Genomic DNA, 57671 nt, shown 5'->3' on the forward strand with positions numbered 1-57671 from the left:
GAAGTTCATCAGCCGGCTGGATGAGGTGAGGAAGGTTGTGCGTGAGGATCAGGCCGAAGAGTTGGCCTGAAGAATCTGGGGCCGCTTTGCGGCCCTATCGCGACACAAGGCCGCTCCTACAGGGGTATGCGTTTCCCTGTAGGAGCGGCCTTGTGTCGCGAAAGGAGGCCGAAGGCCTCCCAAAATCTACCAGGCTATCAATGCGCCCAAGGCAGGATCGGAATCGCGGTCACCGCATTCTGCGGGCTGCCTTCGATCATGCGGTCGCTGTACACCAGGTACACCAGCGTATTGCGCTTCTTGTCCAGAAAGCGCACCACCTGCATGGTCTTGAACACCAGCGAGGTGCGTTCCTTGAACACTTCCTCGCCATCCTTCAACTCACCCTTGAAGTTGATCGGCCCGACCTGACGGCAAGCAATCGACGCCTCCGCACGGTCCTCCGCCAGCCCCAAGCCACCCTTCATGCCGCCAGTCTTGGCCCGCGACAGGTAGCAGGTCACGCCCTCGACCTTGGGATCGTCAAACGCTTCGACCACAATGCGGTCGTTCGGCCCAAGGAACTTGAACACCGTGGACACCTGGCCGACTTCCTCGGCCCCGGCCAGGATTGGCAGCGCCAGCGCCGCCACGGCAATCACTCGCTTGAACAGGCTCATACCAGCACCAGATTGTCGCGGTGCACCAGCTCGGGCTCAGCGCTATAGCCAAGGATCGACTCGATGCTATCGGACGACTGGCCGATGATCTTCTGCGCCTCCAGGGCGCTGTAGTTGGCCAGGCCGCGGGCCACTTCAAGGCCGTCCGGGCCGACGCATACCACCATCTCGCCACGCCGGAAACTGCCCTGCACGGTCTTCACGCCAACCGGCAACAGGCTCTTGTTGGCCTGGCGCAGTGCCTGCACGGCGCCGGCGTCGAGCACCAGCGTGCCACGGGTTTGCAGGTGCCCGGCCAGCCACTGCTTGCGCGCAGCGAGCATGCCGCGTTCAGGCGACAGCAAGGTGCCCAGGCGCTCACCACCCCTGAGGCGATCAAGCACGCGCTCGATGCGGCCACCGATGATGATGGTATGCGCACCGGAACGTGCCGCCAGGCGTGCGGCGCGCAGCTTGGTCTGCATACCGCCACGGCCCAGCGCGCCACCGGTGCCACCGGCCACGGCGTCGAGCGCCGGGTCGTCGGCACGGGCTTCATAGATCAGCTGGGCTTCGGGGTTGTTGCGCGGGTCGGCGTCGAACATGCCGTCGCGGTCGGTGAGAATCACCAGCAGGTCGGCTTCCACCAGGTTGGCCACCAGCGCGGCCAACGTGTCGTTGTCGCCGAAGCGGATCTCGTCGGTGACCACGGTGTCGTTTTCGTTGATCACCGGCACCACGCCGAGGTCGACCAACGTGCGCAGGGTGCTGCGCGCGTTCAGGTAACGTTTGCGGTCGGACAGGTCGTCATGGGTCAGGAGGATCTGCGCGGTGTGCTTGCCGTGCTCGCCGAAGCTCGACTCCCAGGCCTGCACCAGGCGCATCTGGCCGATCGAAGCGGCGGCCTGCAGCTCGTTCATCGCGCTCGGTCGCGAGGTCCAGCCCAGCTGGCTCATGCCCGCTGCCACTGCCCCCGAAGAGACCAGCACCAACTCCACGCCTGCCTCACGCAGCGCGACCATCTGCTCGACCCAAACGGCCATTGCGCCGCGATCCAGGCCTTTGCCATCGGCGGTCAGCAGCGCACTGCCAATCTTCACGACCCAGCGCTTGGCGCCCGTCACCTTGCTTCGCATCTTCTTCCAACCTATGTCGAATCTGTAGATACAGTGGATACAAAAACGCCGCTCCAGAGAGCGGCGTTTAGTGTACTGCAACCGGTCAGTCGCGCACGTAAATGATTTCCGGGCCGTCTTCGTCGTCCTCGAAATCATCGTCCCAACCGTCATCGTCGCCGATGTCGTGGACGCTCTTGACGCCTGTGCGACGCAGGGTACGGGCGTCGTCCAGAGCCTGCAGCTGGGCGCGGGCTTCGTCTTCGATACGCTGGTCGAGGTCGGCCAGCTCGGCGGCGAAGACCGGGTCGTTGGCCAGGCGGTCGGCGCGGTCTTCGAGGTAGCGCATCAGGTCGTGGCTGAGCTTGTCGGTGCCCTGCTTGGAGATGGCCGAGATCACGTAGACCGGGCCTTCCCACTGCAAGCGCTCGACCACTTCCTTGACCCGCTCGTCGCGCTCGTCGTCCATGACCATGTCAGACTTGTTCAGCACCAGCCAGCGCTCACGCTCGGCCAGCGACGGGCTGAAGCGGGTCAGCTCGTTGACGATCACTTCTGCGGCATCGGCCGGGCTGCTTTCGTCCAGCGGCGCCATGTCGACCAGGTGCAGCAGCACGCGGGTACGCGCCAGGTGCTTGAGGAAGCGGATACCCAGGCCGGCACCGTCGGATGCGCCTTCGATCAGGCCGGGGATGTCGGCAATGACGAAGCTCTTCCAGCGGTCGACGCTGACCACGCCCAGGTTCGGCACCAGAGTGGTGAACGGGTAGTCGGCGACTTTCGGCTTGGCAGCCGACACCGAACGGATGAAGGTGCTCTTGCCAGCGTTTGGCAGGCCGAGCAGGCCGACGTCGGCCAGGACCTTCATTTCCATTTTCAGGTCGCGCTGATCACCTGGCTTGCCCGGGGTGGTCTGACGCGGCGCACGGTTGGTGCTCGACTTGAAGCGGGTGTTGCCCAGGCCGTGCCAGCCGCCTTGGGCGACCATCAGCTTCTGGCCAGGGGTGATCAGGTCACCGATCACTTCCTGGGTGGTGGCGTCGATCACCGTGGTGCCGACCGGCACCCGCAGGAACAGGTCTTCACCCTTCTTGCCGGTGCAGTCGGTGCTGCCACCATTGGCGCCCCGCTGGGCCTCATGGTGACGGGTGTAGCGGTAGTCGACCAGGGTGTTGAGGTTTTCGTCGGCAACCATGTACACCGAACCGCCGTCACCACCGTCGCCGCCGTTAGGCCCACCGTTTTCGATGAATTTTTCGCGACGGAAGCTCATGCAACCGTTACCGCCGTCACCGGCTTTGACTCGAATCGATACTTCGTCAACAAACTTCATTAAAACCGCCCCTCGTCTTCCGACGAGCTGAATACTTAAAAAACCTGAGGCTCTTGCAAAAATGAGCGCGGCGGCCCCGTACGACCGTAGAAACCCACGCCGGCAGCCCATACAAACAGCTTTGCAAGAGGCTCACCACAAACGAAAAAGCCCCGTCGCATGACGGGGCTTCTGGAGCGACGTCGCGATTAGGCTGCGACGATGCTCACGTAACGGCGGTTGAACTCGCCTTTCTTCTCGAACTTGATCACGCCTTCGATCTTGGCGAACAGGGTGTGATCCTTGCCCATGCCAACGCCGTAGCCGGCGTGGAACTGGGTGCCGCGCTGACGGACGATGATGTTGCCGGCCTTGACGACCTGGCTGCCATACATCTTCACGCCAAGGCGTTTCGATTCTGAGTCGCGACCGTTACGGGTACTACCACCAGCCTTCTTGTGAGCCATGGTTCAATTCTCCAAATAAATTCAGGGGATCTAGGGGATTAAGCCTGGATGCCGGTGATTTTGATCTCGGTGAACCACTGGCGGTGGCCCATACGCTTCATGTGGTGCTTACGACGACGGAACTTGATGATGCGGACTTTATCGTGACGGCCTTGCGAAACGACTTCAGCAACAACTTTAGCGCCGGCGACGACTGGAGCGCCGATGGTGACTTCTTCACCGTTGGCAACCAGCAGAACGCGATCGAAAGTCACGGATTCGCCAGTGGCGACTTCCAGTTTTTCGATCTTGAGGAATTCACCTTCAGCGACTTTGTACTGCTTGCCGCCGGTAACGATTACTGCGTAAGACATGGGTATTTCTCCGATAATCCTGCTCACCCAGCGCTTTATATGATGAGTATTGGCTGGCATGGCTGCATGGGGCTGGAACGGCCCGGTGCAATTGCGTAAGGCAGGTGCTGCCCAGGAAGTTAGGGTGCGCGATTGTACGCAACCCCGGTTTTGCTTGCAAGTACCGCCCCCGTGGCGCTGGCACCGCGCCTTGACACACCGGGACCCGCGACCTAGCATGCCGCGCAACGTTAATGGAGCAGCCGATGCAACCCCAAACCTTCTACCGCGCGGTGGCTGATGATTTCAGCGCCGTCGACGAGATCATCAAGAAGCAGCTGACCTCGCGCGTGCCGCTGGTATCGAAGATCGGCGACTACATCACGTCGGCCGGTGGCAAGCGCCTGCGTCCCCTGCTGGTCCTGCTGTGTGGCAAGGCCCTGGGCCGCGAAGGCGACGACCTGCGCCTGCTGGCAGCGACCATCGAGTTCCTGCACACCGCCACCTTGCTGCACGACGACGTGGTCGACATGTCCGGCATGCGCCGCGGCCGTTCCACCGCCAATGCGCTGTGGGGCAACGCACCGAGCGTGCTGGTGGGCGACTTCCTTTATTCGCGCTCGTTCGAAATGATGGTCGAACTGGGTTCGATGCCGGTCATGCAGATCCTCTCCAAGGCCACCCGCGTCATCGCCGAGGGTGAAGTGCTGCAGCTGTCGCGCGTGCGCGATGCCAGCACCACGGAAGAGGTGTACATGGAGGTCATCCGCGGCAAGACCGCCATGCTGTTCGAGGCCTCGACCCACAGCGCCGCCGCGCTGGCCGGCGCCAGCGACGCGCAGCGCGAGGCCCTGCGCACCTTCGGCGACCACCTGGGTGTGGCCTTCCAGCTGGTCGACGACCTGCTGGACTACAAGGGCGACTCGCAGACCCTGGGCAAGAACGTTGGTGACGACCTGGCCGAGGGCAAGCCTACCCTGCCGCTGATCTACACCATGCGCGAAGGCACGCCTGAACAGGCTGCGCTGGTGCGCCAGGCGATCCAGAAGGGTGGCCTTGAAGACCTCGAGCAGATCCGCGCAGCGGTCGAAGCCTCGGGCGCGCTGGACTACACCGCGCAGATGGCACGTGACTACGTGAAGCGGGCTATCGAGTGCCTGGAAGTGCTGCCGGCCAGTGAATATCGCGATGCGTTGATCGAGCTGAGCGAGTTTGCGGTAGCGCGTACGCACTAACATCGCGCCACCTTCATCGCGGGCAAGCCCGCTCCTACAGGCCCATGTAGGAGCGGGCTTGCCCGCGATGCTTTTGCAAGGACAAAACACTTCACAGAGAAAACCTTATACAATATGGGTCTTTTCAACCGCCTGTCTGTTTAAGGAACCGAAGTGAGCACTTTGCCGCCCTGCCCCAAATGCAATTCCGAATACACCTACGAGGATGGCACCCAGCTGATCTGCCCCGAGTGCGCGCACGAGTGGTCGGCCAACGGCGAAGCCGATGCCGCCAGCGATGACGTGGTGAAAAAGGATTCGGTCGGCAATGTGCTGCAGGACGGCGATACCGTCACCGTCATCAAGGACCTCAAGGTCAAGGGCTCGTCCCTGGTGGTCAAGGTCGGCACCAAGGTCAAGAACATCCGCCTGTGCGACGGCGACCACGACATCGATTGCAAGATCGACGGCATCGGCGCCATGAAGCTGAAGTCCGAGTTCGTGCGCAAGGTCTGACCCTAGGGTGCAACGGGGCTACCTTTCTGGTGGCCCTGACAGATCCTGCAACAGGGTCACTGCACCATTGGGCAAAAATACGGCAATAGACCCTTGCTATTTTGATAATAAGAATTATTCTCATTGGAACTGCTATCCAAGGAGAATAGCCATGACCTATCTGATCGACGCCTGGCTGGACCGCCCTCACCCTTACCTGCGCATCTTGCATCGCGAGACCGGCGAAGTGTGCGCGGTGCTTGAAGAAGAAGCCCTTGATGAACTGCGCGACCAGGGCGACCTGGACATGAGCGGGCTGAATTCGAGCGAACCTGGGGTGCTCAAGGAGCTGGTGCGGAATTTGTTTCTGTTCTGCTATGCGCGGGCGTTGCGCCCTGGGGGGACGGATTGGAACTGAGGCCGGCTAAGCCGGCCCCATAGGCATTACAGAACGTCGAGCAGCTCGACGTCGAACACCAGTACGCTGTGCGGCGGGATGCTGCCAACGCCTTGGGCGCCGTAGGCCAGCTCGCTCGGCACGTACAGGCGCCATTTGCTGCCAGCGTTCATCAGTTGCAGGGCTTCGGTCCAGCCAGCGATCACGCCGCCTACCGGGAATTCAGCCGGCTGGCCACGCTCGTAGGAGCTGTCGAACACGGTGCCATCGATCAGGGTACCGTGGTAGTGGGTACGCACGTTGCTTTCGCGGGTCGGCTTGGCGCCTTCACCTGCGGTCAGCACTTCGAACTGCAGGCCCGAAGCCAGGGTGGTGATGCCTTCGCGCTTGGCGTTTTCGGCCAGGAATTCCTTGCCGGCGCCAGCCGCTGCTTCAGCCTTGGCAGCTGCCTCGGCTTGCATGATGTCGCGGATGACCTTGAAGCTGGCCGACAGGTCGGCTTCGCTGACGCGGCTGTCGGCGCCGTTGAAGGCGTCGGTCAGGCCGGCCAGGATGGCGTCCAGGCTGACGCCTGGTGGCGGGTTGTCACGCAGTTGGCCACCCAGCTGACGGCCGATGCCGTAGCTGACGCGGGTTTCGTCGGTAGACAGGTTGAGTTCGGACATTGTCGTGCTCCACTGCAGGGCGCAGTGAAGCCGCGCCCTTGATGAAAAGGGCGAGCAGCCTAGCACACTGGGGCGCCTGGAGCAGCTACCAGGCCGAACGCTGGGAAATCGGTACTTTCAGGTCTTCTTCGGGGTGCGTGCCCATGCCGCACATTTCGTCCTGCACTGACCAGTGCAACAAGTTCAGTGACAGCAATGGAAGGGCTTTGAGCAGGTCACGCGCTTCTTCCACGGAGTGCACGCGCAAGCGTTGCCCACGGCTGTCGGAAAGCGGATGCGCACGGCCCTTGACCCGGGCCTCAAGCAGGTAATCACCACCTTCGATGGCGATCAGGTTGAGTTCGTCGACATGGCCAACCCTGGCCTCGGTATTGAGCTGATGCAGGTTCATGAGAGCACCTCGCAGCGGGAACCGCATGAGTGCTCATTTTTTGTACAGGGCCAGGGAATACACAAGGTAAAACTGACGCCACTCGTCAGTTTTACCCTATCAAGCGGGCTCAGTGCTTGGTGAGCTTGTCCAGGTAACCCATGCAGAAGGCCGACACCACGAAGGTCATGTGGATGATCACGTACCACATCAGATAGTCGGTGGAGATGTTCTGTGCGTCCATGAACACGCGCAGCAGGTGAATCGACGAAATGGCGACGATCGAGGCAGCAACTTTCATCTTCAGCGAAGATGAGTCCATCTTGCCGAGCCAGTTGAGCTTCTCTTTGCTGTCGTCGATGTCCAGTTGCGAGACGAAGTTCTCGTAGCCGGAAATCATCACCATCACCAGCAGGCCACCCACCAGCGACATGTCGATCAGCGACAGGATCACCAGGATCAGGTCGGCTTCGCTCAGGGCAAATACGTTGGGCAGGACGTGAACGACTTCCTGGAAGAACTTCAGGGCCAGGGCCAACAGCCCGAGGGACAAGCCGAAGTAGATAGGGGCGAGCAGCCAGCGCGAGGCATACATCGCATTTTCGAGAATACGTTCCATGGAGGGTAGGGACTCGTCAGGTGACTGAAAAAGCGACGGCGAGTATAGCCAGCCACCTGCTGCAGCAAAAGCCCGGCTCCGCTGCGCAGCGCAATCGCGACACAAGGCCGCACCCGGCCACCGCTGTGGGAGCCGCCGTGTGTCGCGAATGGGGCACGCAGCGGCCCCAGCAATCGCCTAGCTTTCCGGATGGAACTGGTAATCCCCCAGGTTACGACAGCGCTCGCCATTGATGCGACGCAACTGGGCCTGCAGGTGCAGGCACCAGATCTGCGGGTCTTCGGCAACCTGATACCCGTGTAGCGTCAGGCTGTCGACAATGGCATTGAGCACCGACTCGGCCACCAGCGGCCCGTGAAACGGCCCCTGGGCCTTGATGGCCGAAGGTTGCTCGCCGGCCATGCCGGCGGCGAACAGCAGCGTCCACATGCCGTTGTCGCCGGCCAGTGGGCGGATGCTGCATTCGATGCGGGTCACCAGGCCCAGGCACTGGCGAGTAAGGCTGAGGTTGCGCATGGCCGCGTCCCCTCCAATGAGCCCTGTTCAGCCTGAAACCCTCAGGCTGTTTCCATCCTGAACGCTGATACCGTCCTAAGTTCCAGCATAGAGGAACAGCACAGAAAGTTGGAAAACCGGCGCTGAACGGTAGCACATCGCCGCCAGCGCCGGTTTATTGACTTAGGCCGGCTTAGCCTGCGCAATCACCTCTTCCAGGCGTTCCTTTTCTGCCTCTTTGATGTCCTCTTCGCTGATCATCTCGGCGATTTCGCGCAGGCGCTCCACCACGCGGGCGTTGACGCTGCCCTCGGTGAACTCGCCATTTTCATCCGCCGTGCCGGCCTCCTCGCCCACCAGCAGGCTCAGCGCCTCGTCGGCCTGGCTGACCGCATACACGTGGAACTGCCCGCCTTCGACCGCCTGCAGTACCCGCTCGTCGAGCATCAGCGTGGCCACGTTGGCACGCGGGATGATCACGCCTTGATCGCCGGTCAAGCCGCGCGCCTCGCAGAGCCGGAAGAAGCCCTCGATCTTCTCGTTGACCCCACCCACCGCCTGCACTTCACCGAACTGGTTGATCGAACCGGTGATGGCAAAGCATTGCTTGAGCGGCGTGCGCGACAACGCCGAGATCAGCGTGCACACCTCACCCAGCGAGGCACTGTCACCGTCGACGTAACCGTAGGACTGCTCCAGGGCAATGCTCGCCGAAATGGCCAGCGGGAACTCCTGGGCGTAGCGGCTACCCAGGTAGCCGGTGAGGATCATCACGCCCTTGGAGTGGATCGGCTGGCCCAGGTTGACCTCACGCTCGATGTCGACGATGCCGCTGCCGCCGGGGTAGACCGTGGCCGAGATACGCGCCGGCATGCCGAATGCCGAATCACCCACCTCCAGCACCGTCAGGCCGTTGCACTTGCCGATGGCCGCGCCTTCGGTGTCGATCAGGATGATGCCGGCGAGCATGTCGTCCAGCACCCGCTGCGACACACGCCCGGTGCGGGTGGCCTTGGCCTTGAGCGCACGCTCGATGTGCCCGGCGTCGGTCATCTCGTCGCTGGCCAGCTGGCGAATGAAGTCGGCCTCACTGACCAGCTGGAACAGGTCACCGATGCGTGCCGACAGCCGCGACTGGTTTTCCGCCAGCCGGGCGCTGTAGGTGGCCAGGCGCGCCACGGCGTCGCTGGTCAGCGGCGCCATGCCTTCTTCGTTGGTGCGGGTACGCAAGAGCTGGGCAAATTGCTCCAGGTTCTCGTCGACCATGGGCATGTCTTCGTCGAAGTCCACCAGCACCCGGAACATTTCCTGGAAGTCCGGATCATGGTCCTGCAGCGCGTAGTAGAGCTGACGCGAGCCGATGATCACCAGCTTGACGTTGAGCGGGATCATCTGCGGCGTCAGGCTGACGCTCGCCACCCGGCCCAGCTCGCCCAGCGGCGACTCCATCTTCAGCTTGCGCGACTGCAGCGCCCGCTTGAGGGCATCCCAGACGAAGGGCTCGCCGAGCATCTTCTCGGCTTCAAGAATCAGGAAGCCGCCGTTGGCCCGGTGCAACGCCCCCGGGCGCAACTGGCGGTAGGAGGTGTACAGCGCGCCCTGGTCGGTGCTGTATTCGATCCGGCCAAACAGGTTGTCGTAGGTCGGGTGCGGCTCGAACACCACCGGCGCGCCACCGTCGTGGTGATGACCCACCACCAGGCTCGGCGCGTATTGCTCTTCGAGCATCTTGCGCGCCACGGCGTCGGTCTTGCTGTCATCGACCAGTTGCTCGACCACGGTGCGCAGCAGGTTCAACTGCACCGACTGCAGGTAGGCGCAGACCGCCGCGTTCTCGGCGTACTTTTCCGACAGCGGCGCCAGCAGCGGCTGCAGGGCCAGGGTAATGGTTTCTTCGTTGAGCTGGCGCAGCTGGTTGTTCGACTCACGCTTCCACTGCGGCAGGCTGGCCAGCTCTTCGTTGAGGCGCTCCTCGAGCAGGGCGATGTCTTCGTGGAACTGCTCACGCACCGCCTCCGGCAGTTGCGCGAACTCGGCCTCGTCCAGCGCCTTGCCTTCGGCCATCGGGGTGAAGGCGACGTTACTGGCGTCGCGGTACAGGGCCACGTCTTTTTCCAGCGAAGCGCGCTCGATCACATCCAGGGCGCGGTCATAACGCTGGTTGAAGGCACGGTCGATGGCGCCCTTCTTCTGCTGGTACGACGGGTGCTCGAACACCGCCGGGAAGGTCGACAACAGGTTGTCGATCAGCCCGTTCATGTCGGTGATGAATTCACCGGCTGTGCCCGAAGGCAGCTCCAGGGCACGCGGCTCGCGGGTGTCTTCGTAATGGTTGACGTAGACCCAGTCGGCAGGGGTGTGTTGGCGCTTGCCCTCGGCCTTGAGGTAGCGCTTGACGAACGAGAAGCGGCCGGTGCCGGGCTCGCCCATCACATACACGTTGTAGCCAGGGCGGGGCATGGCCACGCCGAATTGCAGGGCCTCGACTGCTCGCTCCTGGCCCAGGACACCTCGAAACGGCTCCAGATCGTCAGTGTGGGTAAAAGCAAACTGCTCGGGGGAAAAACGCCGGGTCAGGGCTTCAGGCGCAAGACGCAGGCGCGCAGCGACAGGATCGGGCATTGGGTTTCCTTACTTCGGCGGGGCGGATACGCAGCATTCTGGCGCTGCCCGCGCGCGCCTTGCAAGGCTCGGCGGGACTTTATGTCGCAGTCGCGATAACACAGCGCTTCAGGCAAATTTTTCGCAATCAACAACGCAACCTTTAGATCGTGCCTAAACTCCAAGCTGCGCGGGTGGGTGAAAAGCTTTCCCGCCTGGCAACCGAGTTGCCAGAAACCCTGACCCTTGGTTAAGACAAATAGAGAACAAATGCTATGAAACGGATTCTTCTGGGTACTCTGTTCACCGTGGTCTCCCTCAATGCCATGGCCGAGGCGCCTGGCGGCCCGAACTGCGGCTGGGGCAACATGCTGTTCGAAGGCCAGCGCGGTACGCCGGCCCACTTCCTGGCTTCCACCACCAACGGTACCTCCGGTAATGCCACCTTCGGCATGACCTCCGGCACCAACGGCTGCTCCACCAAGGCTTCGCTGACCTATGGCGGCAAGTCCTGGTTTGCCATGAACGGCATGATGAACGAACTGTCCGAAGACATGGCCATGGGCAAGGGCGAGGCTCTGACCACCTATGCCGTGGTACTGGGTGTAGCGCCTGAAGACCGCACCTACTTCGAGTCGGTCACCCACCAGCACTTCAACCAGATCTTCAGCAGCGCCGACGTCACGGCCGAAACCGTGCACAGCAACACCCTGGCGGTGTTGAAGAGCGACCCACGCCTGGCCAAGTACGCAACCGAGGCTTAAGTGCAGCTTGCCCCGCCCCACCTCCGGGGCGGGTTTCGCCTTTTTTTCGGCATCGTGAAGAAGTAGTTGCCCGATATGCTCAAACGCCTCGCTTACCTGGCGCTGTGTGCCTGCGCCCCTGTTCATGCTGCGCCTGCGCTGGATGAAGGCCGTATTCAGCAACTGGCCAGTACCCCCTACTGGATCGCCCTGGGCCATTACGAGACTGCCAAGCTCGGTGGCTGGCGAAGCTATGTGGACGACACCCGGTTCTTTCTCGCCGAGGATGGCGCGCACCACCCCGACCAAGAGCTGCGGGCCACGGTGCAGGCGCTGTATGCGTCGGCCAGCCTGGGCGACAAGCATGCCCAGTGCGTCTTTCCGGCACGCACCCGTTGGCTCAAGGAACAACTGGGGCTGACTGACCTGCCGCAGCCCGACTGCCAGGAATTCAAGACCTGGTACACCTCGATCGACCCGCACAGCGCCGCGCTGATCTTCCCGGCGGCCTACCTGAACAGCCCATCGTCGATGTTCGGCCATACACTGCTGCGCATCGACCAGTCCACCACCCACAGCGACGACACCACGCTGCTGAGCTACGCGATCAACTTCGGCGCCTACATCGAAGGCAGCGACAACAGCATCCTGTACGCCTGGAAGGGCCTGATGGGCGGCTATCCAGGCCTGTTTGCGCTGATGCCGTACCAAGAGAAGCTGTCCGAGTACCGCAGCCTGGAAAACCGCGACCTGTGGGAGTACAAGCTGGACCTCACCCCGCAAGAGACCGGGCGCATGGTCGAGCATGTGTGGGAGCTCAAGCAGATCCAGTTCGATTACTTCTTCTTCGACGAGAACTGCTCCTACCGCCTGCTGGAACTGCTGCAAGTAGCCCGGCCGAGCCTGGACCTGACCTCGCAGTTTCCGCTGACCGCCATCCCCACCGACACGGTCAAGGCGGTGCGCCAGTCTGGCCTGGTGGCCAGCGTCAACTACCGGCCTTCGCGCGAGCGCGAACTGCTGGCCCGCGCCGAGCCTTTGGCCCCCCACGAAAAGCAGCAGGTACTGGCGGTCAGCGCCGATACCGCGCAGTTGCAAAGCCCGGCCTTCACCGCCCTGCCGCGCGAGCGCCAGGCGCTGGTGCAGGACGCCGCCTACCGCCTGGAGCGTTACCGCGCCAACGGCCAGGAGCGCGACCCGGGCCAGGCCACGCGCAGCTTCGAGCTGCTGCGGGCGATCAACCGCAACCCGCCGCCAGCGCTGGATATCGAGCGCCCCGGGCTGCCCGAAGATGGCCATGACTCACGCACCTGGCAGCTCGGTGTCGGCACGCGGGAAGACCGCGCCTACGCCGAGTACGGCCTGCGCATGGCCTATCACGACCTCAACGACAACGCCTACGGCTTCCCGCTGGGCGCGCAGATCGAGATCTTGCAGCTCAAAGTGCGCCAGTACGAAGGCAACGACTGGCAGGTACAGCGCCTGGACCTCGCCACCATTCGCTCCCTGACGCCGCGCAACGCCCTGCTCAAGCCGTGGTCATGGCAAGTGACCGGCGGCCTGGAGCGGGTGCCGGGCAAGCATGACGACGAGGTGCTGGTAAGCCATGTGAACGGCGGTGCCGGCGGTACCTGGCAACTGGCCGATGGCTTGCTGGGCTTCGCCCTGGGCACGGTACGCGTGGAGCACCACAACGACTTCGCCGAGTTCATTTCCCCGGCGGCGGGCTTCAACGGCGGGCTGCTGTGGCGCAACGGGCTGGGCAACATGACGCTGGAGGCCAAGGGCGACTTCTTCACCAATGGCGAGGTGCGCCGCAGTGTAAGCCTGAACCAGCAATGGGAAATCAGCCGCAACCTGGGCCTGCGGCTAAGTGCGTCGCGTGAGTTCAGCCACCTGGCGACGGCGCAGAACGAGGTGATGCTGGAGCTGAAGTGGTACCACTACTGACTCTTTGACGCTGTTTTGACAGCCCACCGACAAACCGCCACCTAGACTCTCCCGCATCAACTGGAGGGTCTGGTGGCTATGTCGCGGTACTGGTTAGGCCTGTGCTTTGCCTTTTTGCTGTCTGGGTGCGCAACGACCCACGAACAGATGCTCAACCACGGTTACCCGCCCGCCTACGCCGATGGCTTCCAGGATGGCTGCAGCAGCGGCCGCCAGGCTGCCGGGCTGATGGTCGGCGACTTTCGCAAGGACGTGCCGCGCTACCTGCACAACCGCCAGTACGAAAGCGGCTGGGACGATGGTTTTCGCCAGTGTCACGCCCTGCAGAACAGCGAAGAGCAGCGTCAGTACCGCGACCGCTACTGGGACCAACGCGACCGTGACTGGGAGCAGGAGAAAGACCGCGGCGCTGCGCGGGCCTACCGCCACCCCTAGGTCGCAATCGGACATCCTTTGAAACCGGCGGCCTGCCATCATGGTCTTCAGCACAAGGAGGCCACCATGAGCCGAGCATTCGTCAACGAAGACCAGGCCGCCGCCCAGGCCGACCAGCCGGTAGAGCGGCGGGTCAGCGAGCAGCCCAACTACGTCACGGCCCTGGGCCTGGCGCAACTGCAGCAACGGGTGGCCGAACTCAACACAGTGCGCAGCCAGCTGCAGGCCCAGGGCGAGCGTGCCGACAAGCAGCGCCTGGCCGATACCGAGCGTGACCTGCGCTACTTCAGCGCCCGGGTGCAGAGTGCCCAGGTGGTGCCAGCCGCCACTTCGCGGAGCAAGGTGCAGATTGGTAGCCGGGTGAGGTTTGTCGATGAGCACGACCAGGCGCACGAGGTGCAGCTGGTTGGGGAAGATCAGGCCGATGCGGGGCGCGGGTTGATCAATTGGGGGGCGCCGCTGGGGCGGGCTTTGCTAGGCGCGGGGCCTGGGGATGAAGTGGTTTGGCGGCGGCCGGTAGGGGATCAGACGATCGAGGTGGTCGCCATCGAGGGTGAGGCGTGAGGCCGCCCCCACACCTGTAGGAGCGGCGGGCCGATGGGGCCGCAAAGCGGCCCCATCGGTTTTGGATCAGACCACGCCCTGCGCCAGCATGGCATCAGCTACTTTCACAAAGCCGGCGATGTTCGCGCCCTTGACGTAGTTGATCTTGCCGTCAGCCTCTTCACCGTAGTGAACACAGGCATGGTGAATCGACTGCATGATGTTGTGCAGCTTGCTGTCCACTTCACCGGCCGTCCACAGCAGGCGCATGGCGTTCTGCGACATCTCCAGGCCCGACACGGCCACGCCGCCAGCGTTGGACGCCTTGCCCGGAGCGTACAGGATGCCCGCCTCCAGGAAGATATCCACAGCCGCGAGGGTGGTCGGCATGTTGGCGCCTTCGGCCACGCAGAAGCAGCCATTGCGCAGCAGGGTGCGGGCGTCTTCGGTGTCCAGCTCGTTCTGCGTGGCGCACGGCAGGGCGATGTCGCACGGCAGGCTCCACGGGGTCTGGCCCTTGCGGAACTCCAGGCCGAACTCGCCCGCCAGGGTGCTGAGGCGACCACGCTTGACGTTTTTCAGCTCCATCACGGCGTCCCACTGGGCGTCGCTCAGGCCCGCTTCGGCGTACAGGGTGCCCTCGGAATCGGACAGCGAGATGACCTTGCCGCCCAGGTCCATGACCTTGCGCGCGGCATACTGGGCCACGTTGCCCGAGCCGGAAATCGCCACGCGACGGCCATCGATGCGCAGGTCGCGGCGCTTGAGCATCTCTTCAGCGAAGTAGACGCAGCCGTAGCCGGTGGCCTCTGGGCGAATCAGGCTGCCGCCATAGGTCATGCCTTTGCCGGTCAGTACCGAGGTGAACTGGTTGGCCAGGCGCTTGTACTGGCCGAACATGAAGCCAATCTCGCGGGCGCCCACGCCGATGTCACCGGCAGGCACGTCGACGTCGGCACCGATGTGGCGGTACAGCTCGCTCATGAAGGCCTGGCAGAAGCGCATCACTTCTGCATCGCTCTTGCCCTTCGGGTCGAAGTCCGAGCCACCTTTGCCGCCACCCATGGGCAGCGAGGTCAGGGAGTTCTTGAACACCTGCTCGAAGGCCAGGAACTTGAGCACGCTCAGGTTGACCGACGGGTGGAAGCGCAGGCCGCCCTTGTACGGGCCGATGGCGCTGCTCATCTGGATGCGGTAGCCGCGGTTGACCTGGACCCTGCCCTGGTCATCGACCCACGAAACGCGGAACAGCACCGCGCGCTCGGGTTCGACCATGCGCTCCAGGATACCGGCCTGCAGGTAATGGGGGTTGGCTTCGAGGAACGGCCACAGAGTGCGCAAGACTTCTTCCACTGCCTGGTGGAACTCGGGCTGGGCAGGATCGCGTTGCTTGAGGCGCGCGAGGAAATTATCGACAGATTCGACCATGGTAGACATCTCACCAAGAGGGATTGGACTTATTGGTTTTTTTTCGAATGTACCAAGAAGCAATCGCACGAGAACAGGGCGTGATGTCGTTTTTTTGAAATTATTTGGTGCGTTTTATATAAATGTATACAAAATTGATGGATTGTTGTTAGCAGGCCGGGCCTCTTCGCGGGGCAAGCCCGCTCCCACAGGATCTATGAAAGGCCCCAGATCTCTGGACATTGTGTGGGAGCGGGCTTGCCCCGCGAAGGGGGTGGCACCCATTGATGCCAGGCACAAAAATGGGGCCCCTGAGGGCCCCATTCTTGTGCATCCAAAACGGGCTTACTGGGCCAGCTTCTTGTGCCGTACACGGTGCGGCTGGGCAGCAGCATCGCCCAGGCGCTTCTTGCGGTCAGCTTCGTACTCGGTGTAGTTGCCTTCGAAGAACATCACGTTCGAGTCGTCTTCGTACGCCAGGATGTGCGTGGCCACACGGTCCAGGAACCAACGGTCGTGGGAAATCACGATCGCGGCGCCTGGGAAGTCCAGCAGGGCTTCTTCCAGCGAACGCAGGGTTTCGACGTCGAGGTCGTTGGACGGTTCGTCGAGCAGCAGGACGTTACCGCCCTCCTTCAGGGTCAGGGCCAGGTGCAGACGGCCACGCTCACCACCGGACAGGTCCTTGACGAACTTCTGCTGGTCGCCGCCCTTGAAGTTGAAGCGGCCAACGTAGGTGCGCGACGGGATCTCGTAGTTACCGATGCGGATCTGGTCGGAACCGTCGGAGATCTGCTGGAACACGGTCTTGCTGCCGTCCAGGTCTTCGCGGCTCTGGTCGACACAGGCCAGTTGCACGGTTTCGCCGATCTCGATGCTGCCCGAGTCCGGCTGCTCCTTGCCCATCAGCATGCGGAACAGGGTCGACTTACCGGCGCCGTTACCACCGATCACGCCGACGATGGCGCCTTTGGGCATGGCGAACGACAGGTTGTCGATCAGCACGCGATCGCCATAGCCTTTGGAAACGTTCTTGAACTCGATGACCTTGTCACCCAGGCGCGGGCCGGCCGGGATGTAGATCTCGTTGGTTTCGCTGCGCTTCTGGAATTCCTGCGACTGCATTTCTTCAAAGCGCTGCAGACGTGCCTTGGATTTGGACTGGCGGGCCTTGGCGCCTTTGCGCACCCACTCCAGTTCCTCTTTCATGGCCTTCTCGTGGGCGCTCTGCTGCTTGGATTCCTGCGCCAGACGGTCCGACTTGGCTTCCAGCCAGCCCGAGTAGTTGCCTTCGTACGGGATACCGGCGCCGCGGTCCAGTTCGAGGATCCAGCCGGCGACGTTGTCGAGGAAGTAACGGTCGTGGGTAATCGCTACCACGGTGCCGGGGAAGTCGTGCAGGAAGCGCTCCAGCCAGGCCACCGAGTCGGCGTCCAGGTGGTTGGTCGGTTCGTCGAGCAGCAGCATGTCGGGTGCCGACAGCAGCAGACGGCACAGGGCCACACGGCGCTTTTCACCACCGGACAGGTGTTCGATTTTCGCGTCCCAGGCCGGCAGGCGCAGGGCGTCGGCGGCAACGTCCAGCTGGCGCTCGAGGTTGTGGCCGTCGGCAGCCTGCAGGATCGACTCGAGCTTGGCCTGCTCGGCGGCCAGCTTGTCGAAGTCGGCGTCGGGTTCTGCGTAAGCCGCGTAGACCTCGTCCAGGCGAGCCTGGGCGTCCTTGATCACGCTGACCGCTTCTTCGACTACTTCACGTACGGTCTTGGCCGGGTCGAGTTGCGGTTCCTGCGGCAGGTAGCCGACGTTGATGTCGGGCATCGGACGGGCTTCGCCGTCGAATTCCTTGTCGACGCCCGCCATGATCCGCAGCAGGGTCGATTTACCCGCGCCGTTCAGGCCGAGCACGCCGATCTTGGCGCCTGGGAAGAACGACAGGGAGATGTTCTTGAGAATTTCGCGCTTCGGCGGCACGACCTTGCTCAGCCGATGCATGGTGTAGACGTATTGAGCCAAAACCAAGCCCTCTAAATAGGTAAAGACATCGACGAACGCCCCGGCAATGGGCCAGGGGGATGTGTTTACGGGGTGTCATTGAACAAAGTCGACCATTCTACGCCAACGCGCGGCGTTGCATAGGAGGGCCGGGTGGGGGGATCAACAGGGGGCCGCTTACGGCCCATTCGCGGGACAAGCCCGCCCCTACAGGTCGATTGCGGCTGTGGGAGCGGGCTTGCCCCGCGAATGAACCAGCAAACACAATTGCCCGAAAAGGCTCAGACGTGACGCTGTTTGGCCTTGCCCCGCGGCAACCGGCAACCGCCACCCTGCTCGGCCAGGCGCGCGGCCCAGGCAGACTTGACGCTGAAGCCACCCTTGCGGGCAGGCTGCTCGGCGGCCTTGGCCGGCTTGGCGGCAGGCTTGCTGACGGCCTGGGTTGCCGGCTGTTTCACCACGGGCGCGGCCGCAACCGGTGCTGCTGCCGCCTTGGCGGTCTTGCGCAGTTCGGCCAGCGACGGGGCCTTGCTTTTCGAGGCGGCTGCCGCCTCGGGTTTGACCAGCGAACGCTGGCACGACTTGCAGGATACGTCCTCGGTCACGGCAGTGCTGACAAGGGTCTGACTGCTGCGCCCACAGGCGGAATCGAGGCCATTGGAGGAAAAGTGAGTAACCAAAACCGAACATCTCCGAAGCGTTGTCATTGAAGCGGGCGGCATTCTCGCACAGGTTGCAGGGGCTTGCCGAACCACAGGGGCGCGACCACGACCGTCGGCAGGCCGAGCGCCAGCGGACAACCGGGCTGGCACTTTGCCATAATCCTAGGCATGCTAGCCGGTTTAGGGTGTCCGGCCTTATAGTGCGCCACCGCGGTCTGGCAACCAGACACCGGCACCGACCGTGCATGATCAATCCCTGCCATCGCCAGCCCAATCGCAGGACCAACGCTTGACCAATCTCACTCATCCGTCGTCGCTGCGTCCCGCTTCACTGGCCCCTGCTGCTTCCCTGCGCGGGTCGATCAAGGGTGCGCTGGCGCTGTTGGCCCTGATTCTGCTGGCCCTGCTGCTGTGGCAGCTGTTCGCCCAGTTCCGCCATACCCAGGCCGACCTGCGCAAGCAAAGCCTGGAGGCCACTGCGGAGCTTGCCGACCACCTCAGCCTGAACATGGCGCTCAAAGCCCAGCAGGCGGTGAATGTGGTGCAGCCCTACGTCAATGCACCGACGCCCGCCGCCCTGCCCAGCCTGCTTGACACCCTGCGCGCACGCTTGCCCGCCCTGCGTGACCTGGCCTGGCTGGACACCAGCGGGCAGATCCGCGCCGACAGCCTGGCCGGCAGCCCAGACCGCCCATTGATTGGCGAGCTGCTGAGGTTGAACCAGGGGCGCCCCTACTTCTTCACCAACTCGGCAGACAACCGCACACTCTACCTGTTGCTGCGCCAGTCCACCGAACAGGACCGCGGCTATTGGCTGCTGCGCCTGTCCGAGGCGTATTACCGTACCCTCACCGTGCACCTGGACAACCCGGGCCACCCGCTGTGGCTGCTGGAAAACAGCCGCAGCGGCGCGGTGCTGGAGCGCCATGCCACCGCGCGGACCAGCCCCGCGCCGCTGCAGAGCGTGATGCTGGCGTTCATCGACAACAGCACCTGGCAGCTGCGCGGCCTGTTCGACGCCGAGCTGGCCCAGCAGAAGTTGCTACCGGCACTGATCGGCAAGTGCATGCTGGTGCTGTTTTGTGCCCTGCTACCGGTGCTGGCATTGATCAACATGCGCCGCCGCCAACGCGCGCTGCAGGAAGACCGCCGGCGTTATCAGGAAATCTTCGAAGGCACCGGCGTTGCCCTGTGCGTGCTCGACCTCTCCAGCCTGCCCGGCCAGCTCGACCGCTACCACCTGCGCAACCACGCGGCCCTCAAGCACAGCCTGGCCCTGGACCCGAACCTGCGCCGCTCGCTGCTGCAGGAGTTGAAGATTACCGAGATCAACCAGGTGGCGCGCCAGTTGCTCAACGTCGAATGCCACGAGGGTGCCTGGCAGCGCCTGATCGACGGCAGCGGCGATGGCCGTGACAGCATCGGCATGCAACTGATCGATGCACTGATCGAACAACGCTCGCTGCTGGAGCTGGAAGTGCGCCTGCCGGCGCCGCTGGGCGGCGAACTGCACCTGTGGCTGATGGCCCGCCTGCCGCTGCAGCGCCGCGACTACCAGGCGGTGATCCTCAGCATCAGCGACATCACCAGCCGCAAGCAGGTGGAGCTGTCGCTGCTCGAACGCGAGAGCTTCTGGTCGGACGTGGTGCGTACCGTGCCCGACCAGCTCTACGTGCAGGACGTGCCCAGCCAGCGCATGATCTTCAGCAACCGCCACCTCGGCCAGACCCTGGGCTACAGCCGCACCGAGCTGGCGCAGATGGGCGACCGGTTCTGGGAATTGCTGTTGCACCCCGAAGACGCCGCGCACTTCCAGGCGCTGCGCCAGCATCAGCGTGAAACCGGCCACAGCGAACCACTGCACTGCCAGTTGCGCTTCCGTCACCACGACGGCAGCTGGCGTTGCTACGACATTCGCGAACAGGTGCTGACCCGCGACCCCGATGGCCTGGTGACGCGCATCATCGGCGTGGGCAAGGACGTCACCGTGCAGATCGAGGCCAGCCAGTCGCTGCGCGACAGCGAACAGCGCTACCGCATGCTGGCCGAAAGCATCAGCGATGTGATTTTCTCTACCGACAGCCAGCTGCAGCTGAACTACGTCAGCCCCTCGGTAAAGGCGGTACTGGGCTATCAGGCCGAGTGGATCTTCGACAACGGCTGGCAATCGATCATTGCCAACCCGGCGCAGCTGACCGGTATCTACAGCCTGATGGAGCGCGTCAGCAATGCCATGGGCGACCGCGAGCAACTGGCCCAGCTACGTAGCCAACTGCCGACTCAACTGTTCCTGTTCGACTGCCTGCGTGCCGATGGCCGCAAGATCCCGATCGAACTGCGCCTGGTGCTGGTGTGGGACGATCAGCAGCACTTCGAAGGCGTGCTCGGGGTAGGCCGCGACATCAGCCAGCAACGCCGCGCCGAAAAAGACCTGCGCATGGCCGCAACGGTATTCGAGCACTCCACCTCGGCCATCCTCATCACCGACCCGGCCGGCTACATCGTCCAGGCCAACGAGGCGTTCAGCCGGGTCAGCGGCTATGCGGTCAGCGACGTGCTCGACCAACTGCCCGGCATGCTCACCGTCGAGCAACAGCAGGAAGGCCACCTGCGCTACGTGGTCAAGCAACTGCACCAGCGCGGCAGCTGGGAAGGCGAAGTGTGGCTCAAGCGCCGTGACGGCGACCATTACCCGGCCTGGGTCGGCATCACTGCGGTGCTCGATGACGAAGGCGACCTGGCCAGCTACGTGTGCTTCTTCACCGACATCAGCGAGCGCAAGGCCAGCGAACAGCGCATCCACCGCCTGGCCTACTATGACGCCCTCACCCACCTGCCCAACCGCACCCTGTTCCAGGACCGCCTGCACACGGCCCTGCAGCAGGCCGACCGGCAAAAGGCGTGGGTGGTGCTGATGTTCCTCGACCTGGACCGCTTCAAGCCGATCAACGACTCCCTCGGCCATGCCGCGGGCGATCGCATGCTCAAGGACATGGCCCTGCGCCTGCTGGCCTGCGTGGATGACGACGACACCGTGGCGCGCATGGGTGGCGATGAGTTCACCCTGCTGCTGCAACCGCGCGCAACCCGTGAAATGGCCCTTAACCGCGCCATCCATGTGGCCGAGAACATCCTCGCCAGCCTGGTACGGCCCTTCGTGCTGGAAAACCGCGAGTTCTTTGTCACCGCCAGTATCGGCATCGCCCTCAGCCCGCAGGATGGCAGCGAGCTGAGCCAGTTGATGAAAAACGCCGACACCGCGATGTACCACGCCAAGGAACGCGGCAAGAACAACTTCCAGTTCTACCAGGCGGAAATGAACGCCAGCGCCCTGGAGCGCCTGGAGCTGGAGAGCGACCTGCGCCATGCCATGGAGCAGAACGAGTTCATCCTCTATTACCAGCCGCAGTTCAGCGGCGACGGCAAGCGCCTGACCGGCGCCGAAGCCTTGCTGCGCTGGCGCCACCCGACCCGTGGCCTGGTGCCACCGGGTGATTTTATCCCGGTGATCGAAGAGCTGGGCCTGGTGGTGGATGTCGGCGACTGGGTGCTGCGCGAAGCCAGCCGCCAACTCAAGGCCTGGCACAAGGCCAAGGTGCGGGTGCCTAAGGTGTCGGTGAACATCTCGGCGCGGCAGTTCTCCGACGGCCAACTGGGCACGCGCATCGCCACCATCCTGGAAGAAACCGGGCTGCCACCGGCGTGCCTGGAGCTGGAGCTGACCGAAAGCATCCTGATGCGCGAGGTCAACGAGGCCTTGCAGATTCTGGCCAGCCTGAAGAACCTTGGCCTGAGCATTGCGGTCGACGACTTTGGCACGGGTTACTCGTCGCTCAACTACCTCAAGCAGTTCCCGATCGACGTGTTGAAGATCGACCGCACCTTCGTCGACGGCCTGCCCGAGGGCGAGCAGGATGCGCAGATTGCCCGGGCGATCATCGCCATGGCGCACAGCCTGAACCTGGCGGTGATCGCCGAGGGCGTCGAAACCCATGAGCAGCTGGAGTTCTTGCGCGAGCATGGTTGCGACGAGGTGCAGGGCTACCTGTTCGGGCGGCCGATGCCGGCGCATCAGTTCGAGGCGCAGTTCAGCAACGAGACCCTGTTCATGTTCCAGTAACACCCCCTTTGCACGACCCCGGGTAGGAGCGGCCTTGCGTCGCGAAAGGGCTGCGCAGCGGCCCCTCGATTTCAGCGTCACCGCACATATCCGAGGGCTGCTGCGCAGCCCTTTCGCGACGCAAGGCCGCTCCTACACCACCCACCTCCAACCGCAAAAAAAACGGACTTGAGAGTCAACTCCAGCCCAGTCAGGGCGCGGCTTGCAACATGAGTCCCATTGGTCCGCGACTTGACGTCACTTCATATGCCAGGCGCGAAGCAATCGGTTAGAATGCCCCCCCAATTCAGCCCGATCCTTGAGGACCGCCATGTTCAGCCGTGATTTGACCATTGCCAAGTACGACGCCGAGCTCTTCGAAGCCATGCAGCAAGAAGCTCTGCGCCAGGAAGAGCATATCGAGCTGATCGCTTCGGAAAACTACACCAGCCCGGCTGTCATGGAAGCCCAGGGTTCGGTACTGACCAACAAGTACGCCGAAGGCTACCCAGGCAAGCGCTACTACGGTGGTTGCGAGTACGTCGACGTGGTCGAGCAACTGGCCATCGACCGCGCCAAAGAGCTGTTCGGCGCCGACTACGCCAACGTTCAGCCGCACGCTGGCTCCCAAGCCAACGCCGCGGTCTACCTGGCCCTGCTGTCGGCCGGTGACACCATCCTGGGCATGAGCCTGGCCCACGGCGGCCACCTGACCCACGGCGCCAGCGTCAGCTCCTCGGGCAAGCTGTACAACGCCATCCAGTACGGCATCGACGGCAACGGCCTGATCGACTACGACGAAGTCGAGCGCCTGGCTGTCGAACACAAGCCGAAGATGATCGTTGCCGGCTTCTCGGCCTACTCGCAAGTGCTGGACTTCCCACGCTTCCGCGAAATCGCCGACAAGGTCGGTGCCTACCTGTTCGTCGACATGGCCCACGTTGCCGGCCTGGTTGCCGCTGGCGTGTACCCCAACCCAGTGCCGTTCGCCGACGTGGTCACCACCACCACCCACAAGACCCTGCGCGGTCCACGTGGCGGCCTGATCCTGGCCCGTGCCAACGCCGACATCGAGAAGAAGCTGAACTCCGCCGTCTTCCCTGGCGCCCAGGGCGGCCCGCTGGAGCACGTGATCGCCGCCAAGGCCATCTGCTTCAAAGAAGCCCTGCAGCCTGAGTTCAAGGCGTACCAGCAGCAAGTGGTGAAAAACGCCCAGGCCATGGCCAGCGTGTTCATCGAGCGTGGTTTCGACGTCGTTTCCGGCGGCACCCAGAACCACCTGTTCCTGCTGTCGCTGATCAAGCAGGAAATCTCCGGTAAGGACGCCGACGCCGCACTGGGCAAAGCCTTCATCACCGTGAACAAGAACTCGGTACCGAACGACCCACGTTCCCCGTTCGTCACTTCGGGCCTGCGTTTCGGCACCCCGGCTGTGACCACCCGTGGCTTCAAGGAAGCCGAGTGCAAGGAACTGGCCGGCTGGATCTGCGACATCCTGGCTGACCTGAACAACGAAGCGGTGATCGACGCCGTGCGTGAGAAGGTCAAGGCCATCTGCAAGAAGCTGCCGGTTTACGGCAACTGATTGGCGTTAGCCTGATGTGAAAAGCCCGGCCTTGTGCCGGGCTTTTTCGTTTTGCACAGCTTCGCGGAACCTGTTCCAGCTGGGTAGCCACCCCAAGACGACCTAGCCTGCGGCCTCCCCCACGCCAAACCGGAGGCCTTCCATGGCGGATCATCTAGCGCGTTCTTTCACGGCTACCCTGCAGATAGCCGAATCACCGGTGAACAGCCTGGACTGCCTGACCACAGGGCCAGTGATCCTGGTCACACCACGCTATGCACCAGGCCATGCATTTGACGGAGCCCGGGCGCTAGGCATGCTCAACGGCACGGAAGAAGACTGGCAGCACGGCAAGGAGTCAGGGCTGATCACGTTCGACAAGGGCGCCACGCCCTGTGCGCTACTGCTGTACTTTCGCCACAGCGATGCCGGTTACAGGCTGTATGTGCGCAGCGGCCCTCATCTGGGTAAAAGCGTGTTCACGAACGTCGATGGGCAGGTGACCCTCAGAACCACAACGTCGAAGGAGCCCAGCGTGTGGAGCCTGATCGATGTGCAAACCGGCAACGCCTTCGACCTGACTCTGCTCGAAGATGGCCGCCGCGAAATCCAGTTGATCAGCAGCGATGGCCACCCTCTGGAAATTCACAACCTATACCCTGTCGGCGGCTTTCTTGCGTGTTATGCCGAGGCCCAGCCATGCACCCTGAGCCTGTTGATCGAACAACGCGGGGTGGACTGGCTCGACACTTGATATCGCCTGCACGCGCCCCACGTATTACCCTGTGCCGCTTCGACCACCGAGCGCGCACAGGACCCTGCCTTGACCAGAGAGCAACTCGAAACCCACCAGATCCCGCTCTACTTTGCTGCCGTGCTGGTTGCCGCGGCCTTCGGCCTGCTGGCCCCTGACGCCGCTCACCCCCTGCAAGCCCTGATCACCCCTGCCATTGCCGTGCTGATGTACGCGATGTTTCTGCAGATCCCCTTTCTCGACCTGCGCCAGGGCCTTGGCAACCGCCGCTTCATCAGTGCGCTGCTGGTGGCCAACTTCATCCTTGTGCCACTGCTGGTATGGGCGATCACCCGCGGCCTGGTCGCGCACCCGGCCATCCTGATCGGTGCCCTGTTGGTGTTGCTGACACCGTGCATCGACTACGTGGTGGTGTTCACCCATATCGGCAAAGGCGACTCACGCCAGACACTCGCCGCAACGCCCGTGCTGTTGCTGGTGCAACTGCTGCTGTTGCCGGTGTACCTGGGGTTGATGTTGGGTGACGGCGGCGAGGTGGCGATTGCCATCACCCCATTCGTGGAAGCGTTTGCCCTGTTGATCGTGTTGCCGCTGCTGCTCGCCGTGCTGACCAGCGCCAGCGCCCGTCGCTCACGTGTGGCAGCGACATGGAACGACGCCTGGGCGTGGCTGCCGGTACCGGCGATGGCACTGGTGCTGATGGTGGTGATCGGCTCGCAGATCGCTGCCGTGCTGCATGACTTGGCGCGCTTGCTGCCGGTGATCCCGGTGTACATCGGCTTCATGCTGCTGGCGCCGCTGATCGGCTGTGCCACGGCGCGGCTGATGCGTTTGCCGGTGGCCGAGGTGAGGTCGGTGACCTTCAGTGCGGCCACCCGCAACTCGCTGGTGGTGCTGCCGCTGGCGCTGGCGTTGCCAGAAGACTTGCGCGGGTTGGCGGCGGCGGCGGTGATTACCCAGACGCTGGTGGAGTTGGTGGGGGAGTTGATTTACGTGCGCGTCGTGCCGGCGCTCGTGCGCTGATTGCTCAAACGCTACGCCAGTCAGTCAGGGCCCTTGGGCCGCTGCGCCCTGCGACCCTGTCAGAGCCCTACACCCCGTTCATAGCGCATTCATTTCAGCAATATCGCGCAGCACCTGGTCTGCAGAGTGGTCGAACATCGCCTGCTCCTGCGCATCCAGCGGCAACTCGATGACCCGCGCAATCCCCTCCCCAGCCAGTACACAAGGCACACCCATGGCAATACCTGTGCGCCCGTACTCGCCCTCCAGCACCGCGACCGCTGGCAAAATGCGGTTTCGCCCATTGGCGATCGCATCCACCATCTGCGCAATGGCCACGCCCGGCGCGTCGCAGGCACTGCCCAGCTTCTTCAGCCCCAGAATCTCGCCGCCACCCTGGCGGGTGCGCTGCACGATGCGCTCTATCTGCTCACTGGACAGGAAGTGCGCCAATGGCACCGACCCGACCGCGCAGTAGCGCATCAGCGGCACCATGCTGTCGCCATGCCCGCCCAGCACCAGGGCCGTGATGTCCCGAGCGGAAAACCCCGTTTCCTCGGCAATGAAACACTTCATGCGCGCGGTATCCAACACCCCCGCCTGCCCGAACACCTTGTTGCGGCCCAGCCCGCTGCGCGACCAGGCACGATAGGTCAGCACATCGACGGGGTTCGACACCACCAACACCGTCGCCGCCGGCGCATGTTGTTTGATGTCCAGCAGGATGCCGTCGAGAATGGGCAGGTTGATACTCAATACATCCTGGCGCGACTGGCCAGGCTTGCGCGGCACCCCTGCCGTAATCACCACCAGCTCAGACCCCGCCAGCATTTCGGCCTTGGCCCCGCCCTGAACCCGGGTATCGGAACCCGACTCGACCGCCGCCTGCCAGATATCCAGCGCCTTGCCCTGTGCCAACTCACCCTGCACATCGATCAACATCAACTCACGGCACAACTCATCCCGGGCGATGACCTGAGCCGCCGCCTCGCCGACCAAGCCGGCACCCACAATGGATAATTTGTTCACCTGACACCTCCCAGCGGCGCGCGCCACCAGGAACACGCCTGCGTATACACAGAAGTATTGCCTGCCAGGGCTAAAAGGCTACCCCGAGGTTGATACCCGTCGGCTGAGCGGTTTGAGCCGCGCCAGGATGCAGTTCAGCCGATTCCTGCATCGGCTGTTTCCAAAGTCGCCCTCTCCCCACTACAATTGCAACTCATTCCTATCTGCAACTCATTCATGGGAAGAGGAAAGTGCCCACTGACGCCCCGTTGCAACCACTGGATAGCCTGTATCGCGACCACCACGGCTGGCTGCAAGGCTGGCTGCGTCTGCGCCTTGGTGATCGTGAGCGGGCTGCGGATATCGCGCAAGACACGTTCCTGCGCCTGCTGGTGACACGGCGCCTGCCGGCGCAGAGCGATGGGCGCCGGTTTCTGGCGCAGATCGCCCGCAACCTGGTCATCGACCAATGGCGCCGCCAACGTATCAAGCAAGCTTACCTGGAGAGCCTCGCCGCCCTGCCCGAGCCAGAAACCCCGTCGCTGGAAACCCGTGCCATCGTGATCGAAACCCTGATGCAGATCGACGCCATGCTCGACAGCATGCCCGCGAAGGTGCGCGAGGCGTTTCTGCTGTCGCAGTTCGAAGGGCTGAGCTATAGCCAGATCGCCGAGCGCCTCGAGGTCAGCGTCAGCTCGGTGCAAAAGTACATGCTGCGCGCCATCACCGCCTGCTACCAGGTGCTGTACGCCGAATGAAAACCACCAGCGAAGCGCCCGTCGCCTCTGCCATCGTCGAGCAGGCCAGCCATTGGCTGATGCTGCAATGGGGTGGCGAGCTGGACAAGGAACAACAGCGTCGCTTCGCTGAATGGCGTACCGCAGACCCGGAACATGATCGTGCGTGGCAGCGCCTGGAGCACCTGCAAAACACCCTGAGCGGTGTGCCCACAGATACTGCGCTGGCGGTGCTGCGTGAGCTGCCCGATGCGCGCCGCCGGCAGACGCTGAAACTGCTCGGCGCGCTGCTGTTGGCCGGTGGCAGCAGCTACCTTGCCCAATCGCAACTACCCTGGCGCGAGGCCACCGCCGACCTGCGCAGCGGTACGGGCGAACGCCTGCAGCGCACGCTGGCCGATGGCAGCCGGCTTAGCCTGAACAGCGGTAGCGCGGTGGATATCCTGTTCAGCGCGAGCGAGCGACGCATTCGCCTGCTCGCGGGGGAGTTGCTGCTCGACAGCGGCCATGACCCAGCGCAACGCCCTTTGATCGTGGACACCGCCGCCGGGGAAATCCAGGCGCTGGGCACGCGCTTTTGCGTGTACCAACGTGATGATAGAAGCCAGGTCGATCTGTTCGAGGGCGCGCTGGAACTGCGCCCGCGTCAGGCCCGCGCCACGCGCCTGCAAGCCGGACAAGGTTGCTGGTTTACCGCGACCCGGTTCGGTGACATCGCGCCCGCGAACCTCAACGCCATCGCCTGGCACGATGGCAGGCTTATCGCCGAACGCATGCCGCTGGGGCAGTTCGTTGCAGAACTGGCTCGCCATCGCCGCGGCATGCTGCGCTGTGACCCGACCATCGCCGGCCTGCCGCTAACGGGCGTTTTTCCCTTGGTAGACACAGACCGCGTACTGACTGCACTTGAGCAGTCCCTGCCGGTAAAGGTGCACAGGCTGACGAGCCTCTGGACCACGATCAGTCCTGCGTAGCGGCATTGCACGCACCGATAAAAAATGCTGCTGCCCCTTGTCGGTTTTGCCGACTTGTCCGGGATACCTCTTGAATCCAACCAAGAAGCATTCTCAAGAGGAACGTCAAGAGTGCCGTATCTGCCCACAACCACCTGTTCTCGACTGAGCCTTGCGGTGCGCCGCAGCCTGTTTGCCGGCTTGCTCTGCACCAGCCCACTGCTGCTTGCGCTGCCCGCAGTACCGGCTGACGCCAGCGAGCAAACACACAGCTATGCCATCCCCGCTGGCGGCCTGGACCAGGCGCTGAACCGCTTTGCGAGCGAGGCCGGTATCTTGCTTTCTGCCGATGCCCAGCTCACCGCTGGCAAGCGCAGCGCTGGCCTGAACGGCAGCTATTCCGTTGCAGATGGCCTGGCCCAGTTGCTGGCCGGTACCGGCCTTCGCGCATTCAATAGCGGTGGCAACTACACGGTGGAGGTCGCAGCGGGCAGCGGTGGCGCCCTGGAGCTGGAGGCGACCAACGTCATCAGCAACCAGCTGGGCACCGTCACCGAAGGCACCGGCTCTTACACGCCCGGCACCATCGCCACGGCCACCCGCCTGGTACTCAAACCCAGGGAAACCCCGCAGTCGATCAGCGTGGTCACGCGCCAGCACATGGATGACTTTGCCCTCAACAGTGTCGACGCGGTGATGCGCCACACCCCCGGCATCACCGTGTCGGCCTACGACACGGACCGGACCAACTACTATTCCCGCGGTTTCTCGATCAACAACTTCCAGTACGACGGCATCCCCTCCGCCGTGCGCAACGTTGCCTACTCAGCCGGCAACACCCTGAGCGACATGGCCATCTACGACCGCATCGAAGTGCTCAAGGGCGCCTCCGGCCTGCTCAGCGGCGCCGGCTCGCTGGGCGGTACCATCAACCTGGTACGCAAAAAGCCCACCGCCGACTTCCAGGGCCACGCCACCCTGGGCGCGGGCTCGTGGGACAACTACCGCAGCGAACTGGATGTCAGCGGCCCGCTGACCGAAACCGGCAACGTCCGCGGCCGGGCCGTGGTTGCCTACCAGGACAAGCACTCGTTCATCGACCGCTATTCGAGCCAGAATTCGGTGTTCTACGGCATCGTCGAGTTCGACCTGTCGCCCGATACGCTGCTGACCGTAGGCGCCGACTACCAGGACAACGACCCCAAGGGTTCCACCTGGTCCGGCAGCTTCCCGCTGCTCAATTCCAAAGGCGAGCGCAACGACGCCAAGCGCTCGTTCAGCAACGCAACCGACTGGAGCAGCTGGCAGCAGTACACCCGCACGGTCTTCGCTACGCTGGAGCACGACATGGGCGACGGTTGGGTGACCAAGCTGCAACTGGACCACAAGTACAACGGCTATGACGCGCAGATGGGCGCCATCCAGTTCGACCAGCCGCAGCCCGACGGCAGCGCCGAAATCAACGCGCAACGCTACAAGGGCGACACCACCAGCGACTCCGCCGACCTGTATGTCAGCGGCCCGTTCAACCTGCTCGGCCGCGAGCACGACCTGGTGCTCGGCGGCTCCATCAGCAAGGCCCACTGGGATGGCAAGGGTTACTGGGACGAAACCTTCTCGGTACCCAACCGCGTGGACTACAACAACTGGCACGGCAACCTGCCCAAGCCCGACTGGGGGCCGGTGTCGCAGCGCACCGACGACGTGATCCGCCAGACCGGCGTCTACCTCACCACCCGCCTGAACGTCACCGACGACCTGAAAGTGCTGCTGGGCGGCCGCGTGGTCAACTACAGCCTGACCGGCCTGACCCCGACCTACACCGAGTCCGGACGCTTCATACCCTATGCTGGCGCCATCTACGACCTGAATGAAAACTTCTCGGTCTACGCCAGCTACACCGACGTGTTCATGCCGCAGGAAAACTACAACCGCGACCGCGACAACAAACTGATCGAGCCGGATGAAGGCGAGAACTACGAAATCGGGGTCAAGGGCGAGTTCTTCGACGGCCGCCTGAACGCCAGCCTGGCCTACTTCGAGGTCAAGGAAACCAACCGCTCGGTGCCGGACGACGCCTACAACAACCTGACCCCTACCCCATCCAACTACGCGTTCAAGGGCAGCAAGGCGACCACCAAGGGCTACGAGCTGGAAGTGTCCGGCGAACTGGCCCCAGGCTGGCAGGTGCAAGGCGGCTACACCCACAAGGTGGTGCGCGACAGCAACGACGTGAAGCTGTCGACCTTCGAGCCCGAAGACCAGTTCAGCCTCTACACCACCTACAAGCTCACCGGTGACCTGGACAAGATCACCCTTGGCGGTGGCGCACGCTGGCAGAACAAGGCCTGGCAGCAGATCTGGAACAGCCCCAAAGGCGTGAACGAGGACATCACCCAGGAATCGTACTGGGTGGTGGACCTGATGACCCGCTACCAGATCACCCAGAACTTGTCGGCGACGCTTAACGTCAACAACCTCTTCGACAAGTACTACTACACCAACGTCGGCTTCTATAACTCGGCCATTTACGGCGAACCGCGCAACGTAATGGTTACGACCCGCTGGGACTTCTAAAGCCCGTGCCAGCCTGGAATACCCGAATACCCAGGCTGGCCTTTGTGGGCACAACTGCCTTGCTCAAACTTCCAAAACAGCCATGCCCCCCGTGGGAGCGGGCTTGCCCCGCGAACACGGGCGAAGCCCGTGCCATCCACCACAGTGCCTGCTTCGCGGGTAAACCCGCTCGCACCGGGCCAGCTAATCGCCCGGATCCTGCCCATTCAGCTCCATCACCTTCCCACACTGCTCACTGGCCAACCGGCTGATAATCCGAATCGCCTGATGGATACCAGCCGTGTTACGAAAGCTCAGCTGCGGGTTGTGTTCGCACTCCAGCATCTCGTCATGCTGGACCAAGGCTTCGCCTAGCAGCTCGAGGGTCCAGGCGTAACTTTGGATGGTGGCGAGGCGTTCGTGGTCAGTCATGGGGGGCCTCCTGGGGGTTGGAGGTGGCGCAGGAATGGCTGTCGATGGGATAGAAACGGTGGGGGTTGCGGGCCGGCGCGGGGCGGCGGCGGAGAACGAATGCGTGGATCCTTGATGGATTTAAGGTGAGCATGCATGAGACTCCAAGTTTTAATTGGAGCTGCCACGATCCTTCCTACGGGATTGGGTGGCAGCTGTGCATGGGGTAGGAATACCGGGAAACTTGGAAACCCGGCCAGGCCGAAGCCTGCCCACACACAGCCGCCATGACACAGCACGGCAGGCACAAAAAAAGCGCCAGCTGTGGTGCAGGGGCGCCTAGTGCATGCGCCAAGTTTACCAACGGGTTCCTACGCCCGGTCACGGAATTTGCCGCGACTTAGGGAATTTATCGTCTCGTTTCGGGTAGGGCAAGGTTCTTGGTTGTGGGAAACGTCCCATTGTTTTGTACGAATGCACAGGGAAACAAAACCGTAGCGTGCAAGGCAGGGAGGATGATGGACCATGGCTATTCACGCTCAACATTTCACCCTGACAGCCGTTAAAGCTCGTTGAGTCATACACAACGATGAGAACGGTTATGAAGCGAGTCGAACGGGATTTCATTACGCTATTCAACTGTTTGTGGTACCGCGATTTTCCGGTTACCGAGGCAAACGATCTAGCGGGGCGCGCCGACTGGACAATTCACCTTGGATTGGTAGTGCGTCAGTGCGCAACGCTTCTTGGCGCAAGGGCGTTGTTTGAACAAGGTGGACGCACCGACGCTGTGCTGCGGTATCCAGAAGGCGACACACTTTCGTTCGTCGAGTGGGAATGGAAACGGGCACATACGGATATCAATGAGATTTCCAAGCTGCTTGAGCGCGCCGGCAAAGCAGTGTTCCAGACCTTCATCGGCTATAGCAGAACAGAAGACATCGCGCTCACGCTGGAGCGAATCCACACACAGTGGCAGGACGCGGACAAGCCGCTGATGGTGTTCCTGATTACGTACGAGCTGTCTGGTCGTAGCCGTCATTTCATGGAGCTGCAGACGTACATGTTTGCAAGGGGAAAATACAAGAAAGTACGTGCTCAGCCGGCGTTACCTTGGAAGGTGAATCGGGCGAAGGCTAACAGTGCATCTGATGAGGCGTGATTACTGCTGCTTACCCTAGTGCGGTGTTTTCAGAAGTACCAATGAAAATTGCTCAAGGCCCGTGCCGCACGAGCGACTGAGGCCAGGATGTCCTCGGCTTTTTTATGGTTCTTCACGGAATGTTGGAGAAGTGAGGCTGCTATGTGCTTGTCGGGAGATAGGGTGATGGCGGCTAGGTGCCTGTCTTTGGCTTGGAGGTAGGGCGGAGATCGAGCGCCGCCCGCGCGGCGCATCGCGAGCAAGCTCGCTCCTACATCCGTTTCGGGCCAGTTATTCCTGAGGCATTGGCGCGCGGCCCCTTAGCGTCCGCCTCAATATTGTGTCGTACAAACAAGGCGGTCGCGCGCGCTGGCACAGGCGATACTGGCCCGAAACAGATGTGGAGCGAGCTTGCTCGCGATGCGCCGCGCGGGCGGCGCCGGATCTGATAGGCGCTGAAAATGCCAAGCCAGGCACCTGGTTGCCCCGAATACAATTTCCAGGCATCCCCCCCTTAAAAAAGCCGAGGACATCCTGGCCTCAGTCGCTCGTGCGGCACGGGAATTGAGCAATTTTCATTGATACTTCTGAAACACCGCACTAGAACTCCACCTTACCCCGCCCCGCCTTGACAGTACTGCGCCTGGCTTTTCCTTCGAGGCGGCGGGTCTTCGAGCCGAGGGTCGGTTTGGTGGGGCGGCGTTTCTTCTCGGTTTTGCCGGCAGCGATGATCAACTCGGCAAGACGCGCCAGTGCGTCAGCGCGGTTCTGCTCCTGGGTGCGGTACTGTTGGGCCTTGATGATCAATACGCCGTCACCGGTGATGCGACTGTCACGCAGCGCCAGCAGCCGCTCCTTGTAAAATTCGGGCAGCGACGAGGCGGGAATGTCGAAGCGCAGGTGCACGGCGCTGGACACCTTGTTGACATTCTGCCCGCCTGCGCCTTGCGCGCGGATGTATGTCAGTTCGATGTCGGCATCTGGCAGATGCACGTTATTCGAGATGGTCAGCATGGCATGGCCTTTGTCATTGCCTTCCATTATCACAGCCTTCGCCGCTGGCCTACAGAACAAAAGACGTTTGACCTCAACCACAGTGGTCGAGATGAATCGCCCCCGATTTCTCAGACGCGTCCAAGCCTCAAATTCGAGCCTTGGTAAACGTCCGCTTCTGGCCGTAGGCAGAGTCTGGCTAGGGCCTACCATGGATCGGTCGGCACCTCTGAATATGGCTAGCCATTCGTACTCATATCAGGAGGTGCTGGCTCATATTTCCCTAAGTATAAAGGGTCAAGACGAAGTAACTGGAGTCACCACCCCATCAACCATTCGCAAACGCCCGCTGTTGACCAGAACAACAATTCTTTCGTCAATAACCCCAGCAATCTTCGCGGTTGCCCGTCCAAAGCCCAGAAGCGCCAGCGCTCCTGAGATAATGTCTTCCCGACTCATCGAGAATCCTAAGGTGACCGTTTCTACAAGTGCCTGATCAAGCTCTTCCGGGGCGACCCATTCCACCTTACGTTCCGAAGATTCAAAATGGGCCCGGCTACGGATATGGATAGCATTGTTCTCAGCTGAATACATGAAGCCACCTCGTCCGTGGAACAACCTGTGCTGCACGCCAAGACGAATAGCCTGCTCGACCGCGTTAGTAATCCTCGAACCAGCCCTTGTCACACCGAACGCCTCCATGAGCCGGCGAGTGACTTCGGTTGTGTGCACCGGAGCTTCGACCTCCACCACAGTACGAATCATCTGCATTAGGTGCTCTGGCTTTTCCTGATGCAGCTCATTCAGCGTGGCTACGGGTGCCAGGCGAGCTTTCACGTACTGCCTGCTTGCACTCGGCATAGCTTCAACGGCCGGCGCGTCCCGGAAAATTTCATGCTTCGGTTCTTGCGCCACCTGGGGAACCGCAAGCCGCCCCTCCGCGATCCTGGCACGAGCCGCTTCGATCGCTGCAACGACGCGTGTGATTTCCTGCTGAGGATTGCGGAACCAGTCCGTGCTCCAGATCCGATGGAAGTTCCAGCCCAGCCCCTCCAGAACGCTTTGGCGTAGGCGATCACGATCACGCGCCGATCGTGAACTGTGATAGGCAGCGCCATCGCATTCGATCGCCAGGACATAGCGCCCCAAGTACTCGGGATCCTTAACAGCAATATCAATGAAGTAACCTGCAGTTCCTACCTGCGGCTCTACCACGTAGTTTCGGTCTCGCAGCGCCTCGATCACTTCAAGCTCGAATGGCGAGTCCGCTGCTTTACCGGTCTCGTATGCGACTTCCAATTCGCCTGTCTCGGCATACTTGAGGAAATTCCTCAGTGCCCTGACGCCCAGGGGAGCGTTGGAGTCGAGTTCAAGCTCTTCGGCCTTGAAGTTGCAAAACACGCGCATTGCAAGCTTGGCCCGGGTGATCAGAACGTTGAGGCGGCGGTGGCCGCCCTCCCTGTTTACTGGGCCGAATTCCTTGGCGATACGGCCTGACTCGTTACGCCCATACCCGATGCTGATGAATATCTTGTCACGTTCATCACCCTGAATGTTTTCCAGGTTCTTGACGAAGAATGGCTCACTCCCCTGGGCGGTAAAGAACGCTTCCGCTTCCGGCGCCTGACGACGCAGCAACTCGATTTCTACCTGGATCAGATCACGCTGCGCCACGCTGAAAGCTGCCACTCCCAGCGACAACTCTGGCGATCGGATCGCATGTTCCATGACAGCTTGTGCAACAGCCTTGGCTTCCCCCTTGTTCGTGCGCGTTCGGCCCCGGTCGTAGACGGCCTCAGGCAAGTAGTCGAAGCTGATACCTGTGGCATCAGGATGCTGACCCGCAGATGGGAAGACCACCAGTTTGCTGTCGTAAAACTCGACGTTAGAAACCGCAATCAACGACTCGTGTCGGCTCCTATAGTGCCAGCGCAAATAGCGCTCCTGGCTACCAGCGGCCTTAAACATGCTCAGAATACTTTCAATGTCGGCGGTAGCACCCTCTTCGTCGTCCATCTCGACATCACGACTGAAGAAGTCGGTAGGCGGCATCTGGCGGGTGTCACCCACAACCACAACCTGCTTGCCGCGCATGATGGCGCCAAATGCATCGACGGCTTTCACCTGTGAAGCTTCGTCGAACACCACTACGTCGAACTCGACTTTGCCTGGTGGGAGGAAGTTGGCAATCGACATGGGGCTCATCATGAACACAGGTTTTATTTGCTGGATCGCCCGTCCTGCCTTCTCGATCATTTGCCGGATCGGCATATGGCGGCGCTTCTTGTTCAGCTCGGCTCGCAGTATCGCCATCTCACCCGGCTGGTTGATATTGGGCATTCCCTCCCACGTCTGTTTGGCCAGAGACGTCTGTGCGTGATTGAGGGAGGCAAGATCGAGCGACTTGAAACGCGCGATCTGGTGCTCATGCTTGATCCGGTCAAACTGCTGAAGTGCCGGGCTGTGGGCGTACACCGATTGCACCAGGCCTGTGTACCAAGAAAGATCCAGAATGGCAGTCAGGCTTTCGTGCTGGTCGCTCCTGATGGCAATGCCAAGCAAATCGCCCAAGTTCGCGGTGAGCATCTGTCCCGCGAGCACGTTGAATCGCGAAATCTGGTAGAGCGCGGTGAGGTTGCCCTGCCATTCCTGCAGACGCGCCTCTAGGTTAGCCAGAGAGAGTTTCCTGACATCAGCCTTAGCGTTCTCCTCCTGCATGCCGGTCACTTCCAGCGAATCACGAATCGCTTTGTCCAGCCCGCTGACATGCTGCGCTACGTCAGCGACTGCATCGCCCAACCCTGTGGCATCAGCGTGTCCGGCCAGGAAGGCAATAATGCCCTGCGGAATCTGTCCATGGCCCAGGTCGTCATGCAATTGGATCACCCAGGCACTCAGGCGCTCAAGCACGGGCCAATCGGTCTTCTGCCGTTGCCACTGGGCGCCAAACAGCGCACTACCCAAGGCTTCGTGCTGGTCATACACCTTCTTGTTCTGCTGGTAGGTCAAGACCGCGTCGACCAGCTCCAGCATGCCTGCATTGCTTTTCGGCAATACCTCGCGGACAAACCCTTGTAATCGAGTACGTGACGCGCGGAAACGCCCCGAAAAGACTCTCCACCATTTGTCGCCGTAGGCCTGCAGGTTCTGACGAACCTCCAGGAGATCCTGTTCCCAAGCCGCGTCGATCAAATATTTGTCGAACTGATCACGACAGGCAGACATCCTCTCGCCCGCCTCGAGCAATTCGCGAATGGAGTCGCGACGCGACTGCCATTCCCCCGTGGAAATCTTGATACCCTCAAGGCGCGGGGCCTCTGCCGCACGGCGTGCCGCACGGCAGACTACATCGACGTCTGCCAAGGTGGCCGGCTGGGTCAGCATCAGTCGGCCGGAAAGCGCGGTAGTGGCGGATTGCAAGGCATTGAGGTGAGAGATCGCAGACTGCAACGTGTCATTGGCAGTGCTTTGTTCGATGGGAGAGAAAAAGGTCCGCTGGCTGCCCCAGAACGGACTGCGATCCGGCCGCCCCATCGCGTTTAGGTGGAGCACCAGTTCTTCGACCAACTCTCGCTGCTTTTGCTGTTGGGTGAAGCTCCAGCCGGCCATTGGCCCAAACGGGATCACAGGTAGCCCCGGATGAACTCGCTTCAGCTTTAAAAAGCGACCAAGCACATCGAGAAAGGGCAATCCACTCGCCCCGGCCGGCGCACTGACGGCTTCGCAGTAGGTATTAAGGGAATCCTGCAGTTCTTTCAGACTGGCCAGGTCTCCCTCTGCGCCTTTGGTCATTGGCCGCCCTTGGTTCAGGGTTCGCCCCAACTCCTTGAGCACAGACTGCTTGGTGGATTTGTGGGAATGCAGCTCAAGTACTGCGTCGCCTAGATGGCTTTCATCCAAGCGGCGCTTCACCACCTCCAGGGCCGCCATCTTCTCCGCAACAAACAGTACCGTTTTCTTCTGCCCGATCAGCTCGGCAATGATGTTGGTAATTGTCTGGGACTTGCCGGTACCCGGTGGGCCCTGAATGACTAGGTTGGAGCCGTCGCGCACTTCCAGGATTGCTTCGGTCTGGCTGCTGTCGGCATCCTTGACGAAACGGACTTCACCCGGCTTTATCACCGAGTCGATATTCACGTCCTCTGGATATGCCGCGCGCAAATCGCCGAAGCCCGAGCCCAGCAAGCGCTTCATCACCGGGTTGGCATCGGGTTGCTTGTCTTCTGGCCAACTTTTCGGATCGAGATCCTTGAACATCAGGAACTTGCCGAACGAGAAAAAGCCCAGCGCAATTTCGTTACTGGCGACCTTCCATCGCGATTGCTTGCTGACCACAGCAGCAACATCGCTGAAAAAGCGATCCAAGCTGTTGTCGTCAGCATCGAAGATGTCTTCGTCAAATGCACAAGAACTCAGGTCCAGGCCAAAGTCAGTCTTGAGCTTGGCGACCAGGGATAAGTTCGGCATCAGCTCGTCACCGGAGTATCTCAGCTTGAATGCATCCTTGGCCCCGCTGCGTTCAAGGGTGACTGGCAGCAGGATCAAAGGCGCCTTGCGCAGGTTTTCAGAGCTGTCGGCCTCGTACCAATGCAGGAAGCCAAGGGACAGGAACAGCGTGTTGACGCCCTGCTCCTCGATAAATCCTTTGGCCTCGGTATGGATTTTCAATAACTGAAGGAAAAGCCGATCATCTTCGATGGCGGTCTGCAAACGCGTATCGAGATGACGGCGAGCCTTGCCTGTTTCATCCTCGCCTGCGTCGCCCGTGGCGGCATTCCAGTCCAGGCTATCGAGTTCATACAACAACTCCTCATCGCCGGGGGAATAACTATCTTCTTCCCCCTCCTCTGCCGACTTGGAGGCCTTGACCAGTTCCGCCAGTTTCTTGCGAGCCATTGGCGCAAAGGTCATGGCCTTTTCCTGACGATAGAGGGTCTTGAAGACCTCCTCGGACTGCTCATCGACCACCATCAGGGTTTTGGCGGTCTTGCGGAAATTGAGCATGTTGTTGCGAAGCCCGATATCCAGAAGCTCTTTGCGACTGCTCTGTAGCTTCTGGCCGATCACTGCATTCATAGGAAAACCTGCTATCTGAATTCGCACACCAACGGCTTTGGTCGTGTCTGCAGACTGGAAGGATGCTAATGGGAAACTGTTCCACGTTTTCGCCATCACCGGAGGCCTGGCGGGCAAGTCTAGTGAGCAGTCATCCGAAAGTTTGAGCCTAGTGCGTACAACTCATCGGATGCAACGATTGCTGAGCTTGGCTTGTTAGAGTCACGAGAATCAGGGAAAGGATGCCAGTGTGTGAGCCAGTCGAGTGATCACTCTGAAGCGCCTTTCCCTAGGACTCAAGTATCTAATATCCTTTTGCCAGCAACATATCTGCAGCATGAATACAGGTAAAGAAATAAGTGATTTGCGGTCACAGCATCAAGCTTGGTGTGGACGACTCAAGCCCCCCCAATCAATCTGCCGCGCATCATTGATACCGGGCCCTGTTCGGAACGGCACCGCTTCACGAATGCCAACCATCGGTCACAGTGAGCTTGACCGTGCCGTAATGGCCAGCGCCGAACAAATCTTGCCGTGCCTGCGGTCCTGCGTAGCTCAATTGCCTCCCATAGCCGCAATTACGACCATCGCGTCTACCTACCAATGCCATATCGGACACCTCATTTTCCGTTCTCAGATCCTCGCCCCACGTCATCCCGCCAAGAATGTTGAGTGTTATCAGGGATCTAGGCCCCTGCGACCTGTGGGGAATGTCCTCTACGCGGGACTGACGGCTCCTTACGTCCGGGAGCGAGGGCATCTCATGATCTGACCTCCTGCACCGTTACCGGTGGGCGGGTGGAGGCTGCATTGGCTGACGAGACCAGCGCCTGAAGAGCCTGAGCCTGGTGCAAGCAGTACTGCGATGACCGGGGCATGGCTGACCGTCAGTCAGGTGCAGTCCATTCTCTGGGCTGCGGCACCATCATCCACATGGCTGTTGCTGGTGACATCGGCGGTTGTCACGCCGATTGTCACGAGGGGGAATGCCGCAAAGCCATGTGCGATCAGGGCTGCAGCAGTGGTAGAAGTGCCCGTCTCTTTCCAGAAGAAAGAGACGGGCGCAGGTTGGCGCAATATTCGGCCAAGCGGATAGGTTGCTGCTGGGCAGCGAAGTAGGGCGTGTCGTCTGGCGCGCGGGGGCCATGATGTGATGTAAGCAGCCATCGCTGGGAATTACCGGATGAGCCTCCGAAATCAACCAAGTAAAGCCTGGTTGGTACACCCGTTAATCGTCCCGGCGGCTACCAAAACCTATATGACTATTGCGCCGGATTACGCATTGGATGGCACGGGCTTCGCCCGTGTTCGCGGGACAAGCCCGCTCCCACGGGGATCATGCCTGTTTTAGAAGTATGAGCAAGACAGTTGCTGCCACAGAAGTCGCGAACGCGATGGAAACTCGCGCAGGGCGGCTGGTAATTGCCCGACTCGGCTGGCCAGGCTCGAAGCTGCTCCGAAGTACCTTGAAAGACGGTCGTAGCGAGATTGGATTGGGTAGCAGGGCTGCCAGATTACGGTGGTTCAAGAATGCCGGGGCCGCCTTGCGGCCCTTTCCGACCGGCCCGGCGCCCCGGCAAGGTCGCGCCAGGAAGGCAAGATCAAGCTGGATTCGGCACGAACTTGCGATTTCTCAAGGCCTATCGAGAGGTTCAGGAATGAACCCCTGCTCTCTCAGCGCCTTGATTACCCCACGCACCAGGTAGTTGCTGGAGAAGCCAATGGTGTATTGCCTCGACCCCGGATTGACCGGCAAAAGCATGCCTTGCTCTACCAGATTTTTAATCTGATACGTTCGTTGGTTGGGGGTGAGCGTTGGAAGCGCCTGAGCAATATCACTTGATTTCACTACCTTCATGTTTATCACGCTGACAAGGATCTGTTCTTCGGTCTCGGTAATCCACTCCCGACTGCGTGCAAAGCTCACCGCTGGGTGCAGAATGCATTTTGTGAGATAGACATAGTCAGTGAGCTTGTCCACCTTCTCCAGTTCATCCCGAATGCCTTGCAGCACATAGGTACACCATGCTTCCAAGCCCGCGATGGCACCGGAATCAGCCACACCCAGCATGGTGTAGTACTTGTCCCGGTCATTGCAGAACACTGCCGTGGGATTGAGCACTCGGCCACCCGTGTTCACGTTGAAGCCGTACTTCATCAACAGTGCATAGGTCAGCAGCCTTACCACACGCCCATTGCCATTGCCGAATGGGTGAATCCAACCGAAACGGTGGTGCGCCAGGGCGACCTTCATCAGGGCGTACTTAGGCGAGTCGTCACGGTTGATGAAGCTGACCAACTCTTGCATGTACTGGGGCACCAGCACACCTTCCGGAGGTAGATGCTCTGCCTGCGCGATCCTGACCGCGCCTTCCCGGTAGGCGCCAGGCGTTTTATCGCCTTCGCGCCGCAACCCGTGCACGGTCATGGCGTGTAGCTCTCGAATCGTATGCTCTGTCAGGTCTTCACCGGGCTTAACCACCTCTTCGATGTAGTCCATTGCCTTCTCGATGTTGGCAATTTCCAGCAACTGGTCGGTGCTCTCGGCTTTGCCTTCGACCTTGCTGTCAATGTAGTCGGCCAGCGTGGTGTGGTTGCCCTCGATTCGAGCAGACCCCAAGCTCTCCAAGGTATGGAACAGCGCCTTGAGCTGAAAGAACACCTGGGGTGGGGTGTCTCCCTCCAACCTCAGTCTGCGCAGAAACTCGAGCTCGGCCAGAACGTCAACCAATGGCGAGTCGAAGGAGGGGTTCAGCAGCTGCAGGTCACAGTGAGAAAACTGGGGCATCTCAAAATTATCTCTAAACAGAAAAACCATTATCTAGAAAAAATTCGGTATTTACCCCGTAAACGTTGGCTAAAACCGAATCAACAGATAACCACTATCTAGAAAACCGTGCAACCCTAAGTGGAAAACCGCGCCCCATTAAGTCAAAGCACGCAGATTCACAGCGTAAAAAACAGCCACAAAAAAACCCGCACAAGGCGGGCTTCCTAGCAGGGCCAACAAGCGAAAAATCGCCATTGGCTAATCTGGATGTGGTGCCGGAGACAGGAATCGAACCTGCGACCTTCGCGTTACGAGTGCGCTGCTCTACCGACTGAGCTACACCGGCGTGTAGCGCAACGTACCACTGCCGCACCCGTTACGCAAACCCCTGTTTCCCCTCGTTTATTGCCCTGCCCTCAAGCCCCTTTGCAACCACTCGGCGCGAGGTCTTCCTCGATGTTGGTGGTGCAGCCCCACCCAGTAGCCGAGCGGGTCAGGGTCAGGGCTTTGCCAACCACGGTGGCCGGTGCATCCACCAGTGTGCACACAATGCTCCCGGTGCCGGCAGCTGCGTTGCCGCTGGCGGTAATCGCGCAATGCGCTGTCGCCGGTTGCCCACCCAGCGCGCCTACATCTGCCACATCCTTGCCTTCGTTCAAGCGCAGGTCCATGGCTGTCTTCAGCGCTGAAATCTCCAGCAACCCGGCTGCGGCCTTGGTGCGGGACTGGTGGTTGGTGTACATCGGTATGGCGATGGTCGCCAGAATGCCGATGATCGCGACGACGATCATCAGTTCGATCAGGGTGATACCGCGTTGCCCTTTCATGAACGTTTTCCTTGTTTGATACGCATACACATTGGGGTCACTCTCGGCCCCAGGCCGGCAGCGGCGCAGTAGGCCTGAACAGACACCTTTTGTCACCCCTGCCCGCCTGGGCGTCATCTTCGCTGAACTACTCTAGTGAGCATCAGGGAAGCACGCCCTCTCATGGACGCGGCAAGCTGTTTCGAGGCTTGTCGTGCGGGCAAAAAAGGACCTTTGCATGAACCCTTCGATACGTCTTTACGCCTGGCAGGGCACCAACGCTGATGGCCTGGCCGTCAGTGGGCAAATGGCTGGGCGCAGCCCGGCTTATGTGCGCGCCGGGTTGCTGCGCCAGGGCATTCTGGTGGCGCGTTTGCGGCCTGCTGGCGGGCGGGCGTGGCGTTGGCCGAAGCGGCGGGAGAAAACCGACCCGGCGGGTTTCAGCCGGCAGCTGGCGACTTTGCTTAAAGCCGGGGTGCCGCTGCTGCAGGCGTTCGAGGTGATGGGGCGCAGTGGCTGTGATGCGGCGCAGGCGGCGTTGCTGGTTCGATTGAAACAGGATGTGGCGTCGGGGCTGGAGCTGGCGGATGCGTTGCAGCGCCACCCGGGGTGGTTCGATACGTTGTACTGCAACCTGGTGCGGGTGGGTGAGCAGTCCGGCACGCTCGACCGGCAGCTGGAGCAGTTGGCGGGCATGCTGGAACAGCGCTTGGCCCTGCACAAGAAGTTGCGCAAGGCGATGATCTACCCGCTGCTGTTGTTGCTGACCGGGTTGGGCGTTTCGGCGGTTTTGTTACTGGAGGTGATCCCGCAGTTTCAGAGCCTGTTCGCGGGGTTTGATGCGGCACTGCCGGCCTTTACCCAGTGGGTGATCGACTTGTCCACAGGGCTGGGGCGTCATGCACCGGTGTTGCTGGTAAGTGCGGTGCTGTTGGCGGTGGCTGCGCGCGAGCTTTACCGCAAGCACAGGCCGGCGCGCTTGTGGATAACTCAGCGGGTGCTGGGCCTGCCGGTGTTCGGCAAGCTGCTGGGGCAGGCGGCGCTGGCGCGTTTTGCGCGCAGCCTGGCAACGTCTTATGCCGCTGGGGTGCCGCTGCTGGATGCCTTGGGGACGGTGGCCAAGGCCAGTGGTGGCGAGCTGCATCAACAGGCGATCCAGCGCTTGCGCCAAGGCATGGCCAATGGGCAGGGGCTGAACCAGGCGATGGCGGCCGAACCGCTGTTCCCGCCGCTGCTGGTGCAGCTGGTGGCCATCGGTGAGTCCAGTGGCACGCTGGACCAGATGCTGGAAAAAGCCGCCAGCCACTACGAGGAACAGGTCAGCCAGGCGCTGGACCAGTTGACCAGCCTGCTGGAGCCGGCCATCGTGCTGGTCCTGGGCCTGCTGGTTGGCGGCCTGGTGGTGGCGATGTACCTGCCGATCTTCCAGCTGGGTAGCTTGATCTGAACATGACTTTATGGACCTTCCTGGCGATGGAGCCGGTTTACTTCATCACCCTGGCGACCGTGCTCGGCCTGTTGGTGGGCAGTTTTCTCAACGTTGTGGTGTACCGCCTGCCGATCATGCTGGAGCGCCAATGGCAGCGTGAGGCACACGAAGTGCTGGGGCTGCCGGTGACCGAGCACGAGCGTTTCGACCTGTGCCTGCCGGCCTCGCAGTGCACACAATGCGGGCACCGGATACGGGCGTGGGAAAACATCCCGGTGCTCAGCTACCTGGCGTTGCGTGGGCGCTGCTCGGCCTGCAAACAGCGCATCAGCGTGCGTTACCCGTTGGTCGAGGTGGGTTGTGCGCTGCTGTCGATGGTGGTGGCCTGGCGCTACGGGGCCAGCGTCGAGGCACTGGTGCTGCTGCCGCTGACCTGGAGCTTGCTGGCCCTGAGCTTGATCGACCATGACCAACAACTGCTGCCCGATGCCATCGTGCTGCCGGGGCTGTGGCTTGGGCTGATCGTCAATTACTTCGGGGTATGGGTGCCCTTGCCCGATGCCGTATGCGGCGCGGTGGTCGGGTACCTCAGCCTGTGGACGGTGTACTGGTTGTTCAAGCTGGTTACCGGCAAGGAAGGCATGGGCTATGGCGACTTCAAGCTGTTGGCGCTGCTCGGCGCCTGGGGTGGCTGGCAGGTGCTGCCGCTGACCTTGTTGCTGTCGTCGGTGCTTGGGGCGCTGGTTGGGGTGTACCTGCTGCGGGTGCGCAAGCATTCCATGGGTACGGCCATGCCATTTGGGCCCTATCTGGCAATTGCGGGGTGGATTGCCGTGCTCTGGGGTGATGAAATATACGCCTCTTACATGCAACTGCTTGGATTCTGATGACCACTGCAGCTTTCACCCCTTGGATTCTGGGCCTGACCGGCGGAATCGGCAGCGGCAAGAGTGCCGCCGCCGAGCGCTTCGTCGAGCTTGGCGTGCACCTGGTCGATGCCGACCAGGCGGCGCGCTGGGTGGTCGAGCCTGGGCGACCGGCGCTGGCCAGCATTGTCGAGCGCTTCGGCCCTGGCGTGCTGCTGGACGATGGCCAACTCGACCGCGCGGCCTTGCGCCAGCTGATTTTCGCCGACCCGGCGCAGCGCCAGTGGCTGGAGGCGTTGCTGCACCCGCTGATCGGGCAGGAGATTTTCAGCTACCTGGCCAAGGCCGAATCGCCTTATGCCGTGTATGTGTCACCCTTGCTGATCGAGTCTGGCCAGTATCGCAACACCCAGCGCGTGCTGGTGATCGATGCGCCGCAGGCGTTGCAGGTGGAACGTACGCTGCAGCGGGACAACACCAGCCCGGAGCAGGTGCAGGCCATTCTCAATGCGCAGCTGGCCCGCGAAGAGCGGCTGCGCCATGCCGACGATGTGGTGGTCAATGACCGCGACCTTGCCGCGTTGCACGAGCAGATCGACCGTCTGCATCATTTTTACCTGACTTTACGAGGAGGCCAGCCATGAGCCAGCCATTGACCGTCGACTGCCCTACCTGTGGCGCACCTGTGGAATGGAACGAGAAAAGCACGTGCCGGCCGTTTTGCTCTGATCGCTGCAAGCTGATCGACCTGGGGGCCTGGGCGGCGGAAGAACACAAGATCGCGGGGTCGGAAGAGTCCGAGGATGAGCTGTATTCGGGGGACCTGGAGCCGCGGCACTAAGCCTCTGTATTGGCCATCTGTATTGGCCATCTGTATTGGCCATCTGTAGGAGCGGCCTTGCGTCGCGAAAGGGCTGCGCAGCGGCCCCGGCAATATTTGTGGTGGCACTGAAACCGGGGGCCGCTGCGCGGCCCTTTCGCGACGCAAGGCCGCTCCTACAGGGGTCGTGCAGCGGGACGGGGCCGGTCAATGTTCGTCTTCTTTCCACGGCGCCTGCAGGTACCGCGTGCGGTTGAACGTTTCCAGCCACTCCGGGCAAAACACCACCAAAGCACTGATCACCATGCCGTTGATGAACGCCTCGGGGAACATCATCAGCCACAGGTAGCCGACAAAGTCACTCAGCCACTCCGGCATGGCAAAGCGCCCGTCCAGCCACAAAATCCCCAACCCGGCCAACACACACACCAGCACCGTCAACGCTGCCGGAAAAAACCCTGAACAAAAGATATACACAAACAGGTTTCGCGGTTGCGCACGTTCGACCGCCATGGCGCACAGTTCGGTAATCAGTACCGGCAGGCCAATCAACAGCAGGCCGTTGACGCCCAGCGCCGCCAGGTCCTGACGCCCCAGCGCCAGCAACCCCAACTGCGCAAGAAAGCCGCCCAGCACCGCCAGCGGCCAGTCCAGCAACAAGGTGACGGCCGTCATGCCGATGAAGTGATACGACACGCCCGTTTCAAAATCGCGCCTGACCAACCACAGGGCAAACAGGCAGAACACCGTACCAAACAGAAGGTGCTGGCGGCGCCGGTCGGTGAACAGCTCTACCCAGCGGGCGCGGCTGGCCGCCCAGAGCAACAGCGGCACGTAACCCAGCCAGCCCAGCGTGAGGCTGGTACCTGACAACACCTGTGCACTGATCACCTGGTAAATACCCCTTTCAGCCTTGTGGATAAAGTGAGTCTACACCCATTCTCCCGTTCATCCGGCTGCGGTAGGCTGGCGCCTCCCCGCGATGCAGGACGCATTCAAAATGCCGGAAGGAACCAACCTCGCACTGCTGCTGGCAGCGCTGCTCAACGCTGTGATCGGCCTGTTGCACCTGGCCATTATCGTGGTCAGCTCGCTGGTCTGCCTGGGGTTTGGCCTGGTGCACTTGCTGGGGGTTGTTCAGCAATGGCCGGTGTTGAGCTGATTTCTACGCACAAACAGCATCTTACCGTCATCGATTAGCGTCTAAGCTTGTCTGCATGGATGACTCAGACTACCTGCGCCTGCTTACCATCCAGGCCGAACAAGCCAATGCGTTTCTGTCCAATGCACGCAAATGGGAGCGTGAGCGTTGGGTATGCCAACGCCTGCTGCAAGGGTTGAACATCCCCTACCGCAGCGAAGACTTCACCCCGGCCGGCCAGGAGCCGCCGGATGTGCTGTTCCGCGATGCGGCATTTGAGGTGTTCTTCGTGCTGGACGAGGGCCGCCGCCTGAACGATGAGTGGCGCGAAGAGCTGCAGCGCCGGCGCAGTGCGTTTTCCCTGGCGCAACTGGTGCGCCGCGAAGCACGCCCGCGGCGGATCAGTGCTACGGAACTGCTCGGGCGCCTGGCGCCGACCTTGCGCAAAAAAGCGCACAACTACCGCGAACGCGGGCTGGAGCTGAACGAGCTGGACATCATCGCCTTCGCCAGCCTCAAGCGCGAAGTGCTCGACCTCAACACCCACTTCCCGCCCCCTACCGAATACCTGCGCCAAGGTTGGCGCTCGTTGTCGCTGGTCGGGCCGACTTTCGCCCGGGTGTTGTTCGCCCACCCCGACGCGCCTGACTTTTTACGCGGCAACCTGGGGCGCAGCATTGTCTTCGATGTGGGCATCAGTCTTTGATCCAGTGCAGCGACTCTTTGCGATGGCGTACACTCGGCGCCAGCGATAGAACGCATTATCATTTGTTCCAAGCGCTTGCACTAACGCTGTAGCGTTTGTGCAGTCACATACGTCTATCTGACGAGGCCCACCATGACCAGTCGACTGAACCCGGAAGATCAGCGTCGTGTCGATGAGTATCTACGAGCCCCCCAGCACCAAGTCGAGCGCAGGCCCTTCCGGCCATGGCTGCTCCTGGTGCTGGTGGTGGCCGTGACCATTGGTCTGGGCCTCATTAGCCGCCTGTTGAGTGGACTGGTGCTATGAGCTGCCTTGCGCTCGCCCTCTCCTCATGCAGTTTGCGGCCGGCCCCCAGGGCCAAGAATTCCGTAAACCTTATGAGATATCCCCATGACTCATCGCATCGTGATTGTCGGCGGCGGCGCCGGCGGCCTGGAACTGGCGACCCGCCTGGGTAAAAGCCTGGGCAAGCGCAAGCAAGCCGACATCACCCTGGTCGACGCCAACCTGACGCACATCTGGAAGCCACTGCTGCACGAAGTGGCAGCCGGCTCGCTGAACTCCTCGGAAGATGAACTGAACTACGTGGCCCAGGCCAAGTGGAACCACTTCAACTTCCAGCTGGGGCGCATGAGCGGCCTGGACCGTGAAGGCAAGCAGATCCAGCTGGCCGCCACCCTCGACGAAGAGGGCCGCGAGCTGGTGCCTGCGCGCACGTTGAGCTACGACACCCTGGTCATTGCCGTGGGCAGCAACACCAACGACTTCGGCACCCTGGGCGCGGCGCAGCATTGCCTGTTCCTGGACACCCGCAAGCAGGCCGAGCGCTTCCACCAGCAACTGCTCAACCACTACCTGCGTGCCCACGCCGGTGACGTGGCCAGCGAACAGATCAGCGTGGCCATCGTCGGCGCCGGTGCTACCGGTGTGGAGCTGGCCGCCGAGCTGCACCACGCCGCCCACGAACTGGCCGCCTATGGCCTGGATCGCATCCAGCCCAAGGACATGCACATCACCCTGATCGAGGCTGGCCCGCGGGTATTGCCTGCGCTGCCTGAGCGCATCAGCGTGCCGGTGCACAAGACCCTGGAAAAACTCGGGGTGAAGGTGATGACCAATGCGGCGGTCAGCGAAGTGACCGAGGATGGGCTGAAAACCAAGGACGGCGAAGTGATCCAGGCCAGCCTCAAGGTGTGGGCGGCCGGCATTCGTGCACCGGGCTTCCTCAAGGACATCGATGGCCTGGAAACCAATCGCATCAATCAGCTGGTGGTGCGCCCTACCCTGCAGACCACCCGTGACGACAACATCTTCGCCTTTGGTGACTGCGCCGCGTGCCCGCAACCGGGTACCGACCGCAACGTGCCGCCACGGGCACAGGCTGCACACCAGCAGGCTTCGATGTTGGCGCAAAGCCTGAAGGCGCGGCTGGAGAACAAGGCGCTGCCGACGTATGCGTACAAGGACTACGGGTCGCTGGTATCGCTGTCGCGCTTCTCGGCGGTGGGTAACCTGATGGGCAACTTGATGGGGAGCGTGAAGCTGGAAGGATGGCTGGCGCGGATGTTTTATGTGTCGTTGTACCGCATGCACCAGATGGCGCTGTACGGGTTCTTCCGCACGGCGATGATGATGCTGGGTAGCAAGATTGGGCGCGGTACTGAGCCGCGGTTGAAGTTGCACTGACAGAATGCTGGGGGCGCCTTGCGCCCCTTTCCGACCGGTCCGGCGCCCCGGCAAGGCCGCTCCTACAACAGATGCCGGAGCGGCCCTTGTAGAATTCGAGGCAAAAGAAAAAGGGCATCTCTGTCGAGATGCCCTCTTTACATGGTGGGTCGTGTAGGATTCGAACCTACGACCAATTGGTTAAAAGCCAACTGCTCTACCAACTGAGCTAACGACCCTGAAAATGGTCGGGGTGAGGGGATTCGAACTCCTGACATCCTGCTCCCAAAGCAGGCGCGCTACCGGACTGCGCTACACCCCGAGATTGGCTCCGCGACCTGGACTCGAACCAGGGACCCAATGATTAACAGTCATTTGCTCTACCGACTGAGCTATCGCGGAACTGAACTTCGGTACATCTTTACTGCTTCGAAGTCTGTGTTAGCTTCGATCTCTTTGGCTATCCGCTTTCGCGTTGTCGCTGCTGAGGCCGGCTATTCTACATTCTTCGTTTTGCTTGTCAACCCCTTTTTTTCATTCAACTTACTGATTTGTAAGTTGTTTTGCTAACACCGATGTTGCTGGTGATTCGCTTAGTGCCTGACAGCGGGGCGTATATTAGGTGCACTCGATTTTTGATGCAAGCAAATTTTTCAAAATTTTCAGCAAGTTATCAAAAAAAGTTGGAAGGCCCCGGTTTTACGGGGTCCAGGCCGGCCTATACACGGGCAAACCCGCCCCCACAGGGGCTGCGGCACGCTGTAGAAAACCCTTAGCCATAAAAAAGCCCCGCATGTGCGGGGCTTTTTTTTTCGCCAGCGGGATCAGGCAAACACGATTTCTTCGCCTTCCACCCGCGCAGTAATCGCTGTACCTGGCAAGAATTTGCCAGAAAGGATCAACTGCGCCAGTGGGTTTTCGATCCAGCGCTGGATCGCACGCTTCAGTGGCCGTGCGCCATACACCGGGTCGTAACCGACTGCGATCAGCTTGTCCAACGCCTCAGGGCTCAGGCTGAGCGACAGCTCACGCTCCAGCAGGCGGCTACGCAGGCGACCCAACTGGATCTCGGTGATGCCGGCGATCTGCTCGCGGCCCAGGGGCTCAAACACGACCACTTCGTCGATCCGGTTGATGAACTCCGGACGGAAGTGCGCACCCACCGCATCCATCACCGCCGCACGCTGTGCTTCGCGATCACCCACCAGCTCCTGGATCTGCGCCGAGCCCAGGTTGGAGGTCATCACGATCACGGTGTTGCGGAAGTCCACCGTACGGCCGTGGCTGTCGGTCAGGCGGCCATCTTCAAGCACCTGCAGCAACACGTTGAACACGTCCGGGTGTGCCTTCTCCACCTCGTCCAGCAGCACCACCGAGTAGGGCTTGCGCCGCACCGCTTCGGTCAGGTAACCGCCCTCTTCGTACCCTACATAGCCGGGTGGTGCACCGATCAGGCGAGCCACGGAGTGCTTCTCCATGAACTCGGACATATCGATGCGCACCATGGCCTCTTCGGTGTCGAACAGGAACTCGGCCAGCGCCTTGCACAGCTCGGTCTTGCCCACACCGGTCGGGCCGAGGAACAGGAACGAACCACTGGGCCGGTTCGGGTCGGACAACCCGGCGCGGGAACGGCGCACGGCGTTGGCCACGGCAGTCACGGCTTCGTGCTGGCCGATCACGCGCTGGTGCAGCAGGTCTTCCATCTTCAACAGTTTCTCGCGCTCGCCTTCGAGCATCTTGGCAACCGGGATGCCGGTCCACTTGGACACCACTTCGGCAATCTCTTCCTCGGTGACCTTGTTGCGCAGCAGCTGGTTTTCCGACTTGCCGTGCTGGTCGACCATCTGCAGGCTGCGCTCCAGGTCCGGGATCACCCCGTACTGCAGCTCGGCCATGCGGCTCAGGTCGCCTTTACGACGGGCGGCTTCGAGCTCTTGGCGAGCCTGCTCGATCTTCTGCTGGATCTGCGCCGAGCCTTGCACTTCGGCTTTCTCGGATGCCCAGATCTCTTCCAGGTCGGAATATTCACGCTCCAGCCGCTCGATTTCCTCGTGGAGCTTTTCCAAGCGCTTCTTCGCGGCTTCGTCTTCTTCCTTCTTCAGCGCCTGGGACTCGACCTTCAGCTGAATCAGGCGACGGTCCAGGCGGTCGAGCACTTCCGGCTTGGAGTCGATCTCCATGCGGATGCGGCTGGCCGCTTCGTCGATCAGGTCGATGGCCTTGTCAGGCAACTGACGGTCGGTGATGTAGCGGTGGCTGAGCTTGGCCGCAGCAATGATCGCGCCGTCGGTGATGGCCACCTTGTGGTGCACTTCATAGCGTTCTTTCAAGCCACGCAGGATGGCGATGGTGTCTTCTTCGCTCGGCTCTTCCACCAGCACTTTCTGGAAGCGCCGCTCCAGGGCCGCGTCCTTCTCGATGAACTGGCGGTACTCGTTGAGCGTGGTGGCGCCTACACAGTGCAGCTCGCCACGGGCCAGGGCCGGCTTGAGCATGTTGCCCGCGTCCATGGCGCCCTCGCCTTTACCGGCGCCGACCATGGTGTGCAGTTCGTCGATGAACAGGATGATCTGGCCTTCCTGCTTGGACAGCTCGTTAAGCAGCGACTTCAGGCGCTCTTCGAACTCGCCGCGGTACTTGGCGCCGGCGATCAGTGCCCCCATGTCCAGCGCCAGCAGGCGCTTGCCCTTGAGGCCATCGGGTACTTCACCATTGATGATGCGCTGGGCCAGGCCTTCGGCGATGGCGGTTTTACCCACGCCAGGCTCACCGATCAGCACCGGGTTGTTCTTGGTACGGCGTTGCAGCACCTGCACGGTACGGCGGATTTCGTCGTCACGGCCGATCACCGGGTCAAGCTTGCCTTCTTCGGCACGCTTGGTCAGGTCGACGGTGTACTTGTCCAGGGCCTGGCGCGACTCTTCGGCGTTGGCGTCGTTGACTGCCGCGCCGCCACGCAGGTTGTTGATGGCGTTTTCCAAGGCTTTTTTGGTCACGCCCTGGCTCAGCAGCAGCTTGCCAAGCTTGCTGTTCTCGTCCATGGCGGCGAGCAGCACCAGCTCGCTGGAGATGAACTGGTCGCCCTTCTGCTGGGCCAGGCGGTCGGCCTGGTTGAGCAGGCGCGCCAGGTCCTGCGACATGTTCACGTCGCCCGTCGGGTTCTGGATTTTCGGCAGTTGGTCGAGTTCTTTCACCAGCGCCTGGCGCAGGCTGTTGATGTCGAAGCCGACTTGCATCAGCAGCGGCTTGATCGACCCGCCCTGCTGTTCAATCAGCGCCTGCACCAGGTGCAGGGGCTCGATGGCAGGGTGGTCCATGCCAACCGCCAGGGACTGGGCATCGGATATTGCTAATTGAAGCTTGCTGGTTAAACGGTCTATTCGCATGGGGATACCTTCCTGTAAGGGCAGGTCGGAGCGATGGACAGCGCCTTTAATGAAGAAACCTGCCTGAGATGACCTTATAGATAAGGCTTATTCTGGAAGTTTCAAGCGTAGCGGGGTTGACCTATATCAACCTGATGGATTAGCAGCGTGGCCGGAGCAGTCAGCGGGGGGCTAACCAGACCAGTGAGGCAAACCGCCCACCTTGCGGGGTACGGCGATACGAGAAGAACCGCTGATCGCTGACCGTGCACAAGCCACCGCCATACACAGCCGTCACCCCGCGCGCCGCCAGGCGAATACGCGCCAGCGCATAGATGTCGGCCATCAGCTTGCCCGGCCGCGCACCCGCAACAAAGGCAGCCGCTGCCTCCGGGTGCACCGCGGTAAAGGCATCACGCACTTCCAGGCCCACTTCGAACGCCTGCGGGCCAATCGCCGGGCCCAGCCACACCAGCACGTCTTCAGCCGGCACGGCCAAACGGTCGAGGGTCGCTTCCAGCACCCCGCCCGCCAACCCGCGCCAGCCGGCATGGGCCGCTGCCACACGGGTGCCTGCACGGTCGCAGAACAGCGCAGGCAGGCAATCGGCAGTCATCACGGTGCAGGCGATGCCAGGCTGGTCAGTCCAGCTGGCGTCGGCCTCGGCCACCACGGCCGGGTCGGCATCCGCCACTGCCAGGCCATGCACTTGCTTGAGCCAGGCAGGCTGGATGGCGAACGCATCGCTCAGGCGGCGGCGGTTTTCGGCGACGGCTGCAGGGTCATCACCGACGTGATCACCCAGGTTGAAGGTGTCAAAGGGCGGCAGGCTGACGCCGCCCTGACGCGTGGTGACACAAGCGCGAACCGAGGCCGGGGCCGGCCAGTCGGGCAATAGCAGCGCCTGCGTCAGACCACTCATCCGATAAAGCTCTCGCGGTCTTCGTTCAGCAGCGTCAGCAACCAGAGGAAGTCATCCGGCAAGGGCGATTCCCACTTCATGACTTCACCGGTAATCGGGTGGGCCAATGCCAGGAAACGCGCATGCAGCGCCTGGCGCGGGAAGGTCTTGACCGCCTCGACCATGGTTGGGCTGGCAGCCGGCGGAATGCGGAAGCGCCCACCGTACGTCTGGTCGCCGACCAGCGGGAAGCCAACGTGGGCCATGTGCACACGGATCTGGTGGGTACGGCCGGTTTCCAGCTTGACCCGCACGTGGGTGTGCGAACGGAAGCGCTTGAGCACACGGTAGTGGCTGACCGCCGGCTTGCCGCCGTCGGTTACCGCCATGCGCTGGCGCATACCGCCATGGCGACCGATCGGGGCGTCGATCTTGCCGCCGGCGGTCACCACACCAATCACGATGCACTCATAGATGCGGCTGACCTTGCGGCTTTGCATCTGTTCGACCAGGCGGGTCTGTGCTTGCAGGGTCTTGGCCACCACCATCAGACCGGTGGTGTCCTTGTCCAGGCGGTGCACGATACCGGCGCGAGGTACGTTGATGATGTCTGGCACGTGGTGCAGCAAGGCATTGAGCAAGGTACCGCTGGCATGGCCCGCGGCCGGGTGCACAACCAGCCCGGCAGGCTTGTTGATCACCATGATGTGGTCGTCTTCGTAGACGATATCCAGCTCGATGTCTTCTGCGATCCACTCGCCCTGGGCCTCTTGTTCGGCCTCCAGAACAAGCACAGAGCCACCATAGACGGTGTCTCGAGGGCGCACGACGGCGCCATCGACCGTCAGGCGGCCCTCTTTGATCCACGTAGTAAGCCGCGAACGCGAGTACTCGGCGAACAATTGGGCGGCGACCTGGTCGAGGCGTTGACCGCCCAGATCGGACGGTACCTCTGCGCTAAGTTGAATGATCTCGGACATGCTCGATTCGGCGGGCGCACAGCCTTTGGTTTCGGCTGCGAGCTTGTGGTTAAATACGGCTTCTTTTGTCCCGGGGTTGGCCGGGGCGCTCATCATAACAGGACGGCACCGCCCAAGACAGCGGCCGTCAAAGGGACGCAAGCCGCCATGCAAGTGAAACACCTGCTGCTGATCGCCATCCTCGGGCTTACCGCGGCCTGTTCCTCTAACAAGGAAGTCATTGACGAGAACCTCAGCGAAGCCGAGCTGTACCAGCAGGCCCAGGCTGACCTGGATAATTCCAGCTACACCAGCGCGGTGAACAAGCTCAAGGCCCTGGAGTCACGTTACCCGTTCGGCCGTTATGCCGACCAGGCGCAGCTCGAGCTGATCTACGCCAACTACAAGAACACCGAGCCGGAGGCCGCCAAGTCCGCCGCCGAGCGTTTCATCCGCCTGCACCCGCAGCACCCGAACGTCGACTACGCCTACTACCTCAAGGGCCTGACCTCGTTCGACCAGGACCGCGGCCTGCTGGCGCGCTTCCTGCCGCTGGACATGACCAAGCGTGACCCGGGCGCCGCGCGCGACTCGTACAACGAGTTCGCCCAGCTGACCAGCCGCTTCCCCAACAGCCGCTACGCGCCAGACGCCAAGCAGCGCATGATCTACCTGCGCAACCTGCTGGCTTCGTACGAGATCCACGTGGCCGACTACTACCTGGGCCGCCAGGCTTATGTGGCCGCCGCCAACCGTGGCCGCTACGTGGTCGAGAACTTCCAGGAAACGCCGTCGGTCGGCGACGGCCTCGCGATCATGGTCGAGGCCTACCAGAAGATGCACCTGGACGAACTGGCCGCTACCAGCCTGGAAACCCTCAAGCTCAACTACCCCGACCACCCGAGCCTGGCTGACGGTGAGTTCCAGCCCAAGCAGACCGAGTCTGACGGCCGTGGCTGGTTGTCCAAGGCAACCCTGGGCCTGATCGAGACCGACACCCCGCTGCCGCCGGGCGAAACCCGCGCCAACCAGGACGTGGTCAAGCAGTTCCAGGATGCTCGCGCCGAGATGCCGCAAGAGCTGCTGCCGAAGGACGAAAACGGCGACGTGATCCTGCCGGAAGGCCCGAAAGAAGCCGAACAGGACCGTTCGTGGTTCAGCTACATGACCTTCGGTCTGTTTGACTGAGTGTGTCGAAACGTAGAAAGGGAGGCCTGAGGCCTCCCTTTTTTATTGGCTGCGTCCTAGACTGTGGCCTTCTTCATTCGACAAGCTGGACACCATGGTTCGCCTACTTTTCTGGATCGCCCTGATCGCCGCCGCGTTCTGGCTGTGGCGCAAGTTCAAGATCAGCCAGCAATCGCAACCGGAGCACAAGCTCGACGACCCGCTGAAGATGGTGCGCTGCGCCCATTGCGGCGTGCACCTGCCCAATGACCGGGCGCTGCAGCAGGGCAAAGAGTGGTATTGCAGCCAGGCACACCTGCAACAGGGCCCTGGCCGGCAAGACTGACCCCAAAACCTTGTGGGGGCGGGTTCACCTGCCTCTACAGGGTATGCACTACCCGCACATATCCCTCCCCGACCCTTTCGCACCATTTACGACCCCTCCCCCTCCGCCAGCATTGACCCACCCGGGCAAAATTCGCTAAATCCTATTTATCCGCATAAATATGAAAAATAGCGAAATGCTCAAACCCAAACGCAAGCGCCAGAAGCTGTCCGACGTCATCGTCGAATCGGTCAAGCGCTCGATCGTCACCGAAGCCCTGCACCCCGGCGACCGGTTGCCCACCGAGCGCGAGCTGATGGAGCATTTCGAGTGTTCCAAAGGCACTGCCCGCGAAGCGCTCAAGGCCCTGGAAGTCGAGGGCCTGGTCAGCACCCGCACCGGCCCCAGCGGCGGCGCCTACCTCAACGAGGTCGGCACCGAGCCGGCCAGCCGCGCCCTGCGTAACCACCTGCACTTCCAGCACCTGGATGGCGAGCAGGTGTACCAGTTGCGCAAGGTCATCGAGGTGGAGCTGGCCGTGTCGGTCATGGGCCAGCTGAGCGAAGCCGACTACGCCGCGCTGCAAGCCAACATCGATTTTTGCAGCACCCCGGAAGACAGCGAAGAGGGCCAGCGCGAGCAACGCCTGGCCGAACTGGAATTCCACACCTTGCTGGCGCATCGCTGCCCCAACCCGCTGCTGCGCTTCATGGCGGTGTTCCTCAACGACCTGCTGCGCGACCTGGTGGTGCTGAAAAAGGCCTACCTGCCCAAGCGCCAGCAGTTTGCTGCGGCCAACATCGGCTACCACAAGCAACTGTTGCTGGCCCTGCGCGCCAGCGACGAACCCGCTGTACGCCGGCTGATGCACGAACACATGTGCGACGCCGAGCACCACATGACCGCGCTGGAAGGCGAGGTTGCCCGCAACTTCCTGCTGGAGTTCGACCACCACCACTGACCCGCCTGGACAGAGGCCTGCGCACAGGCCCGGCCGCACCCGCTTTGTCATTGCCACTCCTGCCTAATAACCACAACCAAGGAGTTACTCATGCAAAGACGTACCCTGCTCAAGGCAGGCCTTGCCCTGGGTGCCCTAGGTAGCCTCCCGTTGGGAGCGCACCGGGCATTCGCCGACGAACCGCTGACCTTCTACGGGCTCAAGTCCATGTCTGGCCCCTTCGCCAGTTACGGCAAGTACGCCGACATGGGGTCGCGCCTGGCCATCGCCGAGTACCCGCAGCTACTCGGGCGCCCGCTCAAGTACAAAGTCATCGACACCGAAGGCAACGCCGGCAAGGCGGTGCGCAAGGTACAGGAAGCCATCGGCCAGGATGGCGCGCGCTTTTTCCAGGGCTGCACGCTGTCGTCCTCGGCGTTGGCAGTATCGAAGGAAATCCACAAGGCCGGCGGCGTGTTCATGACGCCGGTCGGCGCCGACGAAATCACCGGCAAGGACTGCAACGCGTCGACCTTCCGCTGGTCGGTACCCACCTATGGCGCCATCCGCGAAACGCTGGTGCCGATGATCCGTCAACTGCCGCAGGCCAAGCGCTGGTACACCATCACCCCGCAATACGTGTTCGGTGATGCGTTGCTGGAAAACGCCCGCAAGGTGTTCGCCGAGTTGGGCGTGGAGCACATCGGCAACAGCTACCACTCGCTGCAAGAGCAGGAGTTTTCCGGTTACCTGACCAACGCCATCGCCGCCAAACCCGACGTGCTGGTGCTGCTGAACTTTGGCAGCCAGTCGTCCAACGCGCTGCGTCAGGCGGTGAACTTCGGCATCAAGGACCGCATGAAGGTGCTGCTGGTGTGGTCGGCCGGGCTCGACCAGTTCCAGGAGCTGGGCAGCGACGTGCTCGAAGGTGTGTACCTGGGCGCGCAGTACTGGCACCAGGTCGACACGCCACTCAACAAACAGCTGGTCGCCGCCACCCGCAAGGCCTACGGCATCAACCCCAACTACCCGTTGGCGGCCGACTACATCGGCACCAAGGTGATGCTCGATGCCATTACCAAA

Annotated in this window: 50 protein-coding genes, 4 tRNA genes and 1 pseudogene (1 of these 55 running past the window's edge); 27 read left to right on the forward strand and 28 right to left on the reverse strand. The window is 61.8% G+C overall.

The window, feature by feature from the left end; all coding sequences use genetic code 11:
* Window positions 1-197: 197 nt before the first annotated feature.
* The 5 genes from HU766_RS21910 to rplU all read right to left on the reverse strand — a co-directional run bounded on the left by HU766_RS21910 (window position 198) and on the right by rplU (window position 3885).
* The gene (locus HU766_RS21910) at window positions 198-659 is read right to left on the reverse strand and encodes a CreA family protein (protein ID WP_186660557.1); all 462 of its coding nucleotides are present in this window, start codon (window positions 657-659) and stop codon (window positions 198-200) included.
* On the reverse strand, window positions 656-1774 hold the full coding sequence (proB, locus tag HU766_RS21915) for a glutamate 5-kinase (protein WP_186660561.1): 1119 nt from the start codon (window positions 1772-1774) through the stop codon (window positions 656-658). Before proB ends, HU766_RS21910 begins: the two co-directional genes overlap by 4 nt.
* 85 nt (window positions 1775-1859) lie before the next feature.
* Window positions 1860-3086, reverse strand: a complete 1227-nt coding sequence (gene cgtA / locus HU766_RS21920) for an Obg family GTPase CgtA (protein WP_033701372.1) — start codon at window positions 3084-3086, stop codon at window positions 1860-1862.
* Between the two features lie 188 nt (window positions 3087-3274).
* Window positions 3275-3532, reverse strand: a complete 258-nt coding sequence (gene rpmA / locus HU766_RS21925; RefSeq protein ID WP_008092023.1) for a 50S ribosomal protein L27 — start codon at window positions 3530-3532, stop codon at window positions 3275-3277.
* A gap of 38 nt (window positions 3533-3570) precedes the next feature.
* On the reverse strand, window positions 3571-3885 hold the full coding sequence (rplU, locus tag HU766_RS21930; RefSeq protein ID WP_003247466.1) for a 50S ribosomal protein L21: 315 nt from the start codon (window positions 3883-3885) through the stop codon (window positions 3571-3573).
* A 245-nt stretch (window positions 3886-4130) separates the two neighbouring features.
* Here rplU and HU766_RS21935 point away from each other — a divergent pair, with 245 nt between their 5' ends.
* The 3 genes from HU766_RS21935 to HU766_RS21945 all read left to right on the forward strand — a co-directional run bounded on the left by HU766_RS21935 (window position 4131) and on the right by HU766_RS21945 (window position 5991).
* Window positions 4131-5099 (forward strand): polyprenyl synthetase family protein, encoded by a 969-nt coding sequence (locus HU766_RS21935; RefSeq protein ID WP_033701373.1) that lies wholly within the window; start codon window positions 4131-4133, stop codon window positions 5097-5099.
* Window positions 5100-5252: 153 nt separating this feature from the next.
* On the forward strand, window positions 5253-5594 hold the full coding sequence (locus HU766_RS21940; RefSeq protein WP_033701376.1) for a zinc ribbon domain-containing protein YjdM: 342 nt from the start codon (window positions 5253-5255) through the stop codon (window positions 5592-5594).
* 151 nt (window positions 5595-5745) lie between these two features.
* On the forward strand, window positions 5746-5991 hold the full coding sequence (locus HU766_RS21945; RefSeq protein WP_003256316.1) for a hypothetical protein: 246 nt from the start codon (window positions 5746-5748) through the stop codon (window positions 5989-5991).
* A gap of 26 nt (window positions 5992-6017) precedes the next feature.
* Here the strand turns inward: HU766_RS21945 and HU766_RS21950 are convergent, their stop codons facing one another.
* The 5 genes from HU766_RS21950 to HU766_RS21970 form a co-directional block, all read right to left on the reverse strand.
* A complete protein-coding gene (locus HU766_RS21950; protein WP_033701378.1) occupies window positions 6018-6635 on the reverse strand; it encodes an FKBP-type peptidyl-prolyl cis-trans isomerase in 618 nt (205 codons plus the stop codon).
* Window positions 6636-6720: 85 nt separating this feature from the next.
* Window positions 6721-7026, reverse strand: a complete 306-nt coding sequence (locus tag HU766_RS21955) for a DUF6482 family protein (RefSeq protein ID WP_033701379.1) — start codon at window positions 7024-7026, stop codon at window positions 6721-6723.
* Window positions 7027-7135: 109 nt separating this feature from the next.
* On the reverse strand, window positions 7136-7624 hold the full coding sequence (locus HU766_RS21960) for a TIGR00645 family protein (RefSeq protein WP_016501546.1): 489 nt from the start codon (window positions 7622-7624) through the stop codon (window positions 7136-7138).
* A gap of 177 nt (window positions 7625-7801) precedes the next feature.
* Window positions 7802-8140 carry a hypothetical protein gene (locus HU766_RS21965; RefSeq protein ID WP_016713353.1) on the reverse strand — a complete coding sequence of 113 codons (339 nt, stop codon included), beginning with the start codon at window positions 8138-8140 and terminating at the stop codon, window positions 7802-7804.
* 162 nt (window positions 8141-8302) lie between these two features.
* Complete coding sequence (locus tag HU766_RS21970; protein ID WP_033701381.1) at window positions 8303-10741, reverse strand: ATP-binding protein; 2439 nt, start codon at window positions 10739-10741, stop codon at window positions 8303-8305.
* 254 nt (window positions 10742-10995) lie between these two features.
* Between HU766_RS21970 and HU766_RS21975 the strand changes: the two genes are divergently transcribed.
* The 4 genes from HU766_RS21975 (at window position 10996) to HU766_RS21990 (ending at window position 14412) form a co-directional block, all read left to right on the forward strand.
* The gene (locus HU766_RS21975; RefSeq protein WP_033701382.1) at window positions 10996-11484 is read left to right on the forward strand and encodes a DUF3015 domain-containing protein; all 489 of its coding nucleotides are present in this window, start codon (window positions 10996-10998) and stop codon (window positions 11482-11484) included.
* Window positions 11485-11559: 75 nt separating this feature from the next.
* Complete coding sequence (locus tag HU766_RS21980) at window positions 11560-13413, forward strand: DUF4105 domain-containing protein (protein WP_186660564.1); 1854 nt, start codon at window positions 11560-11562, stop codon at window positions 13411-13413.
* A gap of 78 nt (window positions 13414-13491) precedes the next feature.
* On the forward strand, window positions 13492-13848 hold the full coding sequence (locus HU766_RS21985) for a lipoprotein (RefSeq protein WP_033701385.1): 357 nt from the start codon (window positions 13492-13494) through the stop codon (window positions 13846-13848).
* Between the two features lie 66 nt (window positions 13849-13914).
* Window positions 13915-14412, forward strand: a complete 498-nt coding sequence (locus HU766_RS21990) for a GreA/GreB family elongation factor (protein ID WP_186660566.1) — start codon at window positions 13915-13917, stop codon at window positions 14410-14412.
* Between the two features lie 66 nt (window positions 14413-14478).
* Here the strand turns inward: HU766_RS21990 and gdhA are convergent, their stop codons facing one another.
* The 3 genes from gdhA to HU766_RS22005 form a co-directional block, all read right to left on the reverse strand.
* Entirely contained in the window at window positions 14479-15819 is a 1341-nt protein-coding gene (gene gdhA, locus HU766_RS21995) for an NADP-specific glutamate dehydrogenase (protein ID WP_186660569.1), read from the reverse strand.
* Between the two features lie 324 nt (window positions 15820-16143).
* On the reverse strand, window positions 16144-17811 hold the full coding sequence (gene ettA, locus HU766_RS22000; protein WP_027594531.1) for an energy-dependent translational throttle protein EttA: 1668 nt from the start codon (window positions 17809-17811) through the stop codon (window positions 16144-16146).
* 260 nt (window positions 17812-18071) lie between these two features.
* Window positions 18072-18470 carry a hypothetical protein gene (locus HU766_RS22005; protein ID WP_047582799.1) on the reverse strand — a complete coding sequence of 133 codons (399 nt, stop codon included), beginning with the start codon at window positions 18468-18470 and terminating at the stop codon, window positions 18072-18074.
* Window positions 18471-18741: 271 nt separating this feature from the next.
* Here HU766_RS22005 and HU766_RS22010 point away from each other — a divergent pair, with 271 nt between their 5' ends.
* The 4 genes from HU766_RS22010 to HU766_RS22025 all read left to right on the forward strand — a co-directional run bounded on the left by HU766_RS22010 (window position 18742) and on the right by HU766_RS22025 (window position 25892).
* Entirely contained in the window at window positions 18742-22572 is a 3831-nt protein-coding gene (locus HU766_RS22010) for a bifunctional diguanylate cyclase/phosphodiesterase (protein WP_186660572.1), read from the forward strand.
* Window positions 22573-22882: 310 nt separating this feature from the next.
* Window positions 22883-24136, forward strand: coding sequence for a serine hydroxymethyltransferase (gene glyA / locus HU766_RS22015; RefSeq protein ID WP_033701398.1), 1254 nt, complete (start codon window positions 22883-22885; stop codon window positions 24134-24136).
* Between the two features lie 142 nt (window positions 24137-24278).
* Entirely contained in the window at window positions 24279-24869 is a 591-nt protein-coding gene (locus HU766_RS22020; protein ID WP_186660575.1) for a hypothetical protein, read from the forward strand.
* A gap of 69 nt (window positions 24870-24938) precedes the next feature.
* Window positions 24939-25892 carry a bile acid:sodium symporter gene (locus HU766_RS22025; protein ID WP_186660577.1) on the forward strand — a complete coding sequence of 318 codons (954 nt, stop codon included), beginning with the start codon at window positions 24939-24941 and terminating at the stop codon, window positions 25890-25892.
* Window positions 25893-25970: 78 nt separating this feature from the next.
* Here HU766_RS22025 and HU766_RS22030 read toward each other — a convergent pair whose 3' ends face one another.
* A complete protein-coding gene (locus HU766_RS22030; protein WP_047582803.1) occupies window positions 25971-26900 on the reverse strand; it encodes a malate dehydrogenase in 930 nt (309 codons plus the stop codon).
* Window positions 26901-27130: 230 nt separating this feature from the next.
* Between HU766_RS22030 and HU766_RS22035 the strand changes: the two genes are divergently transcribed.
* From HU766_RS22035 to HU766_RS22045, 3 genes are all read left to right on the forward strand, one after another.
* Window positions 27131-27637, forward strand: a complete 507-nt coding sequence (locus tag HU766_RS22035) for a sigma-70 family RNA polymerase sigma factor (RefSeq protein ID WP_033701403.1) — start codon at window positions 27131-27133, stop codon at window positions 27635-27637.
* Window positions 27634-28590, forward strand: a complete 957-nt coding sequence (locus HU766_RS22040) for a FecR domain-containing protein (protein ID WP_186660579.1) — start codon at window positions 27634-27636, stop codon at window positions 28588-28590. The genes HU766_RS22035 and HU766_RS22040 overlap by 4 nt, the downstream gene beginning before the upstream one ends.
* 111 nt (window positions 28591-28701) lie before the next feature.
* Window positions 28702-31146, forward strand: a complete 2445-nt coding sequence (locus tag HU766_RS22045; RefSeq protein WP_186660581.1) for a TonB-dependent siderophore receptor — start codon at window positions 28702-28704, stop codon at window positions 31144-31146.
* A 183-nt stretch (window positions 31147-31329) separates the two neighbouring features.
* On the opposite strand, the gene HU766_RS22050 is transcribed toward HU766_RS22045, so the two are convergent.
* Window positions 31330-31557: a hypothetical protein gene (locus HU766_RS22050; RefSeq protein ID WP_095063997.1), complete on the reverse strand. Its 228-nt coding sequence runs from the start codon at window positions 31555-31557 to the stop codon at window positions 31330-31332.
* A 580-nt stretch (window positions 31558-32137) separates the two neighbouring features.
* Here HU766_RS22050 and HU766_RS22055 point away from each other — a divergent pair.
* Window positions 32138-32698 carry a hypothetical protein gene (locus tag HU766_RS22055; protein ID WP_177447937.1) on the forward strand — a complete coding sequence of 187 codons (561 nt, stop codon included), beginning with the start codon at window positions 32138-32140 and terminating at the stop codon, window positions 32696-32698.
* 579 nt (window positions 32699-33277) lie between these two features.
* Here the strand turns inward: HU766_RS22055 and arfB are convergent.
* The 6 genes and pseudogenes from arfB to HU766_RS22080 all read right to left on the reverse strand — a co-directional run bounded on the left by arfB (window position 33278) and on the right by HU766_RS22080 (window position 42322).
* Window positions 33278-33691, reverse strand: coding sequence for an alternative ribosome rescue aminoacyl-tRNA hydrolase ArfB (gene arfB, locus HU766_RS22060; protein ID WP_063914882.1), 414 nt, complete (start codon window positions 33689-33691; stop codon window positions 33278-33280).
* A 276-nt stretch (window positions 33692-33967) separates the two neighbouring features.
* Entirely contained in the window at window positions 33968-38746 is a 4779-nt protein-coding gene (locus HU766_RS22065) for a DUF3320 domain-containing protein (RefSeq protein ID WP_186660583.1), read from the reverse strand.
* A 393-nt stretch (window positions 38747-39139) separates the two neighbouring features.
* A pseudogene (locus tag HU766_RS26275) lies at window positions 39140-39335 on the reverse strand (integrase); the annotation flags it as partial.
* Between the two features lie 1023 nt (window positions 39336-40358).
* Complete coding sequence (locus HU766_RS22070; protein WP_186660586.1) at window positions 40359-41513, reverse strand: Fic family protein; 1155 nt, start codon at window positions 41511-41513, stop codon at window positions 40359-40361.
* Between the two features lie 252 nt (window positions 41514-41765).
* Window positions 41766-41841, reverse strand: a tRNA-Thr gene (locus HU766_RS22075).
* A gap of 70 nt (window positions 41842-41911) precedes the next feature.
* Window positions 41912-42322 carry a pilin gene (locus tag HU766_RS22080; protein WP_033701422.1) on the reverse strand — a complete coding sequence of 137 codons (411 nt, stop codon included), beginning with the start codon at window positions 42320-42322 and terminating at the stop codon, window positions 41912-41914.
* Between the two features lie 217 nt (window positions 42323-42539).
* On the opposite strand from HU766_RS22080, the gene HU766_RS22085 reads away from it, so the two are divergent.
* Genes HU766_RS22085 through yacG form a run of 4 tightly spaced genes read left to right on the forward strand, consistent with a single transcriptional unit; the run spans window position 42540 to window position 45437 of the window.
* On the forward strand, window positions 42540-43748 hold the full coding sequence (locus tag HU766_RS22085; protein WP_186660595.1) for a type II secretion system F family protein: 1209 nt from the start codon (window positions 42540-42542) through the stop codon (window positions 43746-43748).
* A gap of 2 nt (window positions 43749-43750) precedes the next feature.
* Window positions 43751-44617 (forward strand): A24 family peptidase, encoded by an 867-nt coding sequence (locus HU766_RS22090; protein WP_186660597.1) that lies wholly within the window; start codon window positions 43751-43753, stop codon window positions 44615-44617.
* A complete protein-coding gene (gene coaE / locus HU766_RS22095; protein WP_186660600.1) occupies window positions 44617-45240 on the forward strand; it encodes a dephospho-CoA kinase in 624 nt (207 codons plus the stop codon). The genes HU766_RS22090 and coaE overlap by 1 nt, the downstream gene beginning before the upstream one ends.
* Window positions 45237-45437, forward strand: a complete 201-nt coding sequence (gene yacG, locus HU766_RS22100) for a DNA gyrase inhibitor YacG (protein WP_047582821.1) — start codon at window positions 45237-45239, stop codon at window positions 45435-45437. Before coaE ends, yacG begins: the two co-directional genes overlap by 4 nt.
* 186 nt (window positions 45438-45623) lie before the next feature.
* Here the strand turns inward: yacG and HU766_RS22105 are convergent, their stop codons facing one another.
* The gene (locus tag HU766_RS22105; RefSeq protein WP_186660602.1) at window positions 45624-46307 is read right to left on the reverse strand and encodes an energy-coupling factor ABC transporter permease; all 684 of its coding nucleotides are present in this window, start codon (window positions 46305-46307) and stop codon (window positions 45624-45626) included.
* A 109-nt stretch (window positions 46308-46416) separates the two neighbouring features.
* On the opposite strand from HU766_RS22105, the gene HU766_RS22110 reads away from it, so the two are divergent.
* From HU766_RS22110 to HU766_RS22125, 4 genes are all read left to right on the forward strand, one after another.
* The gene (locus HU766_RS22110; protein ID WP_167334466.1) at window positions 46417-46578 is read left to right on the forward strand and encodes a hypothetical protein; all 162 of its coding nucleotides are present in this window, start codon (window positions 46417-46419) and stop codon (window positions 46576-46578) included.
* A gap of 55 nt (window positions 46579-46633) precedes the next feature.
* A complete protein-coding gene (locus HU766_RS22115; protein ID WP_013970766.1) occupies window positions 46634-47263 on the forward strand; it encodes a DUF1780 domain-containing protein in 630 nt (209 codons plus the stop codon).
* 132 nt (window positions 47264-47395) lie between these two features.
* On the forward strand, window positions 47396-47569 hold the full coding sequence (locus HU766_RS22120) for a DUF3094 family protein (RefSeq protein WP_013970765.1): 174 nt from the start codon (window positions 47396-47398) through the stop codon (window positions 47567-47569).
* Window positions 47570-47653: 84 nt separating this feature from the next.
* On the forward strand, window positions 47654-48949 hold the full coding sequence (locus HU766_RS22125; protein WP_033701435.1) for an NAD(P)/FAD-dependent oxidoreductase: 1296 nt from the start codon (window positions 47654-47656) through the stop codon (window positions 48947-48949).
* A 142-nt stretch (window positions 48950-49091) separates the two neighbouring features.
* Here HU766_RS22125 and HU766_RS22130 read toward each other — a convergent pair.
* The 6 genes from HU766_RS22130 to rluD all read right to left on the reverse strand — a co-directional run bounded on the left by HU766_RS22130 (window position 49092) and on the right by rluD (window position 54177).
* Window positions 49092-49167 (reverse strand) — tRNA-Lys (locus HU766_RS22130).
* Between the two features lie 6 nt (window positions 49168-49173).
* Window positions 49174-49250 (reverse strand) — tRNA-Pro (locus HU766_RS22135).
* A gap of 4 nt (window positions 49251-49254) precedes the next feature.
* A tRNA-Asn gene (locus tag HU766_RS22140) sits at window positions 49255-49330 on the reverse strand.
* Between the two features lie 422 nt (window positions 49331-49752).
* Window positions 49753-52317, reverse strand: coding sequence for an ATP-dependent chaperone ClpB (clpB, locus tag HU766_RS22145; protein WP_033701436.1), 2565 nt, complete (start codon window positions 52315-52317; stop codon window positions 49753-49755).
* Window positions 52318-52477: 160 nt separating this feature from the next.
* Complete coding sequence (pgeF, locus tag HU766_RS22150; protein ID WP_186660604.1) at window positions 52478-53218, reverse strand: peptidoglycan editing factor PgeF; 741 nt, start codon at window positions 53216-53218, stop codon at window positions 52478-52480.
* Window positions 53215-54177, reverse strand: a complete 963-nt coding sequence (rluD, locus tag HU766_RS22155; RefSeq protein ID WP_033701534.1) for a 23S rRNA pseudouridine(1911/1915/1917) synthase RluD — start codon at window positions 54175-54177, stop codon at window positions 53215-53217. The genes pgeF and rluD overlap by 4 nt, the downstream gene beginning before the upstream one ends.
* A gap of 147 nt (window positions 54178-54324) precedes the next feature.
* On the opposite strand from rluD, the gene HU766_RS22160 reads away from it, so the two are divergent.
* The 4 genes from HU766_RS22160 to HU766_RS22175 form a co-directional block, all read left to right on the forward strand.
* Window positions 54325-55344 (forward strand): outer membrane protein assembly factor BamD, encoded by a 1020-nt coding sequence (locus HU766_RS22160; RefSeq protein ID WP_033701439.1) that lies wholly within the window; start codon window positions 54325-54327, stop codon window positions 55342-55344.
* A gap of 94 nt (window positions 55345-55438) precedes the next feature.
* Window positions 55439-55669, forward strand: coding sequence for a PP0621 family protein (locus HU766_RS22165; protein WP_186660607.1), 231 nt, complete (start codon window positions 55439-55441; stop codon window positions 55667-55669).
* Between the two features lie 175 nt (window positions 55670-55844).
* The gene (locus HU766_RS22170) at window positions 55845-56609 is read left to right on the forward strand and encodes an FCD domain-containing protein (RefSeq protein ID WP_186660609.1); all 765 of its coding nucleotides are present in this window, start codon (window positions 55845-55847) and stop codon (window positions 56607-56609) included.
* A 90-nt stretch (window positions 56610-56699) separates the two neighbouring features.
* Window positions 56700-57671: the 5' portion of an ABC transporter substrate-binding protein gene (locus tag HU766_RS22175; protein WP_186660611.1), read on the forward strand. Its footprint extends 231 nt past the window's final position; 972 of the gene's 1203 nt are visible here — the first part of the coding sequence; it begins with the start codon at window positions 56700-56702; its stop codon lies beyond the right edge, outside the window.

Origin of the sequence: Pseudomonas sp. SWRI77 (genome assembly GCF_014269105.1) — a bacterium.
Lineage (GTDB): Bacteria > Pseudomonadota > Gammaproteobacteria > Pseudomonadales > Pseudomonadaceae > Aquipseudomonas > Aquipseudomonas capeferrum.

Coding starts and splice junctions, on each gene's coding strand:
- HU766_RS21910 (WP_186660557.1), bottom strand. CDS start 659: ATGAGCCTGTTCAAGCGAGTGATTGCCGTGGCGGCGCTGGCGCTGCCA.
- proB (WP_186660561.1), bottom strand. CDS start 1,774: ATGCGAAGCAAGGTGACGGGCGCCAAGCGCTGGGTCGTGAAGATTGGC.
- cgtA (WP_033701372.1), bottom strand. CDS start 3,086: ATGAAGTTTGTTGACGAAGTATCGATTCGAGTCAAAGCCGGTGACGGC.
- rpmA (WP_008092023.1), bottom strand. CDS start 3,532: ATGGCTCACAAGAAGGCTGGTGGTAGTACCCGTAACGGTCGCGACTCA.
- rplU (WP_003247466.1), bottom strand. CDS start 3,885: ATGTCTTACGCAGTAATCGTTACCGGCGGCAAGCAGTACAAAGTCGCT.
- HU766_RS21935 (WP_033701373.1), top strand. CDS start 4,131: ATGCAACCCCAAACCTTCTACCGCGCGGTGGCTGATGATTTCAGCGCC.
- HU766_RS21945 (WP_003256316.1), top strand. CDS start 5,746: ATGACCTATCTGATCGACGCCTGGCTGGACCGCCCTCACCCTTACCTG.
- HU766_RS21950 (WP_033701378.1), bottom strand. CDS start 6,635: ATGTCCGAACTCAACCTGTCTACCGACGAAACCCGCGTCAGCTACGGC.
- HU766_RS21955 (WP_033701379.1), bottom strand. CDS start 7,026: ATGAACCTGCATCAGCTCAATACCGAGGCCAGGGTTGGCCATGTCGAC.
- HU766_RS21960 (WP_016501546.1), bottom strand. CDS start 7,624: ATGGAACGTATTCTCGAAAATGCGATGTATGCCTCGCGCTGGCTGCTC.
- HU766_RS21965 (WP_016713353.1), bottom strand. CDS start 8,140: ATGCGCAACCTCAGCCTTACTCGCCAGTGCCTGGGCCTGGTGACCCGC.
- HU766_RS21970 (WP_033701381.1), bottom strand. CDS start 10,741: ATGCCCGATCCTGTCGCTGCGCGCCTGCGTCTTGCGCCTGAAGCCCTG.
- HU766_RS21975 (WP_033701382.1), top strand. CDS start 10,996: ATGAAACGGATTCTTCTGGGTACTCTGTTCACCGTGGTCTCCCTCAAT.
- HU766_RS21980 (WP_186660564.1), top strand. CDS start 11,560: ATGCTCAAACGCCTCGCTTACCTGGCGCTGTGTGCCTGCGCCCCTGTT.
- HU766_RS21985 (WP_033701385.1), top strand. CDS start 13,492: ATGTCGCGGTACTGGTTAGGCCTGTGCTTTGCCTTTTTGCTGTCTGGG.
- HU766_RS21990 (WP_186660566.1), top strand. CDS start 13,915: ATGAGCCGAGCATTCGTCAACGAAGACCAGGCCGCCGCCCAGGCCGAC.
- gdhA (WP_186660569.1), bottom strand. CDS start 15,819: ATGGTCGAATCTGTCGATAATTTCCTCGCGCGCCTCAAGCAACGCGAT.
- glyA (WP_033701398.1), top strand. CDS start 22,883: ATGTTCAGCCGTGATTTGACCATTGCCAAGTACGACGCCGAGCTCTTC.
- HU766_RS22020 (WP_186660575.1), top strand. CDS start 24,279: ATGGCGGATCATCTAGCGCGTTCTTTCACGGCTACCCTGCAGATAGCC.
- HU766_RS22040 (WP_186660579.1), top strand. CDS start 27,634: ATGAAAACCACCAGCGAAGCGCCCGTCGCCTCTGCCATCGTCGAGCAG.
- HU766_RS22050 (WP_095063997.1), bottom strand. CDS start 31,557: ATGACTGACCACGAACGCCTCGCCACCATCCAAAGTTACGCCTGGACC.
- HU766_RS22055 (WP_177447937.1), top strand. CDS start 32,138: ATGAAGCGAGTCGAACGGGATTTCATTACGCTATTCAACTGTTTGTGG.
- arfB (WP_063914882.1), bottom strand. CDS start 33,691: ATGCTGACCATCTCGAATAACGTGCATCTGCCAGATGCCGACATCGAA.
- HU766_RS22065 (WP_186660583.1), bottom strand. CDS start 38,746: ATGAATGCAGTGATCGGCCAGAAGCTACAGAGCAGTCGCAAAGAGCTT.
- HU766_RS22070 (WP_186660586.1), bottom strand. CDS start 41,513: ATGCCCCAGTTTTCTCACTGTGACCTGCAGCTGCTGAACCCCTCCTTC.
- HU766_RS22080 (WP_033701422.1), bottom strand. CDS start 42,322: ATGAAAGGGCAACGCGGTATCACCCTGATCGAACTGATGATCGTCGTC.
- HU766_RS22085 (WP_186660595.1), top strand. CDS start 42,540: ATGAACCCTTCGATACGTCTTTACGCCTGGCAGGGCACCAACGCTGAT.
- HU766_RS22090 (WP_186660597.1), top strand. CDS start 43,751: ATGACTTTATGGACCTTCCTGGCGATGGAGCCGGTTTACTTCATCACC.
- coaE (WP_186660600.1), top strand. CDS start 44,617: ATGACCACTGCAGCTTTCACCCCTTGGATTCTGGGCCTGACCGGCGGA.
- yacG (WP_047582821.1), top strand. CDS start 45,237: ATGAGCCAGCCATTGACCGTCGACTGCCCTACCTGTGGCGCACCTGTG.
- HU766_RS22110 (WP_167334466.1), top strand. CDS start 46,417: ATGCCGGAAGGAACCAACCTCGCACTGCTGCTGGCAGCGCTGCTCAAC.
- HU766_RS22115 (WP_013970766.1), top strand. CDS start 46,634: ATGGATGACTCAGACTACCTGCGCCTGCTTACCATCCAGGCCGAACAA.
- HU766_RS22120 (WP_013970765.1), top strand. CDS start 47,396: ATGACCAGTCGACTGAACCCGGAAGATCAGCGTCGTGTCGATGAGTAT.
- HU766_RS22125 (WP_033701435.1), top strand. CDS start 47,654: ATGACTCATCGCATCGTGATTGTCGGCGGCGGCGCCGGCGGCCTGGAA.
- clpB (WP_033701436.1), bottom strand. CDS start 52,317: ATGCGAATAGACCGTTTAACCAGCAAGCTTCAATTAGCAATATCCGAT.
- pgeF (WP_186660604.1), bottom strand. CDS start 53,218: ATGAGTGGTCTGACGCAGGCGCTGCTATTGCCCGACTGGCCGGCCCCG.
- rluD (WP_033701534.1), bottom strand. CDS start 54,177: ATGTCCGAGATCATTCAACTTAGCGCAGAGGTACCGTCCGATCTGGGC.
- HU766_RS22160 (WP_033701439.1), top strand. CDS start 54,325: ATGCAAGTGAAACACCTGCTGCTGATCGCCATCCTCGGGCTTACCGCG.
- HU766_RS22165 (WP_186660607.1), top strand. CDS start 55,439: ATGGTTCGCCTACTTTTCTGGATCGCCCTGATCGCCGCCGCGTTCTGG.
- HU766_RS22170 (WP_186660609.1), top strand. CDS start 55,845: ATGCTCAAACCCAAACGCAAGCGCCAGAAGCTGTCCGACGTCATCGTC.